At 32.5% G+C, this 57,671-nt stretch carries 44 protein-coding genes (2 of these 44 running past the window's edge); 35 read left to right on the top strand and 9 right to left on the bottom strand.

From position 1 onward, the window contains the following. From HM981_RS03095 to HM981_RS03050, 10 genes are all read left to right on the top strand, one after another. Positions 1-936, top strand: the 3' portion of a protein-coding gene (locus tag HM981_RS03095) for an MFS transporter (protein WP_179337112.1). It extends 435 nt beyond the left edge of the window; 936 of the gene's 1,371 nt are visible here — the last part of the coding sequence; its start codon lies beyond the left edge, outside the window; it ends in the stop codon at positions 934-936. A 9-nt stretch (positions 937-945) separates the two neighbouring features. Next, a complete protein-coding gene (gene pgmB, locus HM981_RS03090) occupies positions 946-1,602 on the top strand; it encodes a beta-phosphoglucomutase (RefSeq protein ID WP_179337111.1) in 657 nt (218 codons plus the stop codon). A gap of 45 nt (positions 1,603-1,647) precedes the next feature. Further along, complete coding sequence (locus HM981_RS03085) at positions 1,648-3,954, top strand: glycoside hydrolase family 65 protein (protein ID WP_179337110.1); 2,307 nt, start codon at positions 1,648-1,650, stop codon at positions 3,952-3,954. A gap of 114 nt (positions 3,955-4,068) precedes the next feature. Then, a complete protein-coding gene (locus HM981_RS03080; RefSeq protein ID WP_179337109.1) occupies positions 4,069-6,012 on the top strand; it encodes a glycoside hydrolase family 13 protein in 1,944 nt (647 codons plus the stop codon). Then, a complete protein-coding gene (locus tag HM981_RS03075) occupies positions 6,012-8,393 on the top strand; it encodes a glycoside hydrolase family 31 protein (protein WP_317167154.1) in 2,382 nt (793 codons plus the stop codon). Before HM981_RS03080 ends, HM981_RS03075 begins: the two co-directional genes overlap by 1 nt. Positions 8,394-8,450: 57 nt before the next feature. Further along, on the top strand, positions 8,451-10,283 hold the full coding sequence (locus HM981_RS03070; RefSeq protein ID WP_179337672.1) for an alpha-amylase family glycosyl hydrolase: 1,833 nt from the start codon (positions 8,451-8,453) through the stop codon (positions 10,281-10,283). A gap of 4 nt (positions 10,284-10,287) precedes the next feature. Further along, positions 10,288-11,973, top strand: coding sequence for an alpha-amylase family glycosyl hydrolase (locus tag HM981_RS03065; RefSeq protein WP_179337108.1), 1,686 nt, complete (start codon positions 10,288-10,290; stop codon positions 11,971-11,973). Between the two features lie 60 nt (positions 11,974-12,033). After that, entirely contained in the window at positions 12,034-14,157 is a 2,124-nt protein-coding gene (locus tag HM981_RS03060) for a glycoside hydrolase family 97 protein (RefSeq protein ID WP_179337107.1), read from the top strand. Between the two features lie 13 nt (positions 14,158-14,170). Beyond that, positions 14,171-14,629: a hypothetical protein gene (locus HM981_RS03055; RefSeq protein ID WP_179337106.1), complete on the top strand. Its 459-nt coding sequence runs from the start codon at positions 14,171-14,173 to the stop codon at positions 14,627-14,629. Positions 14,630-14,731: 102 nt separating this feature from the next. Continuing rightward, on the top strand, positions 14,732-17,113 hold the full coding sequence (locus HM981_RS03050; RefSeq protein WP_179337105.1) for a GAF domain-containing protein: 2,382 nt from the start codon (positions 14,732-14,734) through the stop codon (positions 17,111-17,113). Here HM981_RS03050 and HM981_RS03045 read toward each other — a convergent pair. After that, the gene (locus HM981_RS03045; protein WP_179337104.1) at positions 17,103-18,377 is read right to left on the bottom strand and encodes a Pycsar system effector family protein; all 1,275 of its coding nucleotides are present in this window, start codon (positions 18,375-18,377) and stop codon (positions 17,103-17,105) included. The two genes, HM981_RS03050 and HM981_RS03045, sit on opposite strands and share 11 nt — an antisense overlap. A gap of 202 nt (positions 18,378-18,579) precedes the next feature. Here HM981_RS03045 and HM981_RS03040 point away from each other — a divergent pair, with 202 nt between their 5' ends. The 9 genes from HM981_RS03040 (at position 18,580) to HM981_RS03000 (ending at position 31,125) form a co-directional block, all read left to right on the top strand. Then, positions 18,580-20,142 (top strand): protein adenylyltransferase SelO, encoded by a 1,563-nt coding sequence (locus HM981_RS03040; protein ID WP_179337103.1) that lies wholly within the window; start codon positions 18,580-18,582, stop codon positions 20,140-20,142. A gap of 28 nt (positions 20,143-20,170) precedes the next feature. Next, positions 20,171-20,896, top strand: a complete 726-nt coding sequence (locus HM981_RS03035) for a flavodoxin family protein (protein WP_218846257.1) — start codon at positions 20,171-20,173, stop codon at positions 20,894-20,896. A 65-nt stretch (positions 20,897-20,961) separates the two neighbouring features. Beyond that, complete coding sequence (locus HM981_RS03030; protein WP_179337102.1) at positions 20,962-21,243, top strand: DUF427 domain-containing protein; 282 nt, start codon at positions 20,962-20,964, stop codon at positions 21,241-21,243. 27 nt (positions 21,244-21,270) lie between these two features. Continuing rightward, on the top strand, positions 21,271-22,488 hold the full coding sequence (locus HM981_RS03025; protein ID WP_179337101.1) for a bifunctional alpha/beta hydrolase/OsmC family protein: 1,218 nt from the start codon (positions 21,271-21,273) through the stop codon (positions 22,486-22,488). A gap of 101 nt (positions 22,489-22,589) precedes the next feature. Beyond that, positions 22,590-23,741 carry an ergothioneine biosynthesis protein EgtB gene (gene egtB / locus HM981_RS03020; RefSeq protein WP_179337100.1) on the top strand — a complete coding sequence of 384 codons (1,152 nt, stop codon included), beginning with the start codon at positions 22,590-22,592 and terminating at the stop codon, positions 23,739-23,741. 54 nt (positions 23,742-23,795) lie between these two features. After that, positions 23,796-24,737, top strand: coding sequence for an L-histidine N(alpha)-methyltransferase (locus HM981_RS03015; protein ID WP_179337099.1), 942 nt, complete (start codon positions 23,796-23,798; stop codon positions 24,735-24,737). A 72-nt stretch (positions 24,738-24,809) separates the two neighbouring features. Further along, complete coding sequence (locus HM981_RS03010; protein WP_179337098.1) at positions 24,810-28,508, top strand: metallophosphoesterase; 3,699 nt, start codon at positions 24,810-24,812, stop codon at positions 28,506-28,508. A gap of 9 nt (positions 28,509-28,517) precedes the next feature. Beyond that, positions 28,518-29,867 (top strand): DUF2254 domain-containing protein, encoded by a 1,350-nt coding sequence (locus HM981_RS03005; protein WP_179337097.1) that lies wholly within the window; start codon positions 28,518-28,520, stop codon positions 29,865-29,867. A 40-nt stretch (positions 29,868-29,907) separates the two neighbouring features. Beyond that, on the top strand, positions 29,908-31,125 hold the full coding sequence (locus tag HM981_RS03000; RefSeq protein ID WP_179337096.1) for a BaiN/RdsA family NAD(P)/FAD-dependent oxidoreductase: 1,218 nt from the start codon (positions 29,908-29,910) through the stop codon (positions 31,123-31,125). Here the strand turns inward: HM981_RS03000 and HM981_RS02995 are convergent. Next, positions 31,092-33,374 carry a response regulator gene (locus tag HM981_RS02995; RefSeq protein WP_179337095.1) on the bottom strand — a complete coding sequence of 761 codons (2,283 nt, stop codon included), beginning with the start codon at positions 33,372-33,374 and terminating at the stop codon, positions 31,092-31,094. The two genes, HM981_RS03000 and HM981_RS02995, sit on opposite strands and share 34 nt — an antisense overlap. Positions 33,375-33,727: 353 nt before the next feature. Here HM981_RS02995 and HM981_RS02990 point away from each other — a divergent pair, with 353 nt between their 5' ends. The 7 genes from HM981_RS02990 to HM981_RS02960 all read left to right on the top strand — a co-directional run bounded on the left by HM981_RS02990 (position 33,728) and on the right by HM981_RS02960 (position 39,700). Then, the gene (locus HM981_RS02990; protein ID WP_179337094.1) at positions 33,728-34,261 is read left to right on the top strand and encodes a DUF1697 domain-containing protein; all 534 of its coding nucleotides are present in this window, start codon (positions 33,728-33,730) and stop codon (positions 34,259-34,261) included. A 6-nt stretch (positions 34,262-34,267) separates the two neighbouring features. Then, positions 34,268-35,359, top strand: coding sequence for a diphosphomevalonate/mevalonate 3,5-bisphosphate decarboxylase family protein (locus HM981_RS02985; protein ID WP_179337093.1), 1,092 nt, complete (start codon positions 34,268-34,270; stop codon positions 35,357-35,359). 40 nt (positions 35,360-35,399) lie between these two features. After that, positions 35,400-36,329: a mevalonate kinase family protein gene (locus tag HM981_RS02980; RefSeq protein WP_179337092.1), complete on the top strand. Its 930-nt coding sequence runs from the start codon at positions 35,400-35,402 to the stop codon at positions 36,327-36,329. A gap of 108 nt (positions 36,330-36,437) precedes the next feature. After that, a complete protein-coding gene (locus tag HM981_RS02975; protein ID WP_179337670.1) occupies positions 36,438-37,340 on the top strand; it encodes a geranylgeranylglycerol-phosphate geranylgeranyltransferase in 903 nt (300 codons plus the stop codon). Further along, positions 37,341-38,288 carry a carbon-nitrogen hydrolase family protein gene (locus tag HM981_RS02970; protein ID WP_179337091.1) on the top strand — a complete coding sequence of 316 codons (948 nt, stop codon included), beginning with the start codon at positions 37,341-37,343 and terminating at the stop codon, positions 38,286-38,288. A 42-nt stretch (positions 38,289-38,330) separates the two neighbouring features. Then, complete coding sequence (locus HM981_RS02965; protein WP_179337090.1) at positions 38,331-39,191, top strand: pseudouridine synthase; 861 nt, start codon at positions 38,331-38,333, stop codon at positions 39,189-39,191. Positions 39,192-39,319: 128 nt separating this feature from the next. Next, complete coding sequence (locus tag HM981_RS02960) at positions 39,320-39,700, top strand: hypothetical protein (RefSeq protein ID WP_179337089.1); 381 nt, start codon at positions 39,320-39,322, stop codon at positions 39,698-39,700. A gap of 154 nt (positions 39,701-39,854) precedes the next feature. Here HM981_RS02960 and HM981_RS02955 read toward each other — a convergent pair whose 3' ends face one another. Then, on the bottom strand, positions 39,855-40,106 hold the full coding sequence (locus tag HM981_RS02955) for a hypothetical protein (protein WP_179337088.1): 252 nt from the start codon (positions 40,104-40,106) through the stop codon (positions 39,855-39,857). 639 nt (positions 40,107-40,745) lie between these two features. Here HM981_RS02955 and HM981_RS02950 point away from each other — a divergent pair. The 6 genes from HM981_RS02950 (at position 40,746) to HM981_RS02925 (ending at position 46,611) form a co-directional block, all read left to right on the top strand. After that, the gene (locus HM981_RS02950) at positions 40,746-42,143 is read left to right on the top strand and encodes a type III PLP-dependent enzyme domain-containing protein (RefSeq protein ID WP_179337087.1); all 1,398 of its coding nucleotides are present in this window, start codon (positions 40,746-40,748) and stop codon (positions 42,141-42,143) included. Between the two features lie 137 nt (positions 42,144-42,280). Further along, positions 42,281-43,222, top strand: a complete 942-nt coding sequence (speB, locus tag HM981_RS02945; RefSeq protein ID WP_179337086.1) for an agmatinase — start codon at positions 42,281-42,283, stop codon at positions 43,220-43,222. Continuing rightward, on the top strand, positions 43,212-44,189 hold the full coding sequence (locus HM981_RS02940; RefSeq protein WP_179337085.1) for a deoxyhypusine synthase family protein: 978 nt from the start codon (positions 43,212-43,214) through the stop codon (positions 44,187-44,189). The genes speB and HM981_RS02940 overlap by 11 nt, the downstream gene beginning before the upstream one ends. Then, a complete protein-coding gene (locus HM981_RS02935) occupies positions 44,189-45,718 on the top strand; it encodes a carbon-nitrogen hydrolase family protein (protein ID WP_179337084.1) in 1,530 nt (509 codons plus the stop codon). The genes HM981_RS02940 and HM981_RS02935 overlap by 1 nt, the downstream gene beginning before the upstream one ends. Positions 45,719-45,762: 44 nt before the next feature. Continuing rightward, positions 45,763-46,089 carry a hypothetical protein gene (locus HM981_RS02930; RefSeq protein WP_179337083.1) on the top strand — a complete coding sequence of 109 codons (327 nt, stop codon included), beginning with the start codon at positions 45,763-45,765 and terminating at the stop codon, positions 46,087-46,089. A 156-nt stretch (positions 46,090-46,245) separates the two neighbouring features. Further along, on the top strand, positions 46,246-46,611 hold the full coding sequence (locus HM981_RS02925; RefSeq protein ID WP_179337082.1) for a hypothetical protein: 366 nt from the start codon (positions 46,246-46,248) through the stop codon (positions 46,609-46,611). Positions 46,612-46,654: 43 nt separating this feature from the next. On the opposite strand, the gene HM981_RS02920 is transcribed toward HM981_RS02925, so the two are convergent. From HM981_RS02920 to HM981_RS02900, 5 genes are all read right to left on the bottom strand, one after another. Then, a complete protein-coding gene (locus HM981_RS02920) occupies positions 46,655-48,013 on the bottom strand; it encodes a mannosyltransferase (RefSeq protein ID WP_246286093.1) in 1,359 nt (452 codons plus the stop codon). 80 nt (positions 48,014-48,093) lie between these two features. Beyond that, entirely contained in the window at positions 48,094-49,527 is a 1,434-nt protein-coding gene (locus HM981_RS02915; protein ID WP_218846286.1) for a cellulose synthase family protein, read from the bottom strand. A 56-nt stretch (positions 49,528-49,583) separates the two neighbouring features. Continuing rightward, the gene (locus HM981_RS02910; RefSeq protein ID WP_179337081.1) at positions 49,584-50,273 is read right to left on the bottom strand and encodes a glycosyltransferase family 2 protein; all 690 of its coding nucleotides are present in this window, start codon (positions 50,271-50,273) and stop codon (positions 49,584-49,586) included. A gap of 29 nt (positions 50,274-50,302) precedes the next feature. Continuing rightward, on the bottom strand, positions 50,303-51,892 hold the full coding sequence (locus HM981_RS02905) for a 4Fe-4S binding protein (protein WP_179337080.1): 1,590 nt from the start codon (positions 51,890-51,892) through the stop codon (positions 50,303-50,305). A 2-nt stretch (positions 51,893-51,894) separates the two neighbouring features. Beyond that, positions 51,895-53,199: an NAD(P)/FAD-dependent oxidoreductase gene (locus HM981_RS02900; RefSeq protein ID WP_179337079.1), complete on the bottom strand. Its 1,305-nt coding sequence runs from the start codon at positions 53,197-53,199 to the stop codon at positions 51,895-51,897. Between the two features lie 97 nt (positions 53,200-53,296). Here HM981_RS02900 and HM981_RS02895 point away from each other — a divergent pair, with 97 nt between their 5' ends. Both HM981_RS02895 and HM981_RS02890 read left to right on the top strand, forming a co-directional pair. Further along, positions 53,297-54,304: a glycoside hydrolase family 113 gene (locus HM981_RS02895; protein WP_179337078.1), complete on the top strand. Its 1,008-nt coding sequence runs from the start codon at positions 53,297-53,299 to the stop codon at positions 54,302-54,304. An 81-nt stretch (positions 54,305-54,385) separates the two neighbouring features. Then, the gene (locus HM981_RS02890; RefSeq protein WP_179337077.1) at positions 54,386-55,663 is read left to right on the top strand and encodes a POTRA domain-containing protein; all 1,278 of its coding nucleotides are present in this window, start codon (positions 54,386-54,388) and stop codon (positions 55,661-55,663) included. Positions 55,664-55,669: 6 nt separating this feature from the next. Here the strand turns inward: HM981_RS02890 and HM981_RS02885 are convergent, their stop codons facing one another. After that, entirely contained in the window at positions 55,670-57,199 is a 1,530-nt protein-coding gene (locus HM981_RS02885; protein WP_179337076.1) for a carboxypeptidase-like regulatory domain-containing protein, read from the bottom strand. Positions 57,200-57,383: 184 nt separating this feature from the next. Here HM981_RS02885 and HM981_RS02880 point away from each other — a divergent pair, with 184 nt between their 5' ends. Next, positions 57,384-57,671: the start of a metallophosphoesterase family protein gene (locus tag HM981_RS02880; RefSeq protein ID WP_179337075.1), read on the top strand. The gene runs 444 nt beyond the window's last position; the window shows 288 of its 732 coding nt (coding positions 1-288); it begins with the start codon at positions 57,384-57,386; the stop codon falls past the right edge of the window.

The raw sequence follows: 57,671 nt of genomic DNA, 5'->3' as shown, positions 1-57,671 counted from the left end.
TTAATTATTGGAATAGGAACTTGGGTAGCTAGTAATTTACCTTGGTTAGTTTCAGAAATGGGAGTAAGTGATGCTGCAGATCTTGGTGTAGTACCAAACTCTGTGAAGGTTGCGTTTGCTATTGGAGCATTTGTATTCCTAATCAGTATTCTTTATACCGTTTTTACAACTTCAGAATATCCTCCAGAGGATATGGAAGAATTCGAAAGAGAGAAAGCAAAGAAGAGTAGTTTTATCTCAGATATTACTAATAACATAGGAAATATGCCTTCTACGATGAAGAAATTAGGCATCATTCAATTCTTCAGTTGGTTTGCCTTTTTTACCATGTGGAGTATGGCTAATCCAGCTTTAACAGAGCATGTTTACAAAACACCTGCACCGATCGAAGCGAATTTTGATATGACAAATGCTGCAGATAAAGAAGCATTTGATATTGAAAATACGGCTTTTCAAAAAGCATCAAATTCAGTAGGTTCCGCAATGGGAGTTTATGGATTATCATCGATGGCTTTTGCCTTGTTGTTTGTGTTTTATTCGGCTAAACGAAATGTTAATAGAAAATATGTTCACATGTTATCCTTAATAATAGGAGGAGCAGGTTTCTTATTAATGTCAGTGGTCTCTCCTGAAGAATTAAAATATTGTTTCATATTAATAGGTATTGCTTGGGGAAGTATTCTTTCCATGCCTTATGCCATGCTTTCTAGTTCAGTAGATCCTAAAAAAATGGGGATGTTCATGGGCATTTTTAATATGTTTATTGTAATCCCACAAATTATTGCTGCGCTTGGTGGTATTAATTTTATTTCTAGTCTTCTAGGAGAGGATGCAATTAATGCAATGACCATTGCAGGATTAAGTTTAATAATCGCTGGACTTTGTAATTTCTTAATTACCGAAAAAGCAGCAATTTCTTATCAACCTACAGAATAAATAATAAAAATGAAGAAAAAAGGATTCATATTCGATCTTGATGGTGTTATTGTAGACACTGCAAAATATCACTTTCTAGCATGGCAGAGACTGGCTAAAGGTTTAGATATCGATTTTACAGAAGAAGAAAACGAGCAATTAAAAGGAGTAAGTCGTGTGCGCTCTTTAGAAAAAATATTGGCGTGGGGAAATAAAACGATTTCTCAAGAGTTGTTCAACGAACTTATGGGTAAAAAGAACGAAGAATATTTAAGTTTCATTGCAGAAATGGATACTAATGAAATCTTACCAGATGTTCCCAGAGTTTTAAACTTTTTAAAAGAAAACAAGCAGCCAATCTCATTAGGTTCTGCAAGTAAAAATGCACGTACAATTTTAGAACGTGTTAATCTCATGGCAGATTTTGATGCTATTGTAGATGGCAATGATGTTACAAAAGCAAAGCCAGATCCTGAGGTATTTCTTATTGCAGCAAAAGAAATAAATATAGTGCCAGAAGACTGTATCGTTTTTGAAGATTCAGTCGCAGGAGTTACTGCGGCTAATACAGCAAATATGATTTCAATAGGTATAGGAAGTAAAGATGTTTTAGGACATGCAACATATGTATTTAATGATTTTACAGAAATCTCTGATGATTTTATAAAATCTTTAATCGAAAACTAAACAGAAGTAAAACGTCTCGTATTGAGATTTTTAAATAACATTATCATGAACCTAGATTACATCATCCCAAACAATTGGTCAATTATAGAAGAAGGATTTGACCCAAGTCAGGTTAAGGCATCAGAAAGTTTATTCAGCATCGGAAATGGAGCGATGGGACAACGCGCTAATTTTGAAGAAAAATATTCAGGCCCAACATTTCAAGGAAGCTACATTGCTGGAGTTTATTATCCAGATAAAACAAGAGTAGGTTGGTGGAAAAATGGTTATCCAGAATATTTTGCAAAAGTATTAAATGCACCCAACTGGATTGGTATTAATGTTACCATCAATAACGAGCAACTCGATTTATTTGCTTGTAAAAATATAAAAGACTTCCGCCGCGAATTGAACATGAAAGAAGGTTGGTTGTCGCGAAGTTTTGTAGCAACACTTCAAAATGATATTGAAGTTGAAGTTAAAACAACACGTTTTTTAAGTTTAGATTTAGATGAGGTTGGTGCTATTAATTTTAATATTACACCTCTAAATTCGGATGCAGAAATTACGTTTCAGCCTTATTTAGATTCAGGTATTACAAATGAAGATACCAATTGGGACGACAAGTTTTGGGATACATTAAAAGTTAGCCATGAGAATCATCAAGCTTTTATAGAGGCTAAGACCATGAAAACAGATTTTTACACCTGTACGTTTATGGAGTCTAAGGTATTCATTGATGGTAAATCGGTGTTAACAGAACCTAAATTTGCATCAGATGCTAGTGTAGTGTCTTTCAGTTATTCATATGGTGTAAAACAAAACGAAACGTATACAATTCATAAATTTGGTGGTTACACTGTAGATCGTGATCATGATAAAAATGAATTAGTTTCAGCGGCAAAAACGACTTTAAAAACAGTGACTACTGCTGGGTTTACTAAATTATTAGAAGACCAAAAACAAGCTTGGGCTCAAATTTGGGATATGGCTGACATCACTATAGACGGAGATGTTAAAGCACAACAAGGTATTCGTTTTAATATTTTCCACCTTAATCAAACCTATTTAGGTACTGATGAAACTTTAAACATTGGACCAAAAGGGTTTACAGGAGAGAAATATGGTGGAAGTACGTATTGGGACACAGAAGCGTATTGTATTCCATTTTACATGGCTACAAAAGACCAAAGTGTAGCAAGAAAACTATTAGCATATAGATACAATCATTTAGAAAAAGCGATTGAAAATGCCGAAAAGCTAGGTTTTAAAAACGGAGCTGCTTTGTATCCTATGGTAACCATGAATGGTGAAGAATGCCATAACGAATGGGAAATTACTTTTGAAGAAATCCATAGAAACGGAGCCATTGCTTTTGCAATATTTAACTATTACAGATATACAGGCGATTTTAGTTACATTCCAGAAATGGGACTTGAAGTTTTAATCGGAATTGCACGTTTTTGGCATCAAAGAGCAAACTTCTCTACCAATAAGAACAAATACATGATTCTTGGTGTTACGGGACCAAACGAATACGAAAACAACGTTAACAACAATTGGTATACTAATTATATTGCAAAATGGTGTATCGATTATACATTAAAAACCATTGAAAAAGTAAAGGAAGGTCATAGCAATGATTTTGAAAGAATTTCAGGTAAAACGAAAATCACGCATGAAGAATTAGCACTTTGGAAAGATGTGGCAGATAATATGTATTTTCCATATTCTGAAGAACATAATATATTTCTTCAACAAGATGGCTTTTTAGATAAAGAATTAATAACGGTTGCAGATTTAGACCAAACACAACGACCAATTAACCAAAAATGGTCTTGGGACAGAATTTTACGTTCACCTTATATTAAGCAAGCAGATACGCTTCAAGGTATGTATTTCTTCGAAGATCAATTTACAACAGAAGAGTTAGAGCGTCATTTCGATTTTTACGAGCCATTTACAGTTCACGAAAGTTCATTATCGCCTTGCGTGCATAGTATTCAAGCAGCGAAGTTAGACAGAATGGATCAAGCGTATACCTTTTACTTAAGAACATCACGTTTAGATTTAGATGATTATAATCACGAAGTTCACGAAGGATTGCACATTACCTCAATGGCTGGGACTTGGATGAGTATTGTAGAAGGTTTTGGTGGTATGCGTATTAAAAATGATACGTTGTCTTTTGAACCAAAAATTCCAAGTCAATGGAAAGGCTATTCGTTTAAAGTGAATTTTAGACATCAAATAATTAAAGTGAGTGTTAGTCAAGATGAAACTCGTTTTGAATTAGAAGGAGATAATGATTTACAAATTTTAGTTAATGGTAAAGAGGTTACTATTAGTTCTAAACAATTAGTAACTGTTTAATTAAATAAGACCTAATGGTTTTTTTCAAATCTAGCAGGTCTAAATATATTTATCCTAATATCCTACAAGGTTTCTAAAACCCTGTAGGTATTAGATTTTAACACATACACACAAATGAGAACACTAAAACATATCCTAATAGTTTTAATAGTTATAACGGTGTTTTCATGTAAAAACGACACGTCAAAAGAAAAAGAAACTATTTCAGAAACGGTAACTGAAATCAGAAATGATATTGAACGTGTAGAGCCACCAAATTGGTGGATAGATTTTAAAAATCAGAAATTACAATTATTAGTAAAGCATCCAAACATTGGAAATGCCACACCAATAATTTCATACGCCGGAGTTACCTTAGAAAAGGTAAACAAAGCCAATAGTCCAAATTACCTCTTCTTAGATTTAGATATTTCAGAAGCTGCAAAAGCGGGGAAATTCAATATTAAATTTACTCTTGAAGACGATTCAGAATTAATTCAAACTTACGAGTTAAAATCACGTAAGAATCCTGCAGAAGCATATGTTGGTTTTGATAGTTCTGATGCCATATATTTAATTACACCAGACCGTTTTGCTAATGCAAATCCAGAGAATGATGAGGTTGGTGGCTTATTAGAACAAGGTATCGATAGAACTAATGGTTATGCTAGGCATGGAGGAGATATCCAGGGAATTACAGAACATTTAGATTATATTGAAGATATGGGCTTTACAACAGTTTGGCCTTGTCCTGTTTTAGTTAATGATATGCCAAGTGGCTCTTATCATGGTTATGCTATGACAGATTTTTATAAAGTGGATCCAAGATTCGGGACTTTAGCGGACTATAAAACTTTAGCAGATGAGTTAAGAAACCGTGATATGAAACTCATAATGGATCAGGTAGCTAATCACTGTGGTTTAGAACATTGGTGGATGAAAGATTTACCTTTTAAAGATTGGGTAAATTATCAAGATTATTACGAAGAAAATAAAACGAATTGGAATAGGGAAACCACTAAAATGTCTAATCATAGACGTACAACAAATCAAGATCCTTATGCTTCCAAAAAAGACTATTTAGAAATGGCTCATGGCTGGTTTGTCCCAAGTATGCCAGACTTAAATCAGCGGAATCCGTTTATGGCCAATTACATTATTCAAAATAGTATTTGGTGGGTTGAAATGCTTGGTTTAGGAGGAATCAGACAAGATACGTATCCTTATTCAGATAAAGATTTTATGAGTAATTGGGCAGGAGCTATAATGACGGAATATCCAAATTTTTCAATCGTTGGTGAAGAATGGAGTTACAATCCTTTATTAATTGCGTATTGGCAAGAAGGACACGTCAATAAAGATGGTTATGATTCTAATTTAAAATCATCAATGGATTTTGCCATGCAGAAAAATATAGTTGATGCTTTAAACGAAGCGGAATCTTGGGATAACGGATTGGTTAAAATGTATCAAGGTTTAGCGAATGATTTTGCATATACATCGCCAAAAGATATTATGGCATTTCCGGATAACCATGATATGAGTCGCATTTTTACGCAGCTAAAAGGTGATGTTGTAAACACAAAAATGGCCTTAAGCTATTTATTAATGATGCCTAGAATTCCACAAATTTATTATGGAACAGAAATCTTAATGGATGATTTTGATAATCCTGGAGATCATGGATTAATTCGTACTGATTTCCCAGGTGGTTGGCAAGGGGATTCTGTAAATGCATTTACAGGAGAAGGATTAACAGATTCACAAAAGGATATGCAAATCTTCCTAAAAAAAATATTGAATTACAGAAAAACAAGTGAAGCCATTCATAATGGTAAAACTATGCATTATGCACCATTATCTGGAACCTACTTTTTATCGCGTACCAAAGGAGATGAAACCGTTGTGCATATTCTTAATAAGAATGACGAACCAATTGAAATAGATTTAAATAATTATACAGAAATGGGATTAAAAGGTAAAACCCTTAAGAATGTTATTTCAGGAGAAACTATGATTTGGGGAGATAATTTGGAATTGAAATCTAAAGGAGTTACCATACTTACAACAAAACTATAATGATGAAAAAGGTAATATTTTATATCCTAGCACTGGTTTCATTTGTATGCATTAATGCACAAAATACCAATCGTGTTTTTAAAAGTGTAGTAAAACAAGGTTTAGATTTTAAGGTTGAAGTTAATGATGGTTACTACATCATTAAACCATTTTCTTCAGAAATGATTGAAACTACATTTGTGCCTAATGGAGAATCTTTACAATCGCAATCTCATGCTGTTGTTGCAAAACCTCAAAATTCCCGTTTTGAAATTACAGACAGAGGAAATGATGTAGTTTTAAAAACCAATGGTTTGTATGTTACTATAACGAAATCACCATTTCAAATTTCATATTATTATAAGAACAATTTTATTGTTTCAGAAAAAACAGGTTACGTTAAAAACGATAGTTTAGAAACTATAGAATTCAATCTAACAAAGGATGAAGTTTTATATGGTGGAGGAGCAAGAGCTTTAGGGATGAATCGTAGAGGAAACCGTTTGCAACTTTATAACAGAGCGCATTATGGTTACGAAACGCATAGTGAGTTAATGAACTTTACATTACCAATTGTATTGTCGTCTAACAACTATATGATTCACTTCGATAACGCACCAATCGGCTTTTTAGACTTAGATAGCAAAGGAGATAATACCTTGAGATACGAAACCATTTCTGGTCGTAAAACGTATCAAGTTATCGTTGGCGATTCTTGGTATGACATTACAGATAATTATACGGACTTAACAGGGAAACAACCCATGTTACCACGTTGGGCTTTAGGGAATTTTTCAAGCCGTTTTGGGTACCATTCTCAGGAAGAAGTTGAAATGACTATTAGTAAATTTAAAGAAGAGGAAATTCCTGTAGATGCTATAATTCTCGATTTATATTGGTTCGGGAAAGATCTAAAAGGTACTATGGGAAATCTTGAAGTTTTTAGAGATTCCTTTCCTGATTTTGAAGGTATGGTAAAACGTCTGAATAATAAAGGAGTAAAAACAATTACGATAACAGAACCTTTTATTTTAAGCACATCTAAAAAATGGGATGAAGCCGTTGAAAAAGATATTTTAGCCAAAGACTCTATTGGAAATCCTGCCAAATATGATTTCTACTTTGGTAACACGGGACTTATAGATATCTACAAACCTGAAGCAGAAGAGTGGTTTTGGGATATATATAAAGATTTAGCAAACAAAGGAGTTGCAGGATTTTGGGGAGATTTAGGAGAGCCAGAAGTACATCCAAGTTGGGTACAACATCATACAGGAAGCGCAGATGAAGTTCATAATATTTACGGACACGATTGGGCACGGTTAATCTACGATGGTTACAAACGCGATTTTCCAAATACAAGACCATTCATTCTAATGCGAGCAGGTTATTCTGGTTCGCAACGCTACGGAATGATTCCATGGTCTGGAGATGTAAACAGAACATGGGGAGGATTACAAAGTCAGCCAGAAATTGCTCTACAAATGGGAATGCAAGGTTTAGCCTATATGCATTCTGATTTAGGCGGATTTGCAGGTGCAAATTTAGATGACGAACTTTATGCGCGTTGGTTACAATATGGAGTGTTTAATCCTATTTTTAGACCACATGCCCAAGAAGATGTACCAAGTGAACCTGTATTTAGAAGTGAAAAAGCAAAGGCTTTAGCTAAAGAAGCGATTGAATTACGATACAAATTATTGCCATATAACTATAACTTGGTTTATGAAAATCATAAATATGGTACACCTTTAATGCGCCCATTATTTTTTGAAGATTCTAAAGAAATTCTTTTAACTGACGATAGTACTTATCTTTGGGGACAAGACTTTTTAGTATCACCTGTAACTTATGCGAAGGCAAAAAATCAAGTGATTTATTTTCCTGAAACAGCTAATTGGTTCGATTTTTATACGGATAAAATCCATAAAGGAGGAAGTATTGCTGGTTATGATTTAAAAGAAAATAGTATCCCAACTTTCGTGAGAGCAGGTGCTTTTATTCCAATGGCAAATTTGGTAAGTTCAACGTCAGAGTACGATAGCAATTCCATGACATTACATTATTATAATGATGTAACGGTTCTAGAAAGTAAAAGAGAGTTTTACAATGATGATGGTGTAACAGCTAATGCCCTTGAAAAAGGTAGCTATGAACTTTTAGAGTTTGAAGCAGAGAAAAAAGGAGTTTGGTTAAAAATTAGATTTGATGCAGAAATTGGTTCAAATTATACATCTCAAACTAAAAATATAGAATTAGTAATTCACAATATTCAAAAACAACCCAAACGAATTAAAGTTTCGAATGAAAAAGTTGATGGAGTATGGGACTCGAAAACAAAGACATTAAGAGTTTCTCTCAAATGGAACATATCAACTAAAACAGAAATTAAAATTAAATAAGTTAGCCATATGAACACCAAATTTCAAGCTAGTATTATACTCGTTTTTACCTTGTTCATGGGTTGCAAAAACGAACCAAAAGAAGCTGTGAACCCAGAATTAATGAAATCAGAAATGAAGAAAAAAGAAGTCGTATATCAGGTTTTTACACGTTTATTCGGAAACACCAATACCGCCAACAAACCTTGGGGAACTTTGGAGGAAAACGGTGTTGGTAAATTCAATGATTTCACAGATAAAGCCTTAAACGAAATCAAGGACTTAGGCGTAACGCATATTTGGTATACAGGAGTGCCACATCACGATGTAATTACAGATTATACCAAATATGGAATTTCTAATGATGATCCAGATATTGTAAAAGGTCGTGCAGGTTCTCCTTATGCTGTGAAGGATTATTATAATGTGAATCCAGATTTAGCTGTAAATGTTGAAAACCGATTAGAAGAATTTGAAGCTTTAATTGAGCGTTCTCACAAAGCAGGATTAGAAGTTATTATAGACATTGTGCCAAATCACGTGGCACGTAATTATCAAAGTTTATCTAACCCAGAAGGTGCTTCAGATTTCGGAGCAGAAGATGATAAAACAAAAACCTACGACGTTAATAATAACTTTTATTATAATCCAGGGGAAGCATTTAAAGTACCAGAATGGAAACATGGTTACCAACCTTTAGGAGGCGAAAAAACAGATTTAGCAGATAGTAAGTTTGAAGAAATCCCTGCAAAATGGACAGGCAATGGCTCAAGAGCATCGCAACCAGACGTTAACGATTGGTACGAAACTGTAAAAGTAAATTACGGAATTAGTCCTGAAGGTAAAAAAGATTTTGATGAGCTTCCAGAAGGTTTTGATAATGAAGATTACAAAAAACATTTCGAATTTTGGAGTGATAAAACCGTACCAAGTTCATGGAAAAAATTCAAGGATATTGCATTGTATTGGACGGCAAAAGGTGTGGATGGTTTCCGTTACGATATGGCAGAAATGGTGCCTGTTGAGTTTTGGAGTTATATGAATTCGCATATTAAAATGAAAAATCCGGATGCTTTTTTATTAGCTGAAGTGTACAATCCGAGTTTATACAGAGATTATATCCGAAAAGGAAAAATGGATTATTTGTATGATAAAGTACAGTTGTATGATACACTAAAACACGTTATGCAAGGTCATGGAAGTACAGATAATATTCCTCCAATTCTTAGTGATTTAGATGATATTGAGCATAACATGCTTCACTTTTTAGAAAATCATGATGAGCAACGTATTGCGAGTCCAGATTTTGCAGGTAACGCTTTAAAAGGAAAACCTGCAATGGTAGTTTCTGCAACATCATCTACAGCACCAACTATGATTTATTTTGGTCAAGAATTCGGTGAATCAGGAGCTGAGGATTTAGGTTTTGGTGATCCAACTAGAACTTCGATTTTCGATTATGGAAGTGTGCCAAGTCAAGTACGTTGGGTAAACGATAAAAAGTTTGATGGTGGACAATCTACAAATGAGGAAAAAGAGCTTCGTGATTTTTATAAAAGACTGTTGAATTTTACAATTAACAGTTCAGCTTTAATGAGTAATTATCAAGATATCCATGCTTATAATCATCAACATACAGAATGGTATAATGATAAAGTATTATCGTTTGTACGCTGGAGTGATGATGAACAATTAATTATAATTTCAAATTTTAACGCAGAAAACACCTATGGTTTCGAACTGCAATTGCCCGAAGATTTGGTTAAAACATTAGAATTGAAAGATGGTAGTTATGAAATTACAGATCAACTTTATAATACATATTCTTCAACGTTAAAGGTTGAAAACGGCAAAGCAGAAGTTAGAATTGATATTAAACCTTTGGAATCTTTTATTCTTAAAATCAGATAATCATATGAAAAAAGTAATCCTATTAATTTGTGTGAGTTTTATGATTTTTAATTGTGAAAATAAACCAAGTTCAGAAAAAAATAAAACTGATGTTGTTGAGGCATCTTCAGCAGTAAAAACACCATTTGTTTGGGAAGGAGCTAACCTCTATTTCTTGTTAACAGATCGTTTTAATAATGGAGACACGTCCAATGATGTCAATTTTAATAGAACTAGAGAAACCGGAAAACTGCGTGGTTTTAAAGGTGGAGATATAAAAGGGATTACTCAAAAAGTAAAAGAGGGCTATTTTACAGATTTAGGTATTAATGCCATTTGGATGACACCAATAGTAGAGCAAATACACGGAGGTACAGATGAAGGTACTGGTGTGTCTTATGGGTTCCATGGATATTGGGCAAAAGATTGGACTAAAATTGACCCAAATTTTGGTACCAAAGAAGATTTACACGAGTTGGTAAAAGAAGCACATGCTAAAGGTATTCGTATTGTCTTAGATGCTGTAATTAATCATACAGGTCCTGTAACTGAAAAAGATCCAGTTTGGCCAGATGAATGGGTACGTACAGATCCACAATGTACTTATGATAGTTATGAAAACACCATAAGCTGTACATTAGTTGCAAACCTTCCGGATATCAGAACCGAAAGTAATACCAATACGGAGTTGCCTCCTCAATTGGTTGAAAAATGGAAAACGGAAGGACGTTATGAGCAAGAAGTAAAGGAACTTGATGAATTCTTTGAACGCACAGGTCACCCAAGAGCACCACGTTTTTATATTATAAAATGGTTAACGGATTATATTACAGAATTTGGAGTCGATGGTTATAGAGCAGATACGGTAAAACATACAGAAGAATTCGTTTGGGAAGAGTTTAGAGCAGAATGTGATTATGCGTTTTCAGAATATAAAAAGACTAATCCAGAAAAGGTTTTAGATGATAACAATTTTTATCTCGTTGGTGAAGTCTATAATTACGGAGTAAGTTCAGGTCAGGAATTTGATTTTGGAGATCGTAAAGTTAATTATTTCAATCCATTGAGTTTTCAAAGCCTTATTAATTTTGAATTTAAATACAATTCAAAAGATAAAGATTACGAAGACTTATTTGCTTATTATGATGAAGTTTTACATAGCAAATTAAAAGGTTTTGGAACCTTGAATTATTTAACGTCGCATGACGATGGGAGACCATTTGATGCCCAAAGAAAAAAACCTTTTGAAACAGCTAATAAATTATTGTTATCACCAGGAACCTCTCAAGTTTATTATGGTGATGAATCTTCTAGAGCACTTATAATTCCAGGTACTGAAGGAGACGCAACATTACGTTCAATGATGAATTGGGATTCTATTGCCAGTAGAAAACGAACAAAAGAAGTCTTAACGCATTGGCAGAAATTAGGGCAATTCAGAGCTAAGCATCCTGCAGTTGGTGCAGGGAAACATCAAATGATAACAGAACAACCTTATTATTTCTACAGAAGCTATCAAAAAGGAGATTTTAAAGATTTAGTGGTTATTGGTTTAAAACTTGAAAAAGGAGTGAAAGTGATTGATGTTTCTAAAGTATATGAAGAAAGAGTCATGCTACGTGATGCTTATTCTGGACAAACAGCAACTGTTGAAAATGGAAAAATCACTTTAGATACAGAGTTTGAAGTGGTTCTATTGGAAAGAAAATAATCTATAAACCTGACTTGTAAGATTTCTAAAACCTGACAGGATTTAAATACAATTTATAATATGAAAGCATATACATTAGTTTTCGTTATTGCATTAGCAATATTCTCATGCAATTCAGAAAAAAAACAAACTAAGGAAATTACGTCACCAAATGAAAAAGTGACTATAGATTTCAATATAAATAACGAAGGTCGTCCGTTTTACTTAGTTAAATTCAATAATAAAACGGTTGTTGACACGTCTTATTTAGGATTTGAATTTAAAGATGCGCCTTCTTTTAATAAGAATTTCATTATTAAAAACACGACTACTAGTTCGTTTAGTGAGACTTGGCAAATGCCTTGGGGAGAACAATTGGATGTTGAAAATAATTACAAGGAATTAAAAGTTGAACTACAAGAAAAAACAACACCTGAACGCTTTTTAAATATTGTGTTTAAGGTTTATGACGATGGTATTGGATTTCGATATGAATTTCCGGAGCAAGCGCGATTAAAAGGAGATGTCTTTATTACAGAAGAAAACACAGAATTTAACCTTACAGAAGATTATAAAACGTTTTGGATTCCTGGAGATTGGGATATTTATGAGCATTTGTATAATACTACAAACTTATCGGAAGTTGATGCCTTGCAATATGCTGATCATAAAAACTTAGCGCAAACTTATATTCCAGAAAATGCTGTAAATACACCAGTAACTATGGTTGGGAAAGGTGGAACGCATTTAAGTTTTCATGAAGCTGCTTTGGTCGATTATTCAGGTATGACTTTAAAAGTAGACACCGAAAACCTTAATCTTAAAAGTAATTTGGTAGGTTCAGAAAATACAGATTACAAAGTAAAACGAACCATGCCGTTTAATACACCATGGAGAACTATTCAGATAACAGATAATGCACCAGATTTAATAGAATCTAATCTTATCGTGAATTTGAATGAACCAAATAAATTGGGCGATGTATCATGGTTTAAACCTATGAAATATACTGGTGTTTGGTGGGAAATGCATTTAGGAAAATCCTCTTGGGATTATGGAATGACACAAAACATGAGTACTTGGACAGATGCTGGTGATGCACATGGAAATCACGGAGCTAACACAGAAAATGTAAAACGTTTTATAGATTTTTCGGCTAAAAATAATATTGGAGGTGTTTTAGTTGAAGGCTGGAATACGGGTTGGGAACACTGGATTGGTTTTGAAGATAGAGAAGGAGTTTTCGATTTTGTAACACCGTATCCAGATTACGATATTGATGAAGTTGTACGTTACGGAAAAGAGAAAGGGGTTGATATTATAATGCATCATGAAACGTCTGCTGCAACAGAAACTTACGAAAAACAGCAAGACACCGCTTATGCGCTGATGCAGAAATATGGAATGCATACGGTGAAATCTGGATACGTTGGTAAAATTTTACCCAAAGGGGAATACCATCATGGACAATATATGGTGAACCAATATAATAATGCAGCTATAAAAGCAGCTAAATATCAGGTTGCAGTAAATGCGCACGAGCCCATAAAAGCAACGGGTTTACGTAGAACGTATCCAAACATAATTTCAAGAGAAGGTTTGCGTGGCCAAGAATTTAATGCGTGGTCTAGTGATGGTGGAAATCCACCTGAACATCTACCTATCGTTGCGTTTACTAGAATGCTATCTGGACCAATAGATTTTACACCAGGAATTTTCAATATTAAATTCGATGAATATAAAAAAGATAATCAAGTCAATACTACAATAGCTCAACAGCTCGCTTTGTATGTTGTTATTTATAGTCCTGTACAAATGGCTGCAGATTTGGTAGAACATTATGAGGCCAACCCTGAGCCTTTACAATTCATTAAAGATGTTGGTGTAGATTGGGAAACTACTAAAGTCTTAAATGGGGTTGTTGGCGATTATGTCACCATTGCAAGAAAAGAAAGGGGAACTGGTAATTGGTTTGTTGGAGGTATAACGGATGAGAATTCTAGAATCGTAGATTTAGATTTTAGCTTTTTAAACGACAATAAAACCTATGAAGCAATCATTTATAAAGATGGAGAAAATGCACATTGGGACAATAATCCATTAGCTATAGACATAGAAAAAACTGAAATTAATAGCACTTCTAACTTAAGTGTTAAACTCGCTGAAGGAGGAGGGTTTGCAATAAGTATAAAAGAGAAGGAATAAATAACAGTATTTTATGAAGAACATAGTTTTAATCATTGGATTAGTGCTTTCGTTTAATAGTGCTTTTTCACAGGTAGGCGTGGGTACCACGGAGCCTAAAAGCACCTTGGATGTTAATGGGAGCTTGTCAGTTAAAGTTGTGAGTTTAGGCGGAGGACCTGTAAATCTTAAAACGATTATAGATGATGGTGTTTATTTTAATTTAACACCGACAGGACCAGCAGACTCCTATTTTGAGCTGCCTGATCCAACAGGATTACCTGGTAGGATTTATATATTACGAAATATTACTGATTCAGTTACAGCTAATATTTCAATTGAAGGATCTGGTCAAGAATTTTATGCAGGAGATAGTACGGCAGGTACTACGATTGTGCAGATGACAACAGCTACAGGTGGTGGCAATGAAACCAAAACTTTAATGTTTGTAAGTGATGGAGCTAACTGGACTTATGGTAAGTTTTCATTTTAAGTCTAACGAAACTCATTGTTGGTCTGATATGTAAGATAATCTTCAAACTGTCGACTAATATTTATATTTTGTAACTTTGCCTATATAAAAAATTACACCGCTTTGGATATTAACGACAGTATAGAATCACCTTTTACTATTAAGGTTAGTTTCAATAAGTTATTACAACAGTATGAGAATTTAATTACTGCTGATAATGATTTTATTGCAGCTAATGCTAGACGTGTGCTTAAAATTGCTGAAGAGAATCCTATTCTTAGAGATGGATTCAGTGATTGTACTATATTCAAAACTAACGAAAAAGAGATACAAGGTATTCTTCAAGATGTGTTTAGTCCCATTTTAACCACTAATGAGATAAAAACGGCATCAATTCCATCGCTAAATTTTACATTTAATGCCTCAGAGCGTTTTAAATCTATACTGAAAACGGCTGGTGATAATTTTGAGTTGCAAATTAAAAATATGCCTTTAGGTGAAAAGTATATTTTTGCTTGTGCTATAATTTTAAATGTTTGCTATGGTTATAATATTAACTTTAAGCGACCATTTTTATATGAAATACCAGATGCTAATGGTATTTTACGTTATTATAAACTCTTGTATAATGCAGATTTTATGGAAATTATTCCTGCAGAAAATGCTCCAAAAATTACAGAAGCAGATTACAATGAGTTATTAGATAATTTTGAAAACATTGAGTTGTGGAGAGAAAAATTCCCACCAAATAGTTACGATTTTAAGGGGTTTATTATTTCAAATATTTTTGATGTTACTGATGATCAATCTATTTCTAATATTAAATCCACTTTAATAAAAGAGAATAAACGACAGAATCATGGATTTATGGAAAGTTTCCATGACATCTTTCGTTCGCTTTTTGGATTAGAAGGTATCAAAGTTGGCTTTTCTATTTATAACCCAGATGAAGATTCCTTTCATCGTGTTCATGGAGCTTCAGGCATGTCAAGTTATTTGTTAAACGATTTAGAAACTTCTGAATGTGCAGATGCTTTATGCAGTTGGTCTTACAATAGGTTATTGAATGAGAAAAAATACTTTTCAGTATCTGATGTTAATCTTCAGTTTAAGAAATCTCAAGGTCAGGCTCCGCATATTAAAGTCTTACATGAGCAAGGCATTGGTAGCGCTATTTTTGCACCAATAGCAAACGACGAGGGTTTAATGGGGATTTTAGAAATAGTATCTCATAAACCTAAGGTTTTAAATAGTATTAATGCAAATAAATTGGTGGATGTGATGCCATTTATTGTGTCTGCAGTAGAGCGCTCTAAAAATGAAGAAGAGAATTTAATTGAGGCAATTATTCAAAAGGAATGTACTTCAATTCATTCAAGTGTACATTGGAAATTTGAACAAGAAGCGAGAGGTTATATAAAATCTCAACTTAATTCTGATGAAACACCAACATTCAAAAAAATAGTGTTCAATGAGGTTTATCCTTTATTTGGGCAAATAGATATAAAAGGATCTTCTGAAGCAAGAAATCTTGCCACTCAAAAAGATTTATTATTACAGCTTAATTATGCTGAAAAAATACTAGAGAAAACACTTGAAGTAAAAAACTTACCTATATATGAGCAAATAAGATTTCAAGTTTCAAAACATTATTCAGACTTAAATAACAGTTTTAAAGTCGATAGTGAACATGCCATATCTGTTTTTCTAAAAGAAGAGGTGAAGCCTGTTTTTCAATTAATTGCTAAAACTCAAGATTCCTTAAAAGAAGCTATTGAGGATTATTTTAGTAAAATAGATACCGATTTGAATGTTATTTATTTTTACAGAAAACATTATGATGATACTGTAAAACTGATAAACACCAATATGGCGTCTTTACTAGATAACAAGCAAGTTGATGCCCAAAATATGTATCCTCATTTCTTTGAGCGCTTTAAAACAGATGGTGTAGAACACAACATGTATATTGGCGAGTCTATTACAAAGCAAGATAGCTTTGATACCATTTACTTATATAATTTAAGGTTGTGGCAGTTACAAGTAATGTGTGAGATGGAAAATGAATATTATCAAAATCAGCATATCTATCCTATTTCATTAGATGTTGCATCAATGATTTTGGTTTTTAATCAGCCATTATCTATCCGTTTTAGAATGGACGAAAAACGATTTGATGTGGATGGTACATACAATGCACGTTACGAGGTTGTGAAAAAACGTGTTGATAAAGCGTTTATTAAAGGTACAGAAGAGCGTATTACTCAAAAAGGAAAACTGACTATAGTTTATTCTCAGAAAGAGGATGAAATAGAATATGAAAATTACATTAAATTCTTACAGTCTAAGCATGTTTTAGACAATGATTTAGAGTATTTAGAACTTCAAGATTTACAAGGAGTAACAGGCTTAAAAGCACTACGTATTAGTATTCTTTACCATAACGATAGTGATGGTAAAAATTTCTATACCTACAATGATTTAATGGAGACTATTAAATCGTAAAACGAGTATTTAGGTTGTCTGTAATTTTTAGTGGTACTGTTATTGAATTTTGGGTTAATAATACATCATCAATATCTTTTCCTGGGTTATTTTTAATTGCAATGGCAAACGAGAGTAACGAGATTATAATACCAATCATAAAAACAGTGTAAGTAATTCTTAAAAGTCTGTATTTTCGTTCTAAGACAATACCTAAAAAATACAAATCTTTAGTAAGTGCCTTGTAAATGTAGTCTTTGTCTTGAACCATTTCTTTAATTGCCCATTCAAATTCTTCCAAAGGCATCTTATGAAAGTTACCAAAGAAACTTAAATTCACTTTTTGATTTTTTACATCTTCCTTTGTAAACTGTCCGCTTGTCACATTTGGTCGTGTTGCAATTACAGACAGAATCATAGAGACCACACAAAACAGCGTAAAAATTATCGTTGGCCAAGTTAAGTAAGGGTTATTGTCTAATTTAGAAATAAGATTAGCCAAAACCACTGAAATAATAATCGCATTTACAGACAATAAAATGTTTGCTTTTGTATCTGCAATATCACTTAGTTTAATGTGATTTCTAAGGGCAACTCTATAGAAGGTTTGAACACCACGTTCTGGACTTTCATTTTTATACTGGGTTTTATATTTTGCCTTAAGCTTTTCTACATTAAGTTTCTTTTTGCGTTTTTTCTTTTTCCCCATTAATTTGGCTAAGTTTTTCTCTTTTCGAGGTTGCCAGTTTTTTAATGCGTAGTCTGTATAAAAATGATGTTTTTCTGTAAAAACTCTAATGTTTTCATTTCTCCATTCTGCAGGTGTAAAGTTGAGTTTGCCTTGTAACTCTAGCTCTTTTCTTAAGAATTCGCTGGTCTCTTTAAAATATTTTTTTCCAAAGTGAGAAGCATCAGCATCACGTATAATACGTTCAAGTTCGTTGGTAGGTTCAGAATCAAATTTCGTAGCCATTATACAATCCGAAATCACACTAATTACACTCTCTTCTAGACCTTTTTCTTTTAAAAAAGCAGTCGCTATTTTAACACTTTCTTCTTCGTGTTTCTCACAACCTTTTACATAACCAACATCGTGTAACAATGCTGTTAATTCTAAAACGAGAATGTCATCATCGCTTAAGTTTGAATGCTCTATAATTTCTCGCGTACTTTTTAAGACACGTTCTGTATGTGTGTAATTATGATATAAACATGTATTTGGTAGCTCGTCTTTAAAAAGTTTAAAAACAAACTCTTGAGTTTCTTTAATTAGAGATTCTGACATTGGGTTCAATAATTTTTTGGATAACGTGAAATTACAAAAAAGTTACAAGACTTAACATTTCCTTTGTTATATGAGTTAGAATGAAACCGTATTTTTATAAACAAATGAAATATTAAAAATGTTCTGAGTTAATAGTCGACTTATATACGGCAACATTTCATTTTCGTTTTTTCTAAATTTACACTGTACAACTATGCCATTCATGAAATTAAACATAAAAGACTCCTTCAATAACGAATTACCCTCAGATTCAAATCGTCAAAACTCTAGACGACAAGTTTATGAATCTACACATTCTTACGTTACACCAAGAGTACCATCTCACCCTAAACTAATTCATGCTTCCAAAGAAATGGCAGAGGCTATTGGTTTAGATGAAGCTGATATTAAGTCTACTGAATTTTTGGAAGTCTTTTCCGGAGCAAAAGTTTATCCAAAAACAAAACCATTTGCCATGGCTTATGCAGGGCATCAATTTGGTAATTGGGCAGGACAATTGGGAGACGGAAGAGCCATTAATTTATTCGAAGTTGAAAATAAAGCAAAGCGTTGGGCCATACAGCTCAAAGGGTCTGGAGAAACACCGTATTCTAGACAAGGAGATGGTTTGGCGGTTTTAAGATCTTCAATTCGCGAATATCTTTGTAGTGAAGCCATGTATCACTTAGGTGTGCCAACCACAAGAGCTTTAAGTTTAATGTTAACTGGAGACGATGTGCTTAGAGATATCCTTTATAATGGGAATTCAGATTACGAAAAAGGAGCTATTGTAAGTCGTTTAGCACCAACATTTATTCGGTTTGGTAATTTTGAATTGTTTGCGGCACGAAAAGATATTAAGAATTTAAAAAAGTTAACAGATTACAGCATCAAATACTTTTATCCAGAGCTTGGTAAACCTTCAAAAGAGACATATATACAATTTTTTAAAGAGGTTTCTAACAGAACACTAGAAATGATTATTCATTGGCAGCGTGTTGGTTTTGTACACGGAGTAATGAATACAGATAATATGTCTATACTTGGTTTAACTATAGATTACGGACCTTATGGTTGGCTCGAAGATTTTAATTTTGGGTGGACGCCAAATACAACAGACAGTCAAAACAAGCGCTATCGTTATGGAAATCAACCAAACATGGGACTTTGGAATTTACTACAACTTGCCAATGCCCTTTATCCATTAATTGAAGAAGCTGCACCAATAGAAGCCGTTTTAGAACAATATCAAATTGATTTTAAACAGCAATCACTTAAAATGATGAGATCTAAAATAGGGTTACAAGTTGAAGTAGAATATGACGAAAAATTAATGGCAGATTTAGAAGATTGTTTGTTGTTATCAGAAACCGATATGACCATTTTCTTTAGAACATTATCAAATTATAAAATAGGTTCACCAGAAAAAGGAGTAGACATAGTTCAACAATCTTTTTATAAACCTGAAGAAGTAAAAGACGAAATTTTAAACCAATGGAAAGGTTGGTTTAACACTTACGACCAAAGATTGCAAGAAGAAGATCTATCTCATGAAGCGCGAAAACAAAACATGAATGTCGTGAATCCTAAATATGTTTTAAGAAATTATATGGCACAATTAGCTATTGATAAAGCAGATGAGGGAGATTATAAGTTAATAGATCAATTATTTCAACTTCTAAAAAAACCTTATGATAACCAGCCCGAAAACGATAAATGGTTTGCAAAACGACCAGATTGGGCAAGAGATAAAGTGGGTTGCTCAATGTTGTCTTGCAGTTCTTAAAAACGATTATTAATTAAAAATAAATATTATGGATTTTTCAAAACTCAAAGTACTTTACATTAATTGCACTTTAAAAAAGTCACCGGCTGTAAGTCACACTGAAAAGCTGATGGAAGTGTCACAGAATATTCTGAAAAAAGAAAATGTGTCGTTTGAAACTATTCGATTTATAGATCGTGATGTTGCAGTAGGAGTGTATCCAGATATGACAGAACACGGTTGGGATAAAGATGATTGGCCAAGTATTTATAAAAAAGTAAGCGAAGCAGATGTCTTAATTGTAGGTACACCAATTTGGTTAGGCGAAAAATCTTCTGAAGCTCAAAAGTTAATTGAACGTCTTTATGCAATGAGTGGCGAAACCAATGAAAAAGGACAATATGTTTTTTACGGTAAAGTCGGTGGTTGTATGGTTACAGGTAATGAAGATGGTGTAAAACATTGTGCCATGGGAATATTATATGCGTTGCAGCATGTAGGTTATTCTGTTCCGCCTCAAGCAGATGCTGGTTGGATAGGAGAAGTAGGTCCAGGTCCAAGTTATGGTGATACAAAATGGAAAGATAAATCTATTAATCCGCCTGTAGGATTTAATTCTGAATTTACAAATAGAAACACAACATTCATGACTTACAACCTTTTGCACTTAGCCAAATTATTGAAAGAGAATGATGGTTATAGTAGCTATGGTAATTCTCGTGAAGCATGGGATAGTGGAACACATTGGTCTTTTGAAAATCCAGAATACAGATAAATTTATATCTAGAGATCGTTAAAAAGTATAATTAATAGGAGCTTAACAATTGTAAAGAAAAGCATATGAAAGCCATTTGGAATAATAAAGTAATAGCGGAAAGTAATGACACCATTGTTATAGAAAACAATCATTATTTTCCTCATGAGAGTATAAAAAAAGAATTCTTCAAAGCAAGTGATTTACACTCTGTTTGCCCTTGGAAAGGAACGGCATCTTATTATACAGTTGAGGTAGATGGGAAACAAAATAAAGATGCAGCGTGGTTTTATCCTGAGGTTTCAGAATTAGCAAAAGGAATTAATAACCGAGTAGCATTTTGGAGAGGAGTTCAAATTGAAGATTAAATAAAACTGAAATCAATTCAGCATAAAATGAAGAGCACAAAACTTAAAATTAAAAATAGAAAAGGGATAATTCTAAATGCACATTTAGAATTACCGGCAAATCAAAAACCAAATTATTACGCCATTTTTGCACATTGTTTTACGTGTAGTAGCAGCTTAAGTGCTGTTCGTAATATCAGTAGAGCATTAACCCAAGATGGCTTTGCTGTAGTGCGTTTCGATTTTACAGGTCTTGGTAGAAGCGAAGGTGAATTTGCAGATAGTCATTTTTCTGCAAATGTAGAAGATTTATTAGATGTACATGCTTACATGACTGCAGAGTACGAAGCTCCAAGCTTACTTGTTGGTCATTCTTTAGGTGGTGCAGCTGTATTAGTTGCCGCTTCAGAAATAGAAGCCGTTAAAGCTGTTGCTACTGTTGGTGCTCCTGCATCTGTGAGTCATGTAAAACATTTGTTCTCGCATCAAGTAGAAGCTGTAGAAGCTAAAGGTAATATTAAGGTGAATATAGGTGGAAGACCATTTGTAATCAACGAAGATTTTGTTAAAGAATTTGATAAAATAGAATTGCCTTTGGTTGTAAAAGATCTAAGAAAGCCATTACTTATTTTACATTCACCTTTCGATAAAATTGTAGGCATCGAAAATGCAGAACAATTGTACAAAAATGCCCACCATCCTAAGAGTTTTGTAACTTTAGATAATGCAGATCATTTACTATCAAAGGAAAACGACAGTCAATATGTTGGTGAAGTTATTGGAACTTGGGCTAAACGTTATTTTCCTAAAGTCGAAAATGAAATGTTTAGTACAGAAGGAGAACAATTAGTAGGACACTTAAATATTGTAGAAGATAATTTTACAACGTCGATACAAACTAAAAATCATACCCTCATTGCAGATGAACCTGCCTCGGCAGGAGGAAGTGACTTTGGACCGTCTCCTTATGAATATCTTAATGCTGCATTAGCTGCTTGTACAGTAATGACACTAAAAATGTATGCAGAAAGAAAGCAATGGGATTTACAAGAAGTGTTTGTTTATATCTCGCATTCTAGACAACATAGTGACGATTTAAATATCCAAGTAGATAAACCAAAATACTTAGATCACATTAGTAAAAAGTTGAAATTTATAGGTGATATAAATGAAGAGCAATCACAACGATTAAAAGAAATAGCATCACGTTGCCCTGTGCATAAAACAATTGCAAGTGAAGTGATTTTTGAAACAAAAGTGATTTAATTTTTTGATTGAAGTAAAAAATAAAAGGAACGTATTTTTTATCAATTAAGAAATGATTAAATTACGTATTAAAACTATAAACTAAATTACAACCACTTAAATTGAAGAGCATTACCAAAGAACGTTTTTTAGAAATAAGACATCAAACAGAGCATATTTGCAAGTCGCTTAAGCCGGAAGATGTCTCTATTCAGCCTGCAGAATTTGTGTCACCACCAAAGTGGCATTTGGCTCACACTACATGGTTTTTTGAGCAGTTTGTGCTGTCTAAATATCAAGTAGATTACAAAGTATTTAATGAAGATTTCTCCTATTATTTTAATAGTTATTACAATAATGTAGGCAAACGTGTAATGAAAGCAGAGCGAGGATCAATGACACGTCCTGCGTTACAAGAAATTCTTAATTATAGAACTTATGTAAACAAGCAATTGGCAGCATTTATTTCTAAAGATATTTCAAAAGAAATTTCCGACGTTATAGAAATAGGGTTGCAGCATGAGCAACAACATCAAGAATTATTAATCTATGATATTAAATACATTTTCGGGAATCAGCCTTCGTTTCCTGTTTTAGATTATAAGGTGCAATTACAAGCAGAACATCAGCTTCAAGAGTTTCTTAAAATTGAAGAAGGGGTTTATGATATAGGTCATGATGAAGATAGCTTTTGTTTTGATAACGAATTAGGACGACATAAAGTTTACCTTCATGATTATGAGATTTCAAATGTATTGGTAACCAATTCAGAATATATTCAATTTATAGATGCTGGTGGCTATTCAGATTTTAATCTTTGGCATGCAGAAGGTTGGGATTTTGTTCAGAATAATAATTTAAAAGCACCCTTGTATTGGTACAATGTAGATGGGAAATGGATGCATTATACGCTCAATGGTTTTGTTGAAGTTAATGGAGATTTACCTGTAAGTCATATATCATTTTACGAAGCTTTTGCCTTTGCGCAATGGAAAAATATGCGTTTGCCCACGGAATTTGAATGGGAAGTGGCATCGCGTCAATTTAACTATGGTCAACTCTGGGAATGGACAAATAGTGCTTATTCCGCTTATCCAAATTTCACTAAAGAAGATGGAGCACTTGGTGAGTACAATGGCAAATTCATGGTCAATCAAATGGTGTTACGAGGAGCTTCAGTGGCTACAGCAAACAACCATAGTAGATCAACGTATCGCAATTTTTTTCATGCTAATTTACGTTGGCAGTTTTCTGGTATTAGATTAGTTAAATAAGCTAATACAGTAAAACATACAAAATCATTATCTGTAATAAATTTTCTTATTTAAATGACAAATACATTCGCAAAAGATATCCTCAAAGGTTTAACAGCTAAACATAAATATATCTCTTCAAAATATTTTTATGATGATAATGGAAGCCGCATTTTTCAAGAAATCATGAATATGCCAGACTATTATCCAACCAATGCAGAATTTGAGATTCTTTCCATGCAGTCTAAACAAATCGTTGAAGCTCTTAAGTTTTCTGGACCATTTAATATTATAGAATTAGGTGCTGGAGATGGGTTTAAAACCTTTAAACTCTTAGAATATTTGGTAAATAATAATGTGGATTTTTACTACGTACCAATCGATATTTCTCAAGAGGCCATTGATATTCTTACGCAGCAACTAAAAGTAAAATTACCGAGTCTAAAAATTAAACCTAAGGTTGGCGATTATTTTGAAATATTAAAAGGCAATAGAGAAAGCGACCGTCAAAGTTTATTATTGTTTTTGGGTGGTAATATTGGTAATTATCAAGAAAATGAAGCTAAAGAATTATTAGAGCTTTTTCATAAGAATATGAAAGTTGGAGATAAGCTTTTAACGGGTTTCGATTTAAAGAAAAATCCAATTATTATTCAAAATGCATATTTCGATAAACATGGTATTACAAAACGTTTTAATCTTAATTTATTAATAAGAATCAATAGAGAATTAGATGCTGATTTTAAAATCGATGATTTTGATTTTTATAGTCATTACAATCCTATAACAGGAGATGTAAAGAGTTATATTGTAAGTCTTAGAAAGCAAGTTGTACAACTTAAAGCCATAAACGAAACTATTAGTTTTGATTACGATGAGCTTATTTGGACAGAGCTTTCAAAAAAATATGCACTAGAAGAAATCAGAGATTTAGCACATAATGCTAATTTTAATGAAAACGGTAATTTCTTAGATTGTAAACACTATTTTACAGATAGTCTTTGGGAAAAACGATAACTAATACTATTAAGAGTATAACGATTAAAGAGTAGATCAGAAATTGTTTTGCTTTGAAGCTTACTTAGAATTATGAAAAACCATTATAAAATATTTGCTATAGCAATTTTGCTTCTCGTTAGTGCTTGTGCGACCAAAAAAGCACAGTACAAAGACGAAAAATTAATAGAAAATAAAGCTCCAGAAAAAGAAATAGACAAACGTTTTTTTCTTATCGGAGATGCTGGTAAATCCTATTCAGGTGATATGTCTAATGGGCTAAAAGCTTTTAATAACCATATTTCTAGTACTAATACAAAAGATGATGTTGTTATTTTTTTAGGAGACAATATTTATCCTGCAGGTTTACCAGATGAGGATCATCCAGATAGAGCAGAAGCAGAATTAGCATTAGACGTTCAGATTAAAGCAGTAAAAGAATTTAATGGAGATGTGCTTTTTATTCCTGGTAATCACGATTGGTATGCCAATGGGTTAAAAGGACTTAAAGGTCAAGAAAAATATATAGAAAAGGCTTTAGGGAAAAATACATTTCAGCCAGAAAATGGCTGTCCCATTGAAGATTTTGATATTGGGGATAATGTAAAACTAATCGTGATTGATACGCAATGGTATTTAGAAAACTGGAATACCAACCCAACAATAAACGATGACTGTGAGATAAAAACAAGAGAGCGTTTTTTTCAAGAATTAGAAGGAGAACTTAAAAAAGCACAAAATAAAACAACCATTATTGCCATGCACCATCCTATGTTTACTAATGGAACTCACGGTGGTTATTACGCAGCAGAAAAGCATTTATTTCCAACACAGAAAAAAATACCATTACCAATTTTAGCGACTTTGTTGACTCAAGTAAGAACACAAGGAGGTGTCTCTATACAGGATCGTTATAATGAACGCTATAATGAATTAATGAAGCGTATTGAAACTTTGGCCATTGACGAGAAGAATGTGGTCTTTGTTTCGGGACATGAACATACTATGCAATACATAGAAAATGATGGAATAAAACAAGTTGTTTCTGGTTCTGGTTCTAAAGGTTCAGGAGTAGCATTAAGTAATAATGGGTTATTTAGTTATGGAGGGCAGGGTTTTGCTGAACTTGTTGTGTATAAAGATGGGAGTACTTGGGTTAAAATGTATAGTGCAGAAAATGGTGAACCAAAGGTGTTGTTTGAGAATGAAATATTTCAGCCTAAAAAATTATATGATACTTCACAATTACAAGATTCCTTTCCTAATGAAGTAGAGGTTTCAATTTATGCTAAAGAAGAAACCGATAAAACAGGCTTCTTCGAATCCGTTTGGGGAAAACACTACAGAGACGTTTACAGTACAAAGATAAAAGCAAAAGTAGCAACTTTAGATACGTTGTATGGAGGTTTAGAGATTGTAAGAAAAGGAGGCGGTCATCAAACAAGATCTTTAAGACTAAAAACAAAAGATGGACGAGAATTAAATATGCGAGCATTACGCAAAAGTGCGACTCAATATTTGCAGACCGTTCTATTTAAAGAAACCTACATACAAGACGAATTTGAAAGAACTGAAGTGGAAGGTTTAGTACTCGATTTTTATACGGCTGCTCACCCTTACGCGTTTTCAGTAGTTCCAGATTTGTCAGATGCTGCTGAAATCTATCATACCAATCCCAAGCTTTATTATATTCCGAAGCATAAATATATGGGTGCTTACAATGAAGATTATGGTGGAGAATTATATATGATTGAAGAACGACCGGAAGAAAATTATACAGGAGATCGTAATTTTGGGTATGCAGATGATATAGAAAGTACACACGATATTATAGCAAAAGTTCGAGAAGATGAAAAGTATAAAATTGATGAAAATGCTTATGTAAGAGCACGATTATTCGATATGTTAATTGGAGATTGGGACAGGCATCAAGATCAATGGCGTTGGGCTCAGTTTGATCAGCCTAATGGAGATAAATTATTCAGACCAATTCCTAGAGACAGAGATCAGGTGTTTTCAAATTTTGATGGAGCATTGTTAGACGTGGTACGTGTAATTACAGGCGCGTCAAAACAACTTCAGGTTTATGATGATAGTTTGAAGGATATTAAATGGATGAATAATGCTGGAATTAAACTAGATCGTACATTAATTCAAAAGGCAGATAAAGACACGTGGTTAAAGCATGCCAAATTTCTTCAAGAGCATATAACTGATGACATAATTGAAGAAGCATTCAAAAAAGTACCTAAAGAAGTACAAGATAAAACCTTAGAAGAAATTAAGCAAAACTTAAAAGGAAGGAAAGCAAATCTTGTTGATATCGCTACACGATATTATGAGTACTTAAATAAGCTTGTTATTTTAACTGGCACAGATAAAGATGATTACATTGAAGTTATTCGTCAAGGAGATAAAGAAACGCGTGTTATAATTTCTAGAATTAAAGGTGGCGAAAAAGCAGATGTCATTGTAGATAAAGTGTTTAACAGAGATGTAACCAAAGAACTTTGGATTTATGGTTTAGATGACAAAGATATTTTTGAAGTAACAGGAAAAGGAAGCAACCTTATTTTTACAAGGCTTATCGGAGGTCAACAAAATGATACCTATATTATAAAATCGGGTAGAAGAGTAAAAGTTTACGACCATGAAAGTAAGAAAAACACTGTAAAAGAAAACAAAGGTGGCACTATAAGGTTTACAGATGTTTATAATTTGAATTTGTTTAATTATGAAAAAAACATCTTAAATAATAAGGTAATGACACCAGCAGTAGCTTATAATCCAGATGATGGTGTAGCTGTTGGATTATCTTATACACTTACAAAACAAGGATTTCAACGCAACCCATTTTCTAGTCAACATCGTTTTAAGGGAGGTTATTTCTTTGCAACCAGTGGTTTTGCATTAAATTATGATGGAGAATTTTCTAATATAATGAATGATTGGAATCTACGTATTGGTAGTGAATTTACATCAGAAAATTTTACAAATAACTTCTTTGGCTATGGTAATGAAACTGTAAATTTTGATGACGATTTAGACTATAATCGTGTTAGAACAAGTATTTATAGAGTGAATGCAGGAATCTTTAAAAGAGGAAATTTTGGTAGTGATTATGGGGTTAGAGCTATAGTAGAAGGTATAGAATTAGAAGCTACAGACAATAGATCTATTACAGATTTAATACCAGAAACAAATACAGATTTTTATAAAAGACGATTCTTTGGTGGTCTAGAAGGAGAATTTAATTACGGAAGTTTTGATAATAAGATTAATCCAACTCGAGGAATGACATTCCTAGTAAATGCAGGTGCGAAATCGGAATTTAGTGATGCTGATAGTGCTTATGGTTATGTTAATGCTGATTTAGGCTTTTATAATGCGTTGTCTAAAAACAGAAAATTAGTATTAAAAACAGATGTTAAGAGTCAGTTTAGAATAGGTAATGATTTACTGTTTTACCAAGCCGCTAATATTGGAGGAGATTCTGGTTTAAGAGGTTTTAGAACAGAACGATTTACAGGAGCGCGATCCTTGGTAACAAGTGCAGATTTACGTTATAGCTTCAATTCATTTAGAACAAGTGTGTTGCCAATGCAGTTTGGTGTGTTTGGTGGCTTCGATGTTGGTAGAGTTTGGTTGTCAGGAGATGGTTCAGATAAATGGCATAACGATTATGGTGGTGGTTTTTGGGTCACTGCTGCAGAGTCGCTTTCAGGAACTTTTAATTTCTTTAATAGTACAGAAGGGCTTCGGTTCTCATTTGGTTTTGGTGTGAATTTTTAAACTATAAATGTGAAAAGTTTTATCTATAAATTCTGGAATTCACTTAAACGATTAGAAAGTAATATCGCTTTTTATCCTTCTATTATTAGTTTATTTGGTTTGCTCTTTGCTTTTTTTATGATCTATTTAGAAAGTCAAGGTATTTCTAAATATTTAGTAAAACATGCACCTGTTTTAGTTGTAAATAATACAGAAACGGCAAGGAGTTTACTTACCACGTTTATAGCAGGTCTTATTTCTATAATGGTTTTTAGCTTCTCGTTAGTTATGATTTTACTGAATCAGGCATCTAGTAATTTTTCACCTAGAGTCCTTCCTGGATTAATATCTAACAAAAGACATCAAATTATTTTAGGCATTTATAATGCAACATTACTCTACTGTATTTTTACGTTAGTATCTATTACACCAGATGGAGATAAATACCAAATGCCAGGTTTCTCAGTACTTTTAAGTATTGTTTTTATGACTTTTAGCTTAGGAGCCTTTATTTATTTTATTCATTCTATTTCTCAAGAAATTCAAGTGAATACAATTATGGATAAGATCTTTAGGCAGTCTAAACAACGATTAGAAAAATTAGTTGAAGCTGAAAGTTATATCGATACAGATTTTGAAGACACGTCCAATTGGAAAAGTGTCATAGCCAATACTACAGGTTATATGCAAGATGTAAGTTTAAACACTTTAGCTACACTAGCAGAAGATCACGATTTAAATATTGAAATTGTCCCTATAAAAGGCGCTTATATTCTTAAAGGTATTGCTGTTTTAAGGTATACAGGAAATGTTAATGAAAACACAGATAAAAATATAGATAACGAGGAGAAATTAGAGGAAAAACTATTAGAAGCGCTTACGTTTTCTAATAGCGAACTTATTTCTGAAAATTATATTTTGGCTTACAAACAAATAACAGAGATTGCTGTAAAAGCAATGTCTCCAGGAATTAATGATCCCGGAACCTGTATTAACGCTATAGATTATTTAACAGAATTGTTTGCCTTGAGAATGTGTAAAAAAGATAAGAGTTATTATTTTAATGAAGATGATAAAGCCCTTATTTATATTAATACGGTAAGCTTTGAAGCGCTCTTGTATAATGTAATGGCAGCGCTTAGAACGTATTGTAAACATGATATAATTGTGGTTCAAAAATTATTTATAATGTTTCAGTATTTGCTTCAACAAAATGACGTGCTTAATAAAGATTATAAAGAAATAATTATTAATGAAATTATAAATCTTAAAACAGACGCATTAAATAGTCATGAAAATGATAGAGATATTGAGGTTATAAAATCTTATATTGCCAAACTCGAAAACGTAAACCCTTCAGAATTCACCTTTGAAGTTTAGTTGGTAAGTATATAAATTCTCATTTTCTTAAATACATTTCATGTCTCAGACAAAAGATATTATAATCATTGGTGGTGGAGCAGCAGGTTTTTTTGCTGCTATTAATATTGCCGAAAAACATCCAGAATTATCTGTTGCTATATTAGAGCGTGGTAAAGAAGGATTACAAAAAGTGAAAATTTCTGGAGGCGGACGATGTAATGTTACACATGCAGAGTTTATACCCTCAGAATTGGTTTTAAACTATCCAAGAGGCGAAAAAGAATTACTTGGTCCATTTCATAGTTTTATGACAGGAGATACTATTGCGTGGTTTGAAGAGCGTGGTGTAGAGTTAAAAATTGAAGAGGATGGTAGAATGTTTCCACTATCAAATTCGTCTCAAACTATAATAGATTGTTTTCTAGATGAAGCTAATAAGCATAATGTTGAGGTGCTTTATAATCATTCCGTGAAGACGATTAAAGCCTTAGAAAATGGTTTTAATATTGAAACCTCCCAAGGTAATTTTGAATCTAAAAAATTAATGGTTGCTACAGGAAGTAATCCTAAAGTCTGGAAATTACTGGAAGATTTAGGGCATACCATCATTAATCCTGTGCCATCACTTTTTACTTTTGATATTAAGGACAAACGAATTAAAGATATTCCTGGTGTTGTTGCAAAACATGTAGATATTAGTGTTGTTGGAACCGATTTAGAATCTCAAGGTCCACTGTTAATTACACACGTAGGTATGAGTGCACCAGCCATTTTAAAGCTATCTGCATTTGGTGCTGTAGAATTAGCAAAATTGAATTATAACTTTGAAATTAAAATTAATTTTATCCAACAAGAATTTGAATCATGCTTAGATGAACTAAAGAGTTTTAAGCAAGAATTTGCAAGGAAAACGGTAATTAACTTAACACAATTCGATCTGCCAAAACGGTTATGGAAACAGTTGGTTCTAGCTTCAAATATTGAAGAGACAAAACGATGGGCAGACTTAAATAAAATAGAGTTAGAGGCATTGGCTAACCAATTAACTAGTGCAATTTTTCAAGTTACAGGTAAAAGTACATTTAAAGAAGAATTTGTTACCGCTGGAGGAGTAGATTTAAAAGAAGTAAATTTTAAAACGTTTGAAAGTAAGCGTATTCCTAATCTTTATTTTGCAGGAGAAGTAATTAATGTAGATGCGGTTACAGGTGGTTTTAATTTTCAGAATGCTTGGACGAGTGCTTATATTGCTTCCGGATCCATGATTCTACAATAATTTGAGTTGTTGCCACTATACGATATTATTGTAGCCTTAAAATCATCAAAAATATAAGGTTTGGTAATAATATGATCTATACCTGCAGCTTCGGCTTTAACTGAGATTTCGTTAGAATTTAAAGCAGTAAGGGCTAATATAGGAATTCCAGAATTAAACATTCTTATGTGTTTTGCAACTTCGTAACCATCCATATCAGGCATATTAATGTCGGTTAAAACCAAATCATAGTCTTTTGCTTTTACTAAAGAAATAGCTTCTTTACCGTCAGAACATGTTTTACAGCTGTAACCTTTTATTTTTTCAATATTTTTTTGAGTGATTAAAAGGTTTATTTTGTTATCATCAACAATTAAAATACGCATGTCTCTTTTTGGTAAAAAGGATATTGCGTTTTTATTATTTATGGTATCTGCAAACTTAAATGTGATTTCAAAGAAAAAACATGTGCCTTCATTAGGTGTAGAAACAAAATCGATGTCTGAATCATGACTTTTTAATAAAGTCTTCACGATATATAAGCCTAAACCAGATCCGCTACTATTTTTATTTAAAAATGTTTTGTTTTCAAAAGCACTAAAAACAACATGTCTATGTTCTTCTTTAATGCCTATTCCTGTATCTTTAACTTCAAAACGTAAAGTAATATCAGTCTCGTTTCTAGCCTTTTCAAAAACATTGATAGCCACATGTCCTTCTTTTGTATATCGAATAGCATTGTAGGCTAAATTGATTAATATTTGGCTAAACGCGACTTTATCTACTAATATGTGTTCTTCTTCATCAGAGGAGTCTATATGAACTTCAAGATCTAAACCTTTGTTTTTCGCCGCAATTGCCACAGTACTCATTACATGATTAACTATTTTTCGAATTTTATCGGGCTTTTCACGAAGGTTTTTCTTTTCAAATTTTAAGCGATTGGCTTGTAGAATATTATCAATTAAAATAGATAAGTAATTACTTGATGATATTAAAGAATCTAAATAAGATTGTCGCTTAGAACCATCTTTTTCTTGATCTATAAGTGTTGCTAAACCACTAATGCCATAAATTGGTGTACGTAACTCATGACTTAAAATTGAGAAAAATTCTAACCGATCTTTATCAATTTCTAAAAGTCTAGAATTAGAGCCTTTTAAGGCTTTATTCATACGTATCATGTTCTTTTTAGCTTTAAAATAAAAAAAGAAAATTGTTAGTGTAATAATTAACAAGATGCTCATTATAGCTGTAGTTACTATGAATGTTTTAGCAGTTTTTAAATCCTTTACACGTTTTTCATTAGCTAAGTTTAGCTTTTGCTCTGCATTAACTATTTTATAAATTAAATCTCCATTTCTTATGTTTTTCTCATCGATACTTGCAAGTGCGTCATATTTATAAGAATCGGATTTTAAAATATATTTATTTGCAGAATCTAAATTTTTATTGGCACGAGTGTAGTAAAGGTATTTGTAATAGTTTAGTGTCGCTATCTTTCTAATAGAATTTATATCTGTCTTTAATGAAGCTTCTAAATCATTTTCATTAATAGAAAAGATGACATCGTAATTACTAGGGTTGTTAAGATCTAATTTGGCGTTAGCAATACCATTGTAATAGCTGTAAGATTGAAATAAATATGCCTTTAGATGTTTTGTTTTATAACTTTTAGAGTAATTTAAATTTTCAAAATCAGTGGTTTTTAAAAGGTTTAAAGCTAAGTTAGATACGGCTAATAAACTTGCATTATCAAGGCTATAATAGTCTTTTTTTAATTTGTGATTGAGGTTAAGAAAATAAACCTCACTATTTAATGTCTTAGATAGTTGTTGAGCGATAGGGTAAATACTATCAAATTTTGTATTGTTTTTTTCTAACGTGTAGGTTCTGACTAATCCATGAAGAGCAAGATCTCGTCCTTTGTCATCGATAAGTGAATCGTAAATTTTTAAGGCTTGTTCTTGGTAGCTAGCCGCTTTCTTAAAATTATACATCTTAGACAAAACAAGCCCCATGGCATTATAGGATTTGGCTTCTGTAGCTTTTAGATTGTATTTTTTAGAAAAACTAATCGCTTCATTAAGAAGAACTGTTGCTTTGTAAAGGCTGTCATTTTTAACTAGTATATCTAAGCGGTAACTATCAAAAGTACAAGCCTTATCAAAAATACTAGGTATAATGTCGTCCTGAGCTTTTAAAGTTTGTCCTATAAAAGAAAATAGGGCAAATAAGATAATAACAACATTAGGTTTGGAACTATACATAAGTTAGGTTAGTAAGGCCGTAAAACTACAATTTTTTATGAAGTGGACAACATTTTGTCGGTGTTATTTGCGTTTCGTGGGGTTTTTCGATGTGGCTTTTTATTTTCAAATTAAAATTCAATAAACTCTATATTAGATGTTTATAATTATTACTTTCAAATCGGTTTTACTTAAAGCTTCTGTGAAATTACAAGCATTGATGAATAAGCGTGTAGTGGGTAAAAAGATTGGTTTTTATTTCAAGAATATTATAAAGGTGTTAAGATTGTAATTCTTTAAAATTTTACGGGTTCGGCTGACTTTACTAATTTAGCCAAAAGCCTATAAGGTTTCAATATAATAAAGACTTGTAAATGATAACTTACATTGCATTATTAAGGGGTATTAATGTTGGTGGACACAAGAAAGTTCCCATGGTAACGCTTAGAGATTTATTAACTAAATCAGGATTAGAGAATGTAAAAACCTATATCCAAAGCGGAAATGTTATCTTTCAATCTAAAACTAAAGATTCCAAAGAGTTAGAAGACAGTATCCAAAAAATAATTTTAGAAAGTTTTGGTTTTAATATTCCTATATTAATTAGTACACGAGAAGAACTAAAAACCATTTTTAATAACTGTCCTTTTTCAGAAGATAAAAAAGTACAAAGTTATTTTATAATGCTTGATGCTATTCCAAGTAAAAAGTTGGTTGAAGAAGCTTCAGAAAAAACATATCCAGATGATTACTATCAAATTCTAAATGATTGCATCTATTTGTTTTGTGCTAAAGGTTATGGGAAAGCAAAATTTAATTTAAATGTCTTCGAAAATAAGTTGAACGTTAATGCAACAGCTAGAAACTATAAAACCATGGTAAAACTATTATCTTTGTCAGATATTTAATAGACAATGACAGCACAAGACTTTACGCTTAAATCTTACCATACCAATATTGAAAAGGGCTCTGTAAAATGGGCTTCACCAAGTAATATTGCATTAGTTAAATATTGGGGAAAAAAGAAAGATCAAATCCCAGAAAATCCTTCTATTAGTTTCACACTATCAAACTGTAAAACCATTACAGAGATTAGTTACTCTAAAAAGGAAGGCAAGGGTTTTAGTTTCGATATTTATTTTGAAGGTGAAAAAAACGAAGCGTTTAAGCCAAAGGTTCAAACTTTTTTTGAGCGTATTGAAATTTATATGCCTTTTTTAAAGGATTATCATTTCAAAATTGAAACATCAAATACATTTCCACACAGTTCAGGTATTGCTTCTTCTGCATCGGGTATGAGTGCTATTGCTTTATGTTTAATGAGTATTGAGCAAGAGTTATCTATTAATAAGATGGAAGTTGAAGAATCTAAAGCTTACTTTAACCAAAAAGCATCATTCCTAGCAAGATTAGGTTCAGGAAGCGCTTGCCGAAGCATAGAAGGAGAATTGGTTGTTTGGGGAGAAAATAAAAGTGTTGCTGAAAGTTCTGATCTATATGGTGTAAAATTTGAAGGTGAAGTACATTCAAACTTCAACAATTATCAAGACACCATTTTATTAGTAGATAAAGGTGAAAAGCAAGTGAGTAGTACTGTTGGTCACCAACTAATGTTTGGTCATCCGTTTGCAAAAGAACGGTTTGTACAAGCACATGATAATTTAGCAAAGCTGAAAACTATTTTAGCTTCAGGTGATTTAAATGAGTTTGTAAAAATCGTAGAAAGTGAAGCCTTAACACTTCATGCTATGATGATGACGAGTATGCCATATTTTATTTTAATGAAACCAAATACCTTAGAAATTATCAATAAAATTTGGACATTTAGAGAACGTACAGATTCTAAAGTTTGTTTTACACTCGATGCAGGAGCAAATGTTCATGTTTTATATCCTGAGAGTGAAAAAGAAACTATTCTCGAATTTATTAAGAATGAATTGGTTAGCTATTGCCAAAACGGACACTTTATTTGTGATCAAATTGGTCTTGGTGCGAACCAAATATAATTTTAATACGTATATTTGTTAAAGAAACTGCTATTAAAGTATGAAGGGACCATTATTTTATTCTAAAATCTTGTTATTCGGTGAATACGGAATTATCAAAGATTCAAAAGGCTTATCCATTCCTTATAATTTTTACAACGGTGCTTTAAAAGTAGATGAAAATCCTACTCAAGAAGCTATTAAATCTAACGAAAGCTTAGTGCGTTACGTTACGTATTTAAGAGATCTTAGTAAAGAATTAGTTGTCTTTGATATTGATACTTTACAGAAAGATGTAGATAAAGGTATGTACTTTGATTCTTCAATTCCTCAAGGTTACGGAGTTGGGAGTAGTGGTGCTTTGGTTGCAGCAATTTATGATAAATATGCAACGAATAAAATTACAGTTTTAGAGAATTTAACGCGTGAAAAGTTACTGACGTTAAAAACCGTTTTTTCTGAAATGGAATCGTTTTTTCATGGTAAATCTTCTGGTTTAGATCCTTTAAATAGTTATTTAAGTCTTCCTATTTTAATTAACTCTAAAGACAATATTGAAGCCACAGGAATTCCTTCTCAACAGACAGAAGGTAAAGGAGCTGTGTTTTTATTAGATAGCGGTATTGTTGGAGAAACGGCACCAATGGTTAGTATTTTTATGGAAAGCATGAAAAACGAAGGTTTCCGTAGTATGCTCAAAGACCAATTTATAAAACATACAGATGCTTGTGTAGATGACTTCTTAAAAGGTGATATTAAATCTCTTTTTAAGAATACAAAGCAGTTGTCTAAAGTGGTTTTAAATAATTTTAAACCAATGATTCCTTCTCAATTTCATGAACTTTGGAAAAATGGAATTGAAACCAACGATTACTACTTAAAACTTTGTGGTTCTGGTGGTGGAGGTTATATTCTTGGATTTACTGAGAATTTTGATAAAGCTCAAGAAGCTTTAAAAGCACATAAACTAGAGGTGGTTTATAATTTCTAAATTATTAGGCTTGTAGCATTAGGTGTTTCTTAAATAAAATAATATTTTTTTAAGGATCACATACTAAGTAAATCAAAGTGTCGTTAAACTATTTCAGCTAATTAAATGATGTTATCAAGACGGCAGAAACTTATTCTTCTAAAATTTTTCAGCCTGTTTTCAGTCGTTCGTGGCTATAATATCCTCATCGTTGTTATTGCACAATATTTAGCGTCTGTTTATATTTTTGCTCATGATAAACCTGTTAAGTCAGTTCTTTTAGATATTAACCTTTTAATGCTAGTTTTAGCGTCATCCGCAACAATTGCATCAGGTTATATTATTAATAATTTTTACGATTCAGAAAAGGATTTAATTAACAAGCCAAGAAAAACGATGTTAGATCGTTTGGTCAGTCAAAACACAAAATTATCTTTTTATTTTGTTCTTAATTTTTTAGCTGCTGTCTTTGCAAGCTATGTCTCATTTAAAGCTGTAATCTTTTTTGCGATTTATATTTTTGGCATTTGGTTTTATTCTCATCGCTTAAAAAAGCAACCTATCATTGGTAATATCGTGTCTGCAATATTAGCCGTAACTCCATTTTTTGTCATCTTTATTTATTACAAAAATTTTGAATTAGTCATTTTTGCACATGCTATTTTCTTGTTTTTGTTAATTGTAATGCGAGAACTTACTAAAGATTTAGAAAATATAAAAGGAGATTTGGCCTTAAATTACAGAACTGTACCTGTTGTTTACAGTGAAAAGACTTCTAAACTAATGCTTTCTGTCATGGTATTATTAACCATAATTGCGGCTGTTGTTTTAGTTCTGTTTTTTGAAATAGGACATATGTGTTATTTTTTCTATGTCAGTGTAATTTTACTACTCATTTTTCTACTTATACTTTGGAGGTCAAATAAAAAGAATGACTACCTCTTACTTCATAACATGTTAAAATTTATAATTGTGGCAGGAGTATTTTCTATATTACTAATTGATGTTTCAATTGTATTAAACCGTATTTAAATGAATTCTACTTTAAAAATTGCGATGGCTCAAATCGCTCCAGTTTGGTTAGATAAAAAAGCAACGTTACAAAAAATTGAAAATTCTATACTAGAAGCAGCTCAAGAAAAATGTGAGCTTATTGTTTTTGGTGAAGCATTATTGCCAGGTTATCCATTTTGGTTAGCATTAACAGGAGGAGCCGAATGGGATAAAAAAGTCAATAAAGAATTGCATGCGCATTATGTAACCAACTCAATTTGTATTGAGAAAGGCGAATTGGATTTGGTATGTAAATTGGCAAAAGAACATAAGTTGGCCATTTACTTAGGTATTATGGAACGACCAACAGATAGAGGTGGTCACAGTATTTATGCCTCTTTGGTTTATATTAATGAAGAAGGAGTTATAAAATCTGTACATAGAAAATTACAACCGACTTATGACGAGCGTTTAACCTGGTCTCCAGGAGATGGTAACGGCTTAAAAGTACATTCATTAAAGGCATTTACTGCAGGTGGTTTAAACTGTTGGGAAAATTGGATGCCATTACCACGTACAGCTTTATACGGACAAGGAGAAGACTTACATATTGCGGTTTGGCCAGGAAGCGATCATAACACCAAAGATATCACGCGTTTTATAGCAAGAGAATCACGATCTTATGTGGTTTCGGTGTCTAGCTTAATGTCAAGAACAGATTTTCCAGATCACACACCGCATCTAAATGAAATTCTTAAAACGTCTCCTGAAATATTAGCAAATGGCGGAAGTTGCATTGCAGGACCTGATGGAGAATGGATTATAGAGCCTGTTTTACATAAAGAGGGCTTAATAATTCAAACTATAGATTTTAATAGGGTATTAGAAGAACGACAAAACTTTGATCCTGTTGGTCATTATTCAAGACCAGATGTCACTAAATTAATAGTAAATACAGAACGACAAACTACTGTGGAAATTAAATAGTTAATATAAACTATTGTTATAACTTTGCAAAAAATTACTGTTATGAGCAAACAACAAGATAGCAAGGGAAAAGGAAAGACTTCAGGAAAGGGAAATGCTAATAGTAAAACCAAAAGTTTTACTAAAGGAAATGCTCCTTTTAATAAGAAACCGCAATCAGCTAAAAAGGCATCACAGCCTTCAAAATCATCAAACTCTGATGAAATAAGATTAAATAAATATGTTGCTAATAGTGGCATGTGTTCTCGTCGCGAGGCTGATGAAAATATCGCTATTGGTTTAGTTTCTGTAAACGGAAAGGTTATAAACGAAATGGGTTATAAAGTAAAACGTACAGACGAAGTACGTTTTGATGGCCAACGTATTGCGCCAGAACCGCCTGTTTATGTGTTATTAAATAAACCAAAAGGATTTGCAACAACGACTGCAGAAGGTAAAGGAAGAACTGTTATGGATTTGGTTGCAAACGCTACAAATTCTAACATAAAACCTATAGGTCGTTTAGGTCGTAATTCTTTAGGATTATTATTGTTTACTAACGACGATAAAATAATGCAGAAATTCACCAACTCTAAAAATGGTGTCGCTAGATTATTTCAAGTTGAATTAGACAAGAACCTAAAATTCGAAGATTTAAAGAAGATCCAAGAAGGATTTAAGGTCGAAGGAAAACTAGTTTCTGTAGAAGAGATTAGTTACATTCAAGGTGAATCTAAGAACCAAGTTGGTATAAAAATTAAAAATACAGGTAACACTATTTTACGTACTATTTTTGATGATTTAAACTACGATATTGTAAAAATTGATTGTGTAGGAATTGGTCATTTAACTAAAAAAGACATTCCTCGTGGTCACTGGAAGCATCTTACTGAACTAGAGGTAAATACCTTGAAAATGATGTAGTGCTTGAGTTAAATAGTAATTCGAATAATTTATTAATTTACCGTTCATCGAATAAATAAGTCATTTTATCGGATGGTTGTTTATTTTTTCTATATTGGCACCCCAAATAGAATATAAACAACCTACTTATGAAAAAAATTACACTCATTTTGGTGCTTTTACTTATAGTAAATTGCACAACGGATTCACCTGATAGTCAGGACGAATTAAGCACCTTTAGACAACAAGTTCTTAGCTGTGTAGATGATGATCCACAGATTAAAATCACTAATAACGGTACTATAATTTTCGATGTTGCCGTTTATGGAGAAGATTATTCTGAAGTATATTCAGAGAGTTTATCCATAGGCTCTAACACGGATTGGTTTGACTCGTCTATTACTGAAATTATCATTGTAGCAAATAATAATAATTTTTATGGGCGTAAAATTCAATTAAGCCTTCTTCCATGCGATATTATTGAAGTGGAGATAGATGCCAATAATAATTTAATTATTTCTGGTGAATAGACACTTATGAACTAAATAAATAAATTTTTGACTTTAACCGTATAGGTTGAAATTAAATGGTCATTAATAAAAAGATGAACTTCGTAAAAGCCATGAGTTTTAAATTGATGTTCTAAAATTAACGACTGCTCTTTAATAGAAATCGTTAAAGGTTTTATTTTCCAATTATTATACCCATTGTCAATTTGAAAACTAATAGATTCAATTTTGACAGTGGGTTTAATTTTATATTCAAAATTAGTGTTTCAAAAGGTTTAATTTCATGATGCATCGCTTGTGGAGAAACATGATGATTTAGATAGTTATATGCGTTTCCATAAATTACTGGCGAAGCTAAAAAGTTATCAAAAGATGGAATAGCTTTATCTAATAACCACCATTTTGCGTCTTCAGGAAAATGATTCATGGCAAAGAGTTCAGGATTGCTTAAATAAAACCATCGTTATATTGAAATGTAAACCTATTGGTTTTTGGATCTGGAATGCCACTAGCCCAAGTTGGGTCGCACAAATACCATTTGTCATTTAGTTTTACAGCATTCCAAGAATGATTTGGTTGGTCTAAGGTTTCTAATTAAGGTGACATTTTTTAATGTGAATTTAGATTTTCTTCCGTGTTTACTTCAGTTTATGAGTCGTTTGAAAAGCTGTTTTAGTTTATTTTTAGGGGTTTTAAGTGATTGTATTTCAGTCTCATGAAAATAATTTCAAAAAAAATAAAAAAAAGTTTTCCGTATTAAAAAATAATATACATTTGCAATGAAATTGGGATGAATCGATGAGATTATAAAACCAATTTTAGCTGAACAATTGAAACATGTTTATATGTTCGGGTTCTTGAAAATTAGGAAGTCATATTCAAGAGCAGCTTACAGGTTAAGTAACCGAATTTTAGAGCTAACTTCCGCTTCTGCGATTGCTGCTAGTCAGCATATTTATGGTTTTGTACCTACTACACAAAGCCAGATTCAGGTATGATATAACGTAACCTTAACATAGTTTGCGCATATATTTTTTATTTTATACTTGAATTTTTTACAATCAACATGAACAATAAATACATTGATCTTATCGATCAATCCTTTGACTTTCCACAAGATGAATTTAAACTTGAGGACAAAACGTTACGTTTCCATGATATAGACCTTATGAAATTGGTTGAAGAACATGGAGCACCATTAAAATTTACGTATTTACCACAAATTTCTAATAACATACAGCGTGCTAAAACTTGGTTTGCTGATGCATTTAAAAAGCATGATTATAAAGGTAAATACAACTATTGTTACTGCACTAAAAGTTCTCATTTCAAACATGTTTTAGATGAAGCTTTAACTAATGATATTCATATTGAAACCTCTTCAGCTTTTGATATTGATATTGTGCGTGCACTTAAAAAAGAAGGTAAAATCACAAACGACACCTATGTATTGAGTAATGGTTTTAAACGTGAAAAATATATTAGCAATATTGCAGACCTTATAAACGATGGCCATAAAAATGCTATTCCTATCATCGATAATTATGAAGAAATAGATTTACTCTCCGAAGAAATTAATGGAAAGTTTCAAGTAGGTATTAGAATTGCTTCAGAAGAAGAACCTAAATTCGAGTTTTATACCTCACGTTTAGGTATTGGATACAAAAACATTGTCCCTTTTTATAAATCTCAGATTCAAAATAATAAAAAAGTCGAGCTTAAAATGTTGCACTTTTTTATAAACACAGGGATTAGAGATAACGCGTATTACTGGAATGAATTGCACAAATGTCTTAAGGTTTATACATCCTTAAAGAAAATTTGTCCATCATTAAATAGTTTAAATATTGGAGGTGGTTTCCCTATTAAAAACTCTTTGGCTTTCGATTTTGATTATGCTTATATGGTAGATGAAATCGTTAACCAGATTAAAATAGTTTGTGAGGAAGAAGATGTAGATGTACCAAATATTTTTACTGAATTTGGCAGTTTTACTGTAGGTGAAAGTGGCGGAGCGATTTATAAAATACTTTACCAAAAGCAACAGAATGATCGTGAAAAATGGAATATGATTAATTCATCATTCATTACAACCTTACCAGATACTTGGGCTATAAACAAACGTTTTATTATGTTGCCAATTAACCGTTGGCAAGATAGTTATGAGCGTGTGCTTTTAGGTGGTTTAACTTGCGATAGCGACGATTATTACAACAGCGAGCAACATACAAACGCTATCTATTTGCCAAAATATAACAAGGACAAAGACTTGTATATTGGTTTTTTTAATACAGGAGCATACCAAGAAACTATTGGAGGATTTGGTGGTTTACAACACTGTTTAATTCCAACGCCAAAGCATATTTTAATTCAAAAAGATGCAGAAGGAAACCTAAGCACAAAAGTATTTGCAGAGCAACAAAAAAGTGAAAATTTGCTCGGTATTCTAGGTTATGATTCTTAAGACGTAAATCAAAATAAATCCTGCTTGGTTAAGCATATTTGAAACCTTAATCAGTAGATGATAAACTTTACTGTTGCGCTCACAGAGACAACCAAAATTATAAAATAAACTTCCCTTCAAACGGAAAATAATATAAAATGAAAACAAAAACTTACGCTGGTATTCCAGAAGAATTAGCAAAATTAGAAACTGCTAAGATTGTATTGATTCCTGTGCCTTACGATGGTACAAGTACATGGCAAAAAGGAGCTGATAAAGGTCCTGATGCTTTTTTAAATGCTTCTGAAAACATGGAGCTTTATGATATTGAAACGGATACAGAAGTTTATAAACAAGGTGTATACTTAGCTGATCCTGTAGCAGAAAATAGCTCACCAGAAGCTATGGTAGATGCTGTGCATGAGGCAACAAAAAAGTATATTAAAAAGAACAAGTTTGTAACTGTTTTTGGTGGTGAACATTCCATTTCTATTGGCACCATTAGAGCATTTAATGAAATGTTTGATGATATCACAGTATTACAAATTGATGCACACGCAGATTTACGTGAAAGCTACGAAGGCTCTAATTGTAATCATGCCTGTGCTGTTTACGAAGCTAGCCAAACTACTAATTTAATTCAGGTTGGTATTCGCTCTATGGATAGCATTGAGAAAACAGTTATGGATGAGGAGAAAACATATTTTGCTCACGAAATGGCTGAAGATGATAGCTGGATGGATTCTGCCATTGATCAAATGACAGATAATGTATTTATTACAATAGATTTAGATGCTTTTGATCCTTCAATTATGCCAAGTACAGGAACACCAGAACCAGGTGGACTATTGTGGTATGAAACTTTAGATTTCTTAAAGCAAGTCTTTGAAGAAAAGAATGTGGTTGGTTTTGATATTGTAGAATTATGCCCAAATGAAAATGAAAAATCTTCAGATTTCTTAGCGGCTAAATTATATTACAAAATGTTAAGCTATAAATTTAAAGATCAAGACATAGAAGAAAATTTTGAAAGTAATTTAAGCGATTCAAAAAACGAAGGAAATAAAAAATCTAAATTCAACACAGAAGATGACTACTAATAAAGGAGAAATTTCAAAATTTATAGAAAAGTATTATTTACACTTTAATTCAGCAGCTTTAGTTGATGCAGCCAAGGGGTACGAAGATCAACTTAATTCTGGTGCAAAAATGTTAGTGTCTTTAGCTGGTGCGATGAGTACTGCAGAATTAGGTAAGATTTTTGCTGAAATGATTCGTAAAGATAAAGTGCAAATTGTATCCTGTACAGGAGCAAATTTAGAGGAAGATATCATGAATTTGGTTGCGCACTCACATTACAAACGTGTACCAAATTATAGAGATTTAACACCTCAAGATGAATGGGACTTACTTGAAAAAGGACTAAATCGTGTTACAGATACGTGTATTCCAGAAGAGGAAGCGTTTAGAAGAATCCAAGAACATATCGTTAAAATTTGGAAAGATGCAGAAGCTAAAGGCGAACGCTATTTACCACATGAATATATGTACAAGTTATTATTATCTGGTGTTTTAGAAGAGCACTACGAAATAGATATTAAGGATTCTTGGATGTATGCAGCTGCAGAGAAAAACCTACCTATTGTTTGTCCAGGTTGGGAAGACAGTACTATGGGTAATATTTTTGCAAGCTACGTGCTTAAAGGAGAATTGAAAGCAAGTACAATGAAATCTGGTATTGAATACATGACATTTTTAGCAGATTGGTACACAGATAATTCGCAAAACGGCATTGGTTTCTTCCAAATTGGAGGAGGTATCGCTGGTGATTTTCCTATTTGTGTAGTGCCAATGTTATACCAAGATATGGAACGTCCTGAGACACCATTCTGGAGCTATTTTTGTCAAATTAGTGACAGTACAACAAGTTATGGGTCGTATTCTGGAGCTGTACCAAACGAAAAAATAACTTGGGGAAAATTAGATATTAATACACCAAAATTTATTATTGAAAGTGATGCAACTATTGTAGCACCACTAATTTTTGCTTATCTTTTAGATATGTAATGGAAGATCATAAAATTGAAAATATAGAATTACAGTTTTTAACTGTTGATGATTTTGAAGAGTTAAAATCAGCAACGTTAGAATCTTATGGAGGCGTATTAGATTCTTTTTGGAAAAAGGATCACATAGAGCGCTTAACAACTATTTTTCCTAAGGGACAAGTGGTTATAAAAATTGATGGAGTTTTAGCAGGTTGTGCGTTGTCGCTTATTGTTGACTTCGATAAAATTGATGACCAGCATACTTATGCAGATATTATTAAAGGAGATAAATTTAATAACCATGATAACAATGGAGACGTTTTATATGGTATCGATGTGTTTATTAAACCGGAATTTAGAGGTCTTCGTTTAGGTCGACGTTTGTATGATTACAGAAAAGAAATCTGCGAAACTCTAAATTTAAAAGGTATAATTTTCGGTGGAAGAATGCCTAATTATCACAAGCATAAAGATCTTACTCCAAAAGAATATATTGAAAAAGTAAAACGCAAGGAAATTCATGATCCGGTTTTAAACTTTCAAATTTCTAATGACTTTCATCCTGTACGAGTTTTAAAGGGGTATTTGGAAGGTGATACAGCTTCAGATGAATATGCTGTTTTAATGGAGTGGGATAATATATATTATACCAAAAAAAGCAAGAGAGCATCTGCTATAAAAACGGTTGTTAGATTAGGACTTATACAATGGCAAATGCGTACTTACAATAGTTTGGACGAGTTAATGCAGCAAGTAGAATATTTTGTAGATAGTGTTGCTGCCTACAGATCTGATTTTGCATTATTTCCAGAGTTTTTTAATGCACCATTAATGGCAAAGTACAATCACATGTACGAGCCAGATGCGATTAGAGAATTGGCCAAGTACACTGCTGTTATTGTTGAGAAAATGCAACAATTATCAATTTCCTATAATATCAATATTATTACAGGAAGTATGCCAGAAGTTATTGATAATAAATTGTATAATGTTGGCTATTTATGCCGTAGAGATGGAAGTTTAGAGCGTTATGAGAAAATCCATGTGACACCAGATGAAGCTAAAGTTTGGGGAATGCAAAGAGGACATAAATTGCAAACTTTTGAAACTGATGCAGGTAAAATAGGCATCTTAATTTGTTATGATTCTGAGTTTCCAGAACTCTCAAGATTATTAGCAGATGAAGGCATGGATATATTATTCATACCATTTTTAACAGACACGCAAAATGGCTATTCTAGAGTGCGTTTGTGCGCGCAAGCTAGAGCTATAGAAAATGAATGTTATGTGGCTATTGCTGGTAGTGTTGGTAACTTGCCTAATGTCAATAATATGGATATTCAATATGCGCAATCTGCCGTGTTTACGCCTTGCGATTTTTCATTTCCAAGTAATGGAATCAAAGCGGAAGCGACTACTAATACAGAAATGATATTAGTTGCAGATGTAGATTTGAGTCTTTTAAGAGAATTGCATTCTTTCGGAGCTGTTAAAAATTTAAAAGATCGAAGAAAAGATGTTTATGATGTTATTCGAGTAAACAAATAAGTATTATATTTAAAAAAAAATTAGCCTCAGAAATAATATTAAGAATGAAACCAAAAGACGCACATTTAAAACGAGTTATAGTTGATTTTAAAAAATTGACACCAGAAATTTTAGCACTTCTGGTAGAGAAATATCCTGATGGATATGATGATGATAACGTTATCTCATTTAAAAATGCAAAAAATGAAACTGTTGAAGCTGTAGAAGTCACTACTGAAGATACCAAGTACTTGGTAAAAGTGAGTACCAAGCTAGAGCAGACCATGGAAAATTACGACGAAGACGATTACGAAGACTTTGAAGAAGATGATCCAACTGCAGTGCAAGATCCAGAACTAGAACCTGGAGCTGAGGATGAAGATTTTGAATAAATTTATATAAAGGAAACAAATTTTAAAAAGCATCCACAGTAATTATAACCTTGAGGTTGTAGTCTAAAAGCATTTGGGCTTGAGGTGGCAAAATCCCAAAACCACAAACTAAATTTAATATGTGCTGAATTTATTTCAGTATAAAATTTTAATGCAATGAATACAAAGAAAATTACAGTATTTGTGCTTATGGTAATGGTTTTAAGCGCGAATGCAATTTCAAATAAGATTACTCAAGATAAAGAAACGATAACAATCAAAGCAATTTTTGATGGTTACGACTCAGAGGATGGATATTCCTTTTTAGTTAGAGAGGATGAATCTGACGAAGACAGTGAAGCCATCGTATATTTCTCTGAAATTACTGAAGTCGTTTTAAAAACGGTAAATTTAAAGTCTAAAGAGCCAATAGGAAAACGTTTTGAGATCACCTATGAAATCACTGAATACGATGAAATAGATGATAATGGAACAGTAGAAACGTATGAATCTTATAAAATAATTAAGATTAGATCGTTATAAATACATAGATTAGATAATCTTTAAAATCCGACCTCACAGTTTGTTACACTGAACGCGTTTCAGAATATAAACTGTGAGGTCTTTTTTTTATAAAAACTTCCCAAATAAATAAAGAAAACACAATGGCATATTCTACAGCAATAATCCAAAGGTTTTCAGAAGCGTCAGTATTGGAATATGCGAGATAGCTCAATACAATTACTAAAGACCATACTAATGGAAATTTATAATTAGTAAATACACTTAAAAGCACCAAGGTTGCAACATACCAAGGATGAACTGTTGTGCTTAAAAACAAATAACATGTTAATACTAATAACATTGACGTTATTAATTTGGGTAGGTTATTTTGCTTTTTTAGAAAAGAAAATCCAAGAATTATAAGTACCGTAATTATAGGTAGAATTTTTCCTATAATCCCTATTTCGTTGTAACCTGTAATGGCGTAGCCAATTTCCCTAGCGAGATAATAGATACTAGCATTAAACTCAAAATTACCAAACCAAAGTCCAACTGTTTTAGAGTAATTGGTAACAAATTCCATAGAGAAGAACGGAAGAAAGAGTAGGAGAGTGGTGCAACCTATAATTATATAAAACGCTATTAATTTAAAGATGTCATTACGAAGATTTTGTGTTGTGACGATCTTGTTATTAGAAACAGATGATATTATTTCGTTCGTAACATTTTTCGTGTTATTAGATGTTTTAAACCATGTAAAGAATAAAGGCAATAACATTAGCGGAATTAACTTTACAGAAATAGAGCAGGCTAAAACCACAGCAGCCCATTGCCATTTCCCCGAATGTAATAGGTATAAACTCCAGATTAAGAAGAAAATCATGACACCTTCAAAATGAAGATTCCCGGTTAATTCTATAATTATAAACGGGTTTAAAATGTACCAGAAAATTCTATTAGAAGGGATTCTTAAACGTTCTAAAAGTTTTTTTCCAATGTACAATGTTCCAATATCTGCAGCTATAATAATTAGCCTAAGACCAATAACTGAGCTTAAAATACTTTTGCCAGGAAACAGGTTGGCTATAACAAAGCACAACTGATTTATAGGTGGATAATTGGTAAAGTGTGATGCACTTAAACTTCCCATGCCATCATATAAAGTTTGAGCCTCAGCTACGGGAAATTTACCATTTTGAATAAAGGAATTAGGTGTGTGTAAATAGGGATTAAAACCCTCAAGGATCATGCGACCATCCCAAATAAATCGGTAAAAATCTTGGGATAAATTCGGAATTGTAAAAAGAAATAAGAGCCTAAAAAGGATGCTAAAAATAACTAAAAGGCTGAAATTAAATCCAGAAGTTTTAATAATTTGGTAGGCAAAAGCAAATAGTGTCGTATAGATTATAAGTAGTTGAGCAGTATCTGTGCGCATCATAAAATACGCAAACCACACATAAAGTAAACAACTAGTGACAAAAAGCAGAATTGGAACTTTGTGATATTTCCAAATCGAAATCACATTTTAGAAGTTAAAGATTTAAAGAAGACATATCCAAAGCCTATAAAAAGCATTAAATGAAAAGGAAACAATCCAAAATCACCACCTTGATCGCCAACAACGAAAGCACTATACATGCCAAAAGCAAAATAAACCATAAGTATACCTTCGATTATAACGTGCGGAGATACTTTTTTTATAAGGTACTTATTGCCTTTCCATGAGTCTCTAATCGTGCTGATATTAAATTTTGGTGTTCTAACAAATTCACTTCGTTTACCAATATGTCCTTCAATTACAGCTATTGAATTATGAAGCGAGAAGCCCATAGCTATAGAGAAAAATGTAAAAAACATGCCTATGTAACTAAAGAATTTTTTAAAACCACTACCATAAATGTTCTTATACATAAACCAGTAGCAAACAAAAAATATGATGGTACTCATAACAAAGAAACTCATTATATAGAAGTAGTTTCTTAAATGCGCATACTCATTTTTAATGTAAAGCATTGGAATACTTAAAATAGCAACCGTGAAAATACTTAGAAACATGGTACTGTTTAGTAAGTGAAGCAGACCGTGTATTTTTGTTTTGGTAGAGATGTTATCAGATGTAACAACGCGTTTAAACATTTTTCTGAAGTTTTCGGCACCACCTTTATTCCAACGAAATTGTTGAGAACGTGCCGCACTAATTACAACAGGTAGTTCTGCAGGAGTTTCAACATCTTCTAAATATTTGAATTCCCAATTTTTCAGTTGTGCTCTATAGCTTAAATCTAAATCTTCAGTAAGTGTATCTCCTTCCCAATTTCCTGCATCTAGAATACAGGTTTTACGCCAAACACCAGCTGTACCATTAAAATTGATAAAGTGACCTTTACTATTTCTTCCAACTTGCTCTAAAGTAAAATGCGCATCTAAAGCAAAAGCTTGAATCTTTGTTAATAAAGAATAATTTCTATTAATGTGTCCCCAACGGGTCTGTACAACTCCAATTTTTTCATTTTTAAAATAAGGAATAGTACGCTTTAACCAATTTGGTTGTGGTAAGAAATCGGCATCAAAAATGACAATAAATTCACCTTTGGCAATTTCTAAACCTTCTTTTAAGGCACCAGCTTTAAAACCACTTCGGTCAGTTCTGGTAATATGAGTGATATCTAAACCTGTTTTAGCGAGCTGCTCTACATGTGCTTTTGTAGAGGTAACGGTTTCATCTGTAGAGTCGTCTAAAACTTGAATTTCCAATTTGTCTTTTGGGTATTCTATTAAAGCAATGTTATCTAACAATCGCTCCATAACATACATCTCATTATAGACAGGGAGTTGGATAGTAACTAATGGAATTTCATCAGGGTTTGAAAAATCAAACTTAGTACAAGTCTCTCTTTTCTTCTTAGAAGAAAGATAGTTGTATAGTAGGTTTAATTGTGCCAAAGCATACATAAAAATTAGTACTATGGCAATTGTATATATTACAATGATGGTATATTGAAGGTAAATCACTTGAAACTGTATTTAAAAATCCATGTTAGGATTTTTACGCCAGCAAAGATAGCACCTTTTATCGTACCTGAAACTTTTGAGACACCTATTCTATTCCTATAATTTACAGAAATTTCTCTGTAACTTAGTTTTTGCTTTAAGACTTTTAGTTGCATCTCTACTGTCCAACCATAGGTTTTATCTTCCATTTTTAAACCTAAGAGCTTAGTGTATTTAATTGCTCTAAAAGGTCCTAAATCCGTAAAAGTAGATTTAAAAAACAAACCCATTAAGCTTGTTGCTAGCCAATTACCAAAAATTTGAGGTGTAGTCATAGAACCTGTTTCTCTCAGTTCTTTTACACGAGAACCAATCACAAAATCAATGTTATCAGTAATTATAGGTTCAATAATTTTAGTTAATTCTTCAGGGTAATCACTATAATCACCATCTAAAAACACAACAATGTCTGGTTTTTTTTCTTGTTGAGAAATATATTCTAGTCCTTTTAAACATGCAAAACCATACCCTTTTCTGTTTTCAACTAAAACAGTTGCACCTGCATTTTTAGCATTAATTTCAGTGTTATCTGTAGAATTATTACTAATAACAATAATCTCATCAACTATTGAAGGTATGTCTTTTATAACAAGAGGAATAGATTCTTCTTCGTTATACGCTGGGATTATAACTTTTATATTGGGCATTAAATAGGTTTCAACGTGCAAAAGTAATCTTATTTTTTATTTACTAAATCCATTAAGTCTACATCGTTTCCTAAAAGAATTTCAGTTGGATTAATACGTCCTTCCATTGAATCGTTTTCTAATTTTAAAACTCCTCTTGGACAAACCGCAGAACAAACTCCACAACCTACGCAACTAGAACGTACAATGTTTTCACCTTTTTGCGCATAAGCTCTTACGTCAATTCCCATTTCGCAACTGTTAGAACAGTTACCACAAGAAATACATTGTCCGCCATTAGTTGTAATTCTAAATTTAGAAAACAAACGTTGTTGAAACCCTAGGATTGCTGCCATAGGACAACCAAAACGACACCAAGAACGGTTTCCTAAAATAGGGTAGAATCCTGTTCCGATAACTCCAGAAAAAATAGAACCAATATAAATACCATAAGCAGATCTTAAAGCACCAGCTTTTATATAAAAAAGGTGATCTGTTGTTCCTGTAAAATGCATTACAAGTAAAAGTGCGATAACTATAAAATATCCAATGGCTCCATATTTAGCATCTTTACCTAATTCTTGTCTTTTAAAATACATAACAGCAGCAAAGACAAGTGTTAAAAAGCCAACAACTAAACTAATAAAGACATCTCTTGTTAACCAGAAATCATTTTTATCATAACCTAAATAGGTGTAAATCATAGCAACAGTCATTACTATAGAAAAGACTAAAACGGTATGGATTAACCAACGTTCTAATTTCCAAGCAGACATTTTTTTAGATGATAATTGTCTGAAAGAATCACCAGCAGTTTCTGCTAAGCCTCCACAACCACAAACCCAAGAACAATACCAACGTTTGCCATATTTATAGGTTAAAATTGGTGTAATTACAAATATTGATATAATACCAAACAGTAATAATGCAATACCAATATTTCCATTAGATAAAAATCCATTTACAGACCATTCATCAAAAATATAATAGTTAAGTGGCCATATACTTTTTAGATCATAATAGGGTAAATCATTATTCATGACATACATAAATTCAGGAATCAAAAAAGCAAAACCTAATTGAAAAAACATTACTGAAACTGTACGTAATTGTTGGTAACGGTTATGTCTGTATTTTAACATAAACTTGTATCCAAAGGCTAAAATTGCAACAGTATATAAAGTTCCGTAAACAAACCATTGGCTCGCATTCCTACCACTTAATAAATGACTTAAAGGATCAAAAAGACTAATTAAACCCGTGTTTGCTTCTCCATCAGAACCTAAACCTAAATATTTAGGAAAGAAATAAAGTACAATATAGAATGTGGTTAAAATAACGCCAACAATCCAGCCCCAAACACCACGTGACGAAATGGATTTAAACCAAACTCCATCATTTTTAATACCTTCTAGTTTTGTGAGATAAGCATCTCTAGAATATACCACGATGCCTCCAATTATTAAACCTAATGACAGGGTTAAAAACACTGCTTTATTTGGGAAACTGGTATTAAAAAGTGCTAATACGAGTATAAATAAGCCAATGACTCCTGCAGCAAGTGCTATTTTTTGTTTGTTTGAAATCTCTAAAGCATCTGGTTTAGCCAAAGACATACTGTGATTTAATTTATTGCTCATTTTTATGCCGTTTGTAATTGGTTAGTGTAGGCTTTTAATATTTCGGTTTCGAATCTTGAATAGAATTCAGGATCAAAATTAGCTTCAGAGAGATGATTCATAACATAATCTACATCACGTTTTTCTGTAAGCCATTTGTCAAAGTTTTCATGACGCATTCGTATGCCAAATGTGTTAATACCAAGAAATTCATTGGTGTTTTTATCGTAAGCTACAGTGATGCATTTAGTGTCATCTTCATGTTTCCAATGAAAATGTTTTTCGTATTCTGGTCGTCCACGTTCTCCAAATACCCAACCATAGGTTTGATATTCGATATCTAAAAATTTTGCAGAATTAAACCAATGTCCAGGTTTGTATTCTGTTGGATTTCCACAAATAGTTTGAGCTAAGGTTTCTCCCATCATACGTCCTGTATACCAAACCGCTTCAATTGGTCTTCGGTTTCCAATGGCTTCATGTTGCTCTGCACAATCACCAATACTATAAATGTCCGGAACGTTGGTTTCTAAAAAACGGTTCACTTTTACACCACGTCCTAGTTCTATTCCTGAATCTTTTATAAAATCTATATTCGGAGTTACTCCAGCTGTTAAGCCAACCACATTGCATTCTAATTCTTCTCCTGTTTCTTCAATAATTACTGACTTTACGTTGCCATTTTCGTCAGAGTTAATGGCTTTTAAATTTGTAGAAAGTCGTAAATCTATATGGTGGTTTTTGATATGTCTATTAATCATTTCACTTTCACCTTGTGGTAACACTCCGTTCCAAAAACTATCCTCTCTAACTAAAAACGTTACAGGAATATTTCTAGAGTTGAGCATTTCAGCCAATTCAATGCCTATAAGTCCGCCACCAACAATTACAGCGCGTTTACAAACTTTATTATTTGGTGCATGTGCTTCTAGAGTTTCTAAATCTTGTTTGTGATACATGCCCATTGTACCTTTTAAATCTTGACCAGGCCAGCCAAATTTATTAGGTTTACTTCCTGTTGCTATAATTAATTTATCGTATTGAAGTGTATCTCCTTCTGCAAAATGTAGTGTTTTTGTATCTGTTTCAACTTTGTTAACGAACCCTTTTTTTAATTCAATTCTGTTTTTTTTCCAAAACCAATCTTCGTAAGGTTGCGTGTGTTCAAACTTCATATGTCCCATATAAATGTACATTAAAGCAGTACGAGAGAAGAAAAAATCTGTTTCGGCAGAAATAATTGTAATCTTCTTATCTGAAAGTTTTCTAACGTGCCTTGCGAGTGTTACGCCAGAGATGCCGTTGCCAATAATAACGATGTGTTCCATATAATTGCGGTTGTTAATACAGGCTATAGGTCGAAGGTTTTGTTAAAACCTTAACCGATAAGCTGAATTTCTTTAAATTTAGACAAAATTTTACGGTATGCGATATTTTTTTTACTCCCTTTTAGTTTTTGTCTTTGTTGGTTGTGCGGCAATTCCGTACCAACCTTCTAAAATTAATGGAGTAAGTTTTGTTGCTTCTAGAGGTGTTGTGGACTCTTCTCATGTGAAACCTTTAATGCATATAAATGCAAACGCTGCTGCTGTTATGCCTTTTGGTTTTATTAGAGATAAAAGTCATCCTGAAATTATTCATAACACCGATCGGCAATGGTTTGGTGAAACAAGATCTGGTGCAGGACAATATATTGAGTCGCTACATAAGGAAGGAATAAATGTGATGATGAAACCGCAAATATGGATTTCTCATGGTGAATTTACAGGTTTTTTAAAAGTAAATACCGAAGCGGAATGGGAATTATTAGAAACATCATACACTGAATTTGTAATGGAATATGCTGAATTGGCTGAAGAGCTAGATGTTGAAATATTCTGTATTGGAACAGAGCTTGAAGAATTTATAAAAAATAGACCAACGTATTGGCATCAACTTATAAAGCAAATCAGAACGGTTTATACGGGGAATTTAACCTATGCTGCCAATTGGGATGAGTTTTGGACCACACCTTTTTGGTCGGAATTAGATTACGTTGGTATTGATGCTTATTTTCCGGTAAGTGATATGCAAACACCAACAATTGAAGATTGTATAAAAGGTTGGGAAAAGCATAAACAGGGTTTAAAAGCCTTTTCAGAAAAATTAGATCGACCAATTTTGTTTACCGAGTTTGGATATAGAAGTGTTGATTATACAGGTAAAGAACCTTGGCGTTACGATCGCTCCATGACGTCTGTTAATCTTGATGCACAAACTAATGCTACCAAAGCGTTGTTTGATACCGTTTGGAAAGAAGATTGGTTTGCTGGTGGTTATCTATGGAAATGGTTTATTAATCACGAAGAAGTTGGTGGTGTAGAAAATAATCAATTTACTCCTCAGAATAAGCCTGTTGAAGAAATACTTAAAGTGCATTATGGAAAGTATTAAAGATTCTGGGTTTAAGCTTGTGTTTTAATTTCTGTAATGATTCATTATGTTAAACGTCTAATTTTTTATTAATCAAGGCGTGTGAGACAAAAATCAATAGTATTCATTCTTTTATTTTGTTTAGGTTTTTGGGGTTATTCACAAGAAATAATAGTTTCCGAAATTATAATTAAAGGTAATAAACGTACAAAAACTAACTTTTTAAAGCGATTAGCTTTTGTTAAAGAAGGAAGTGTTTTAGACTCTGCTAGAATAGCTTCAGATGTTAGGCGTTTTAAATTATTACCGTCCGTTGCTAGTGCTACTTCTGTATTAGAAAAAGTTAACGACAAAAATTATACCGTTACATATACGGTTGTTGAAAATTTCGCCATCATTCCTGGCTTAAATGTTTCTCAAGATAATAATGATGATTTTGCTTTTAGGACATCTGTTTTCGATTTTAACTTTCTTGGTCAAAATCAAATTTTAGGTGGGTTTTATGCTAGAAATGTTTTTGATTCTTACGGGTTTTATTGGGAGGCACCTAATCTCTTTACCCGAAAGTTAGGTGTTGGAATAAATTATCAGAATAATGTATTGCAAGAGCCTATATTTTTTGAGGATGAACGCGATATAAAATATAAGTATACAAGTAGAGCTTTTGAGTTGCGATTGATGTACGAGCATAATTTTAAGAACAGAATAGAATTTGGAATAAATATCGCCAATGAAGATTATAACTATTTAATTGGTGAGTTACCTCAAGATATTCCTGAGGAATTAGGAGTTGATAGAGTGTCTATTGTTGGTGAGTATGAATACAATAACATTACCAATGAATACCAATATGTAGATGGCTTTAGAAGTGTTTTTACTTATAGTTTTACATTAAATTCTAATGGAGATAATGAGTTGTTGCGTAATTTTTTTATTGGTAGAAATGATTTTGAATATTTTAAACGTATTGGCAGTAAAGGAAATTGGGCTAATAGACTCCGTTTAGGTTATGCAACTAATGCTACTACACCATTTGCGCCATTTGCATTAGATAATCAGCTTAATATAAGAGGTGTAGGTAATACCATTGATAGAGGCACTGCTTCTGTAGTTTTTAATACGGAATATAGACATACCGTTTTAGAAAAAGGCTGGTTTGCAATGCAAGCTAATGCGTTTGTAGATGCTGGTACATGGCAAGAGCCAGGAGGCAATCTTGGGGATTTAATAGAGGGAGAGGAAGCGACTTTATTTTCTGGTTTAGGTTTACGTTTTATTCACAAACGAATCTTTAATGCCGTTTTTAGAATTGATTACGGTATAAGTTTAGGCAAAAAAGCAAATAATGGAATTGTCTTTGGTATTGGTCAATATTTTTAATTAGATCTACTCTAATGGTATCACTTTGAATTCTTTTATTGCTTTATTCGGTTCAATAATATTGTAACCTTTCCAAAAATCAGGATCGTATGTATTGAGACGTTTTGGTGTTACTAGGTTTTTTTCTTTAAAATTATTATAATCAGCTTCAGTAATGGTTTCGCTATTAAAGACAATAAGTTCAGATTTGTTTATGTTTCTAACAATGAAATGAATGTCGCCTTTTAATTCATTTTGTTTTCTTCTGCCTCGTACGTTTTTATTCTTCTCAACAATTTTTATAGGACGTTTTACTCCAACTTGTTCACCAACAGATTCGTCTCTGTATTTTAAGGTGTATTTATCATTGTCATTTTTTTGAAATATAATTGTGCCTTCTTTTAAGTATTTTTTAGATGAAATCCCTAATAATGAAAACTGACTTAAAGGTTTTACGTTTTTATAATCAACTCTTACAACAGCAAAATCTTCTGTGTTTACATACATAGTTCCTACAAAATCTTCGCTACGTTTTGGTTTAAAAGGGATAACATATACGAACATATCATTCATATAAGCATAATCAGCGATTTCAAATTCGTATCGTTTAGATTTGTGTATGAAGTTAAGGTCATTGTCGTCGTCAATAAAATTGTTGTTTTCTAAGTTATGAATCTGCATTTTTCGCCAATGTAAAAAACCAATTTTACGGATTGAATCTTTTTTCTTTTGTTCGGCAAGTATGGCGTCAGTTGCAGTTTCCGCCTTCTCATTTGAATCCCCAAATAATGAAGAATCCATTTCCTCTTTTACACTAAACCAACCCGATTTAATCTTAAAATAAGAATCGCGTTTTACATACTTTTTAAAAATGTCATTAAATCGTTTTTCATAATTATCCATGTTAATATCCATGGATTCATCATATAGACGACAAGCTTTTAGGATTTCCATTTTCTGAATAGCATCAGGTGTAACTTCACCATAAATTTCGCTTAAAACTTCAGTATGACTGCTTGTGCTTTTTGGCATAATTTGAATTAAGCTATCTATAAATTGTTGATTAAATTCGGGTATGGTAGATTTTTCTAAATTAATCTCAGATTTGTCTACTTCGTTATAATAAGATTCCCTAAAAAATAGTTTTCGTTTCGTAAAATCAAAATCATAATTTGTGGTTAAGCCTTCTTTTACTTTATCTAAGATTTCATCAATAGTATAGTTTTTATTGGTAACTAATACTTCAGATAAATCTACTGTCTGAGCGTTTAAATAGATGATGTGATTTTCAAAATTGAGAAGTGCAACCCGTTTTTCTTCATAACCCAAACAACTAATCACTAAAGAGTCGGTTGCTTTTATAGCACGCTTAATAGTGATGTTAAATTCGCCATTATCATTACTAATAACGCCTGTTTTTGAGTTGAATTGAATGGTTGCGAAAGGAATGGGTTTCTCTGTGTTTAGATCTAAAAGTTTTGAAGTATATGTTTGCTGTCCGTGAGATGTTACCATAGTAAATAATGCTATAGCAATGATGATTTGATTGATTTTCATGATGATGGGTTGGTTGATTGGTTTTTAGCCAAAGTATAGGATTGATATATTTTAGAAAGCCGATTTAATCTTTTGTTAAGTAAGATTTATCTTAAGTTTAACAACTTTAAGAAAAATTAAGAATTAATTCTAAGAGTGTGGTTATTAGAAATTAAGTTTTAGCTTTGATGAAAAATGAAGTGATATGAGAACATTAGCGATTGGAGATATTCACGGTGGATTAAGTAGTTTAACTCAAATTATTGATAGAGCAAAGGTGCGCTCAGATGATTCATTGATTTTTTTAGGTGATTATGTAGATGGTTGGAGTGAAGCAGCACAAGTGATTCAGTATTTAATTGAACTATCTAAAACTAATACCTGTGTTTTTATAAAAGGAAATCATGATGTTTGGTGTGAACAATGGCTGGCTTCCGGAATTGTAAATGATGTTTGGTTTAAGCATGGAGGTAAGGAAACCATTGAAAGTTAC

Origin of the sequence: Winogradskyella ludwigii (genome assembly GCF_013403985.1) — a bacterium.
In the GTDB taxonomy this organism is placed as follows: domain Bacteria; phylum Bacteroidota; class Bacteroidia; order Flavobacteriales; family Flavobacteriaceae; genus Winogradskyella; species Winogradskyella ludwigii.
This window is presented reverse-complemented; position numbering and strand designations above follow the sequence as displayed.

What these genes read in the sequence shown, in the direction of transcription:
- pgmB (WP_179337111.1), top strand. Translation starts at nt 946, where the DNA reads ATGAAGAAAAAAGGATTCATATTCGATCTTGATGGTGTTATTGTAGAC.
- HM981_RS03085 (WP_179337110.1), top strand. Translation starts at nt 1,648, where the DNA reads ATGAACCTAGATTACATCATCCCAAACAATTGGTCAATTATAGAAGAA.
- HM981_RS03080 (WP_179337109.1), top strand. Translation starts at nt 4,069, where the DNA reads ATGAGAACACTAAAACATATCCTAATAGTTTTAATAGTTATAACGGTG.
- HM981_RS03075 (WP_317167154.1), top strand. Translation starts at nt 6,012, where the DNA reads ATGATGAAAAAGGTAATATTTTATATCCTAGCACTGGTTTCATTTGTA.
- HM981_RS03070 (WP_179337672.1), top strand. Translation starts at nt 8,451, where the DNA reads ATGGGTTGCAAAAACGAACCAAAAGAAGCTGTGAACCCAGAATTAATG.
- HM981_RS03065 (WP_179337108.1), top strand. Translation starts at nt 10,288, where the DNA reads ATGAAAAAAGTAATCCTATTAATTTGTGTGAGTTTTATGATTTTTAAT.
- HM981_RS03060 (WP_179337107.1), top strand. Translation starts at nt 12,034, where the DNA reads ATGAAAGCATATACATTAGTTTTCGTTATTGCATTAGCAATATTCTCA.
- HM981_RS03055 (WP_179337106.1), top strand. Translation starts at nt 14,171, where the DNA reads ATGAAGAACATAGTTTTAATCATTGGATTAGTGCTTTCGTTTAATAGT.
- HM981_RS03045 (WP_179337104.1), bottom strand. Translation starts at nt 18,377, where the DNA reads ATGTCAGAATCTCTAATTAAAGAAACTCAAGAGTTTGTTTTTAAACTT.
- HM981_RS03040 (WP_179337103.1), top strand. Translation starts at nt 18,580, where the DNA reads ATGAAATTAAACATAAAAGACTCCTTCAATAACGAATTACCCTCAGAT.
- HM981_RS03035 (WP_218846257.1), top strand. Translation starts at nt 20,171, where the DNA reads ATGGATTTTTCAAAACTCAAAGTACTTTACATTAATTGCACTTTAAAA.
- HM981_RS03030 (WP_179337102.1), top strand. Translation starts at nt 20,962, where the DNA reads ATGAAAGCCATTTGGAATAATAAAGTAATAGCGGAAAGTAATGACACC.
- HM981_RS03025 (WP_179337101.1), top strand. Translation starts at nt 21,271, where the DNA reads ATGAAGAGCACAAAACTTAAAATTAAAAATAGAAAAGGGATAATTCTA.
- HM981_RS03015 (WP_179337099.1), top strand. Translation starts at nt 23,796, where the DNA reads ATGACAAATACATTCGCAAAAGATATCCTCAAAGGTTTAACAGCTAAA.
- HM981_RS03010 (WP_179337098.1), top strand. Translation starts at nt 24,810, where the DNA reads ATGAAAAACCATTATAAAATATTTGCTATAGCAATTTTGCTTCTCGTT.
- HM981_RS03000 (WP_179337096.1), top strand. Translation starts at nt 29,908, where the DNA reads ATGTCTCAGACAAAAGATATTATAATCATTGGTGGTGGAGCAGCAGGT.
- HM981_RS02995 (WP_179337095.1), bottom strand. Translation starts at nt 33,374, where the DNA reads ATGTATAGTTCCAAACCTAATGTTGTTATTATCTTATTTGCCCTATTT.
- HM981_RS02990 (WP_179337094.1), top strand. Translation starts at nt 33,728, where the DNA reads ATGATAACTTACATTGCATTATTAAGGGGTATTAATGTTGGTGGACAC.
- HM981_RS02985 (WP_179337093.1), top strand. Translation starts at nt 34,268, where the DNA reads ATGACAGCACAAGACTTTACGCTTAAATCTTACCATACCAATATTGAA.
- HM981_RS02980 (WP_179337092.1), top strand. Translation starts at nt 35,400, where the DNA reads ATGAAGGGACCATTATTTTATTCTAAAATCTTGTTATTCGGTGAATAC.
- HM981_RS02975 (WP_179337670.1), top strand. Translation starts at nt 36,438, where the DNA reads ATGTTATCAAGACGGCAGAAACTTATTCTTCTAAAATTTTTCAGCCTG.
- HM981_RS02970 (WP_179337091.1), top strand. Translation starts at nt 37,341, where the DNA reads ATGAATTCTACTTTAAAAATTGCGATGGCTCAAATCGCTCCAGTTTGG.
- HM981_RS02965 (WP_179337090.1), top strand. Translation starts at nt 38,331, where the DNA reads ATGAGCAAACAACAAGATAGCAAGGGAAAAGGAAAGACTTCAGGAAAG.
- HM981_RS02960 (WP_179337089.1), top strand. Translation starts at nt 39,320, where the DNA reads ATGAAAAAAATTACACTCATTTTGGTGCTTTTACTTATAGTAAATTGC.
- HM981_RS02955 (WP_179337088.1), bottom strand. Translation starts at nt 40,106, where the DNA reads ATGAATCATTTTCCTGAAGACGCAAAATGGTGGTTATTAGATAAAGCT.
- HM981_RS02950 (WP_179337087.1), top strand. Translation starts at nt 40,746, where the DNA reads ATGAACAATAAATACATTGATCTTATCGATCAATCCTTTGACTTTCCA.
- speB (WP_179337086.1), top strand. Translation starts at nt 42,281, where the DNA reads ATGAAAACAAAAACTTACGCTGGTATTCCAGAAGAATTAGCAAAATTA.
- HM981_RS02940 (WP_179337085.1), top strand. Translation starts at nt 43,212, where the DNA reads ATGACTACTAATAAAGGAGAAATTTCAAAATTTATAGAAAAGTATTAT.
- HM981_RS02935 (WP_179337084.1), top strand. Translation starts at nt 44,189, where the DNA reads ATGGAAGATCATAAAATTGAAAATATAGAATTACAGTTTTTAACTGTT.
- HM981_RS02930 (WP_179337083.1), top strand. Translation starts at nt 45,763, where the DNA reads ATGAAACCAAAAGACGCACATTTAAAACGAGTTATAGTTGATTTTAAA.
- HM981_RS02925 (WP_179337082.1), top strand. Translation starts at nt 46,246, where the DNA reads ATGAATACAAAGAAAATTACAGTATTTGTGCTTATGGTAATGGTTTTA.
- HM981_RS02920 (WP_246286093.1), bottom strand. Translation starts at nt 48,013, where the DNA reads ATGATGCGCACAGATACTGCTCAACTACTTATAATCTATACGACACTA.
- HM981_RS02915 (WP_218846286.1), bottom strand. Translation starts at nt 49,527, where the DNA reads ATGTATGCTTTGGCACAATTAAACCTACTATACAACTATCTTTCTTCT.
- HM981_RS02910 (WP_179337081.1), bottom strand. Translation starts at nt 50,273, where the DNA reads ATGCCCAATATAAAAGTTATAATCCCAGCGTATAACGAAGAAGAATCT.
- HM981_RS02905 (WP_179337080.1), bottom strand. Translation starts at nt 51,892, where the DNA reads ATGAGCAATAAATTAAATCACAGTATGTCTTTGGCTAAACCAGATGCT.
- HM981_RS02900 (WP_179337079.1), bottom strand. Translation starts at nt 53,199, where the DNA reads ATGGAACACATCGTTATTATTGGCAACGGCATCTCTGGCGTAACACTC.
- HM981_RS02895 (WP_179337078.1), top strand. Translation starts at nt 53,297, where the DNA reads ATGCGATATTTTTTTTACTCCCTTTTAGTTTTTGTCTTTGTTGGTTGT.
- HM981_RS02885 (WP_179337076.1), bottom strand. Translation starts at nt 57,199, where the DNA reads ATGAAAATCAATCAAATCATCATTGCTATAGCATTATTTACTATGGTA.